Source organism: Cytophagaceae bacterium ABcell3, assembly GCA_030913385.1.
GTDB lineage: Bacteria > Bacteroidota > Bacteroidia > Cytophagales > Cytophagaceae > ABcell3.
The window spans coordinates 2,252,300-2,309,970 of sequence record CP133159.1 but is presented as its reverse complement, the minus strand read 5'-3'; the positions used below and the strand labels follow the sequence as shown (position 1 = coordinate 2,309,970).

The 57,671-nt window shown below is 39.8% G+C and carries 29 protein-coding genes (2 of these 29 running past the window's edge); 17 read left to right on the top strand and 12 right to left on the bottom strand.

Annotation, left to right across the window (positions count from 1 at the left end):
• The 3 genes from RCC89_09200 to RCC89_09190 form a co-directional block, all read left to right on the top strand.
• On the top strand, positions 1-1,073 hold the 3' portion of the coding sequence (locus RCC89_09200) for a Do family serine endopeptidase (GenBank protein WMJ73338.1). It extends 430 nt beyond the left edge of the window; the window shows 1,073 of its 1,503 coding nt (coding positions 431-1,503); its start codon lies off the left edge, out of view; the stop codon is at positions 1,071-1,073.
• A 257-nt stretch (positions 1,074-1,330) separates the two neighbouring features.
• On the top strand, positions 1,331-5,629 hold the full coding sequence (locus RCC89_09195) for a gliding motility-associated C-terminal domain-containing protein (GenBank protein ID WMJ73337.1): 4,299 nt from the start codon (positions 1,331-1,333) through the stop codon (positions 5,627-5,629).
• Positions 5,630-5,648: 19 nt separating this feature from the next.
• Positions 5,649-6,665: a type IX secretion system membrane protein PorP/SprF gene (locus RCC89_09190; protein WMJ73336.1), complete on the top strand. Its 1,017-nt coding sequence runs from the start codon at positions 5,649-5,651 to the stop codon at positions 6,663-6,665.
• Between the two features lie 675 nt (positions 6,666-7,340).
• On the opposite strand, the gene RCC89_09185 is transcribed toward RCC89_09190, so the two are convergent.
• On the bottom strand, positions 7,341-8,879 hold the full coding sequence (locus RCC89_09185; GenBank protein ID WMJ73335.1) for an IS5 family transposase: 1,539 nt from the start codon (positions 8,877-8,879) through the stop codon (positions 7,341-7,343).
• A 184-nt stretch (positions 8,880-9,063) separates the two neighbouring features.
• On the opposite strand from RCC89_09185, the gene RCC89_09180 reads away from it, so the two are divergent.
• A complete protein-coding gene (locus RCC89_09180) occupies positions 9,064-9,426 on the top strand; it encodes a hypothetical protein (GenBank protein WMJ73334.1) in 363 nt (120 codons plus the stop codon).
• 3 nt (positions 9,427-9,429) lie between these two features.
• On the opposite strand, the gene thiL is transcribed toward RCC89_09180, so the two are convergent.
• Both thiL and mce read right to left on the bottom strand, forming a co-directional pair.
• Positions 9,430-10,464 (bottom strand): thiamine-phosphate kinase, encoded by a 1,035-nt coding sequence (gene thiL / locus RCC89_09175; GenBank protein WMJ73333.1) that lies wholly within the window; start codon positions 10,462-10,464, stop codon positions 9,430-9,432.
• Positions 10,465-10,840: 376 nt separating this feature from the next.
• Positions 10,841-11,239 (bottom strand): methylmalonyl-CoA epimerase, encoded by a 399-nt coding sequence (gene mce, locus RCC89_09170; GenBank protein ID WMJ75650.1) that lies wholly within the window; start codon positions 11,237-11,239, stop codon positions 10,841-10,843.
• Between the two features lie 241 nt (positions 11,240-11,480).
• On the opposite strand from mce, the gene RCC89_09165 reads away from it, so the two are divergent.
• A complete protein-coding gene (locus RCC89_09165; GenBank protein WMJ73332.1) occupies positions 11,481-11,972 on the top strand; it encodes an NUDIX domain-containing protein in 492 nt (163 codons plus the stop codon).
• Between the two features lie 98 nt (positions 11,973-12,070).
• On the top strand, positions 12,071-12,397 hold the full coding sequence (locus RCC89_09160; protein ID WMJ73331.1) for an iron-sulfur cluster assembly accessory protein: 327 nt from the start codon (positions 12,071-12,073) through the stop codon (positions 12,395-12,397).
• Between the two features lie 765 nt (positions 12,398-13,162).
• On the opposite strand, the gene RCC89_09155 is transcribed toward RCC89_09160, so the two are convergent.
• The 4 genes from RCC89_09155 to RCC89_09140 form a co-directional block, all read right to left on the bottom strand.
• Positions 13,163-19,828 (bottom strand): Ig-like domain-containing protein, encoded by a 6,666-nt coding sequence (locus RCC89_09155; GenBank protein ID WMJ73330.1) that lies wholly within the window; start codon positions 19,826-19,828, stop codon positions 13,163-13,165.
• 494 nt (positions 19,829-20,322) lie between these two features.
• On the bottom strand, positions 20,323-21,525 hold the full coding sequence (locus RCC89_09150) for a glycosyltransferase family 2 protein (protein ID WMJ73329.1): 1,203 nt from the start codon (positions 21,523-21,525) through the stop codon (positions 20,323-20,325).
• Entirely contained in the window at positions 21,522-22,181 is a 660-nt protein-coding gene (locus RCC89_09145; protein ID WMJ73328.1) for an acyltransferase, read from the bottom strand. Before RCC89_09145 ends, RCC89_09150 begins: the two co-directional genes overlap by 4 nt.
• Before the next feature lie 12 nt (positions 22,182-22,193).
• A complete protein-coding gene (locus RCC89_09140) occupies positions 22,194-23,801 on the bottom strand; it encodes a right-handed parallel beta-helix repeat-containing protein (protein WMJ73327.1) in 1,608 nt (535 codons plus the stop codon).
• A 273-nt stretch (positions 23,802-24,074) separates the two neighbouring features.
• Here RCC89_09140 and RCC89_09135 point away from each other — a divergent pair, with 273 nt between their 5' ends.
• On the top strand, positions 24,075-24,959 hold the full coding sequence (locus RCC89_09135; protein ID WMJ73326.1) for a glycosyltransferase family 2 protein: 885 nt from the start codon (positions 24,075-24,077) through the stop codon (positions 24,957-24,959).
• 368 nt (positions 24,960-25,327) lie between these two features.
• Here the strand turns inward: RCC89_09135 and RCC89_09130 are convergent, their stop codons facing one another.
• Positions 25,328-29,269 (bottom strand): glycosyltransferase, encoded by a 3,942-nt coding sequence (locus tag RCC89_09130; GenBank protein WMJ73325.1) that lies wholly within the window; start codon positions 29,267-29,269, stop codon positions 25,328-25,330.
• A gap of 58 nt (positions 29,270-29,327) precedes the next feature.
• On the opposite strand from RCC89_09130, the gene RCC89_09125 reads away from it, so the two are divergent.
• A complete protein-coding gene (locus tag RCC89_09125; GenBank protein ID WMJ73324.1) occupies positions 29,328-30,674 on the top strand; it encodes a glycoside hydrolase family 2 TIM barrel-domain containing protein in 1,347 nt (448 codons plus the stop codon).
• Positions 30,675-30,942: 268 nt separating this feature from the next.
• Here RCC89_09125 and RCC89_09120 read toward each other — a convergent pair whose 3' ends face one another.
• From RCC89_09120 to RCC89_09105, 4 genes are all read right to left on the bottom strand, one after another.
• On the bottom strand, positions 30,943-32,244 hold the full coding sequence (locus RCC89_09120; protein ID WMJ73323.1) for a right-handed parallel beta-helix repeat-containing protein: 1,302 nt from the start codon (positions 32,242-32,244) through the stop codon (positions 30,943-30,945).
• 259 nt (positions 32,245-32,503) lie between these two features.
• Positions 32,504-33,877 (bottom strand): right-handed parallel beta-helix repeat-containing protein, encoded by a 1,374-nt coding sequence (locus RCC89_09115; protein WMJ73322.1) that lies wholly within the window; start codon positions 33,875-33,877, stop codon positions 32,504-32,506.
• Positions 33,878-34,293: 416 nt separating this feature from the next.
• Complete coding sequence (locus tag RCC89_09110; GenBank protein WMJ73321.1) at positions 34,294-36,600, bottom strand: discoidin domain-containing protein; 2,307 nt, start codon at positions 36,598-36,600, stop codon at positions 34,294-34,296.
• A 573-nt stretch (positions 36,601-37,173) separates the two neighbouring features.
• Positions 37,174-39,504, bottom strand: a complete 2,331-nt coding sequence (locus tag RCC89_09105) for a discoidin domain-containing protein (protein ID WMJ73320.1) — start codon at positions 39,502-39,504, stop codon at positions 37,174-37,176.
• 884 nt (positions 39,505-40,388) lie between these two features.
• Between RCC89_09105 and RCC89_09100 the strand changes: the two genes are divergently transcribed.
• From RCC89_09100 to RCC89_09060, 9 genes are all read left to right on the top strand, one after another.
• On the top strand, positions 40,389-41,768 hold the full coding sequence (locus RCC89_09100; GenBank protein WMJ73319.1) for a T9SS type A sorting domain-containing protein: 1,380 nt from the start codon (positions 40,389-40,391) through the stop codon (positions 41,766-41,768).
• A gap of 222 nt (positions 41,769-41,990) precedes the next feature.
• Complete coding sequence (locus RCC89_09095) at positions 41,991-44,906, top strand: T9SS type A sorting domain-containing protein (protein WMJ73318.1); 2,916 nt, start codon at positions 41,991-41,993, stop codon at positions 44,904-44,906.
• A 373-nt stretch (positions 44,907-45,279) separates the two neighbouring features.
• Positions 45,280-48,171, top strand: coding sequence for a T9SS type A sorting domain-containing protein (locus RCC89_09090; protein ID WMJ73317.1), 2,892 nt, complete (start codon positions 45,280-45,282; stop codon positions 48,169-48,171).
• 158 nt (positions 48,172-48,329) lie between these two features.
• Positions 48,330-48,482 carry a hypothetical protein gene (locus tag RCC89_09085; GenBank protein ID WMJ73316.1) on the top strand — a complete coding sequence of 51 codons (153 nt, stop codon included), beginning with the start codon at positions 48,330-48,332 and terminating at the stop codon, positions 48,480-48,482.
• A gap of 248 nt (positions 48,483-48,730) precedes the next feature.
• Positions 48,731-51,589 carry a T9SS type A sorting domain-containing protein gene (locus RCC89_09080; GenBank protein WMJ73315.1) on the top strand — a complete coding sequence of 953 codons (2,859 nt, stop codon included), beginning with the start codon at positions 48,731-48,733 and terminating at the stop codon, positions 51,587-51,589.
• A 273-nt stretch (positions 51,590-51,862) separates the two neighbouring features.
• Complete coding sequence (locus RCC89_09075; protein ID WMJ73314.1) at positions 51,863-53,089, top strand: exonuclease SbcCD subunit D; 1,227 nt, start codon at positions 51,863-51,865, stop codon at positions 53,087-53,089.
• Positions 53,086-56,160 carry an SMC family ATPase gene (locus RCC89_09070; protein ID WMJ73313.1) on the top strand — a complete coding sequence of 1,025 codons (3,075 nt, stop codon included), beginning with the start codon at positions 53,086-53,088 and terminating at the stop codon, positions 56,158-56,160. Before RCC89_09075 ends, RCC89_09070 begins: the two co-directional genes overlap by 4 nt.
• 176 nt (positions 56,161-56,336) lie before the next feature.
• Complete coding sequence (locus RCC89_09065) at positions 56,337-57,269, top strand: malectin domain-containing carbohydrate-binding protein (GenBank protein WMJ73312.1); 933 nt, start codon at positions 56,337-56,339, stop codon at positions 57,267-57,269.
• Between the two features lie 300 nt (positions 57,270-57,569).
• Positions 57,570-57,671, top strand: partial view of a T9SS type A sorting domain-containing protein gene (locus RCC89_09060; GenBank protein WMJ73311.1) — the start only. 372 nt of this gene lie beyond the right edge of the window; only the first 102 of its 474 coding nucleotides appear in the window; it begins with the start codon at positions 57,570-57,572; the stop codon falls past the right edge of the window.

Genomic DNA, 57,671 nt, shown 5'->3' with positions numbered 1-57,671 from the left:
ACAATGCACAAGAAATAGATGTGACATTACAGGACAATAGAACATACAAAGCTACAGTAATAGGCACAGACGCCAGTACTGACCTTGCCCTGCTGCAAATCGATGAGAAAGACCTGCCTTTTTTAAAGTTTTTAAATTCTGATGAGGTAAAGGTAGGAGAATGGGTATTGGCTGTAGGAAACCCGTTTAACCTTAATTCGACAGTAACAGCAGGAATTGTGAGCGCTAAATCTAGAAACATTAATATTTTACATGACCAATACGCCATAGAGTCTTTCATTCAAACAGATGCAGCCATCAACCCTGGCAACAGTGGAGGGGCGTTGGTCAATATGAAAGGAGCTCTTATAGGAATAAACACCGCTATTGCAAGTCCAACCGGATCGTATGCAGGTTACGGCTTTGCAGTACCATCAAATATTGTTAACAAAGTAGTAGAAGACTTGCTGAAATTTGGAGTTGTACAACGTGGTGTCTTAGGTATAAGCATAAGAGGTGTAGACGGCAATTTAGCCAGAGACAAAAATTTATCTATAACTAGGGGCGTGTATGTAGACAGCGTAATGGAAAACAGCGCCGCGCAAGATGCAGGTATCAAAGCTGGCGATGTTATTCAGGAAATTAATGGGCTTAGAGTTAACACTTCACCAGAGTTACAAGAAATAGTTGGCAGGCAAAGACCAGGTGATGAGCTTGAGGTAAAACTATACAGAAAAGGAAAGGAGAAAAACCTAAAGGTAAAACTCCGAAACAAAGATGGTGAGGTCGCTTTTGTATCAAGAGAAAGAAGTCAGGTACTTGATGTATTAGGGGCTGAATTTGAACCAATAAGCAAAGAAAACGCTAAAAAGTTAAATATAACTGGCGGTATTAAAGTCACCCGTTTGCACGCCGGAAAATTAAGAAGACAGACACTAATAGAAGAAGGGTTTATTATAACTAAAGTAGACAGCAAACCAGTTAATACTGTTAGTGATTTGGCCAGTATTCTTGAAGGAAAAACTGGTGGGGTACTGATAGAAGGCATATATGAAGGCAAGAGCGAGGTTAAATATTACGCCCTTGGGTTATAAGAGCTAAGTAAGTATAAAAAAATGGGTGCCTCAATAACATTAAGGCACCCATTTTTTTTGACCCAAATAAAATCCTCCACAAACAAAAAATAAACTATTCCACTACAATTTATAACTAATCCAATAAAAGAAAGTCAGATTTGCACAAAAAAGAGTTTTTTATCCACCAAAAAAAAATATTCAGTAAAAATATAGAACTTTTGACTTATATTTACCTTCCAAAAAAACCAATAGATCCGTTTCAAAAGAAGATATATATGGAAAATACACCTATCCATCCCTATATAAAACTATTCCTACTTTTCAAATCTTTTTTCATCATACCTTTTGTCACTTTTGGACAAGTACAAGTTGACTCCGTAAGAACAACAGAGAGTACATGCCCAAACAATGGTACCATTCGCGTTTATGCGCAAGCTACGAATCCACCCTTATTGTATAGTATCATTGACGGCCCAACTCTTCAGCCGGAACAAACCAACAGTACTTTTTCTTCACTCCAACCCGGCTTTTATACAATTTTAGTCAAAGACATGTTTGGCAACGAAACCCTTACCTACGCAAACATAACAGGAAACTATATCCCCCTAAACTTTACACCTCAACCAACCAATGTTACTTGTTCTGGAGATACAGATGGGATAATAGTTGGGAATAGAGCCCCTAATGCAGGAAACGCACCTTTTACATGGGAAATAATTCATCCTGCCGATCATGTACGCCCTCCACAGGAAAGTGACACTTTTGAAAACCTACCGCCAGGAGACTATACCATAAGGTTGACCGATGCTTGTGGCGCTTTCACCACCCGAACAGCTTCTGTAAGAGATAACCTTCCCCAAAGCTTCAGTATGTCAGACCCTTCCATCTACATGACGGACTGTAATACGGCAACATTGACTACTTCCTTACAAACTACAGATTTCCGTCACCCATACACCGTGGAAATAGAGACCAGTAGTGGAATATATACAACCGAACCAACCAGGCTAGAATTACCAGATCATTCTCCCCATTTAAGACTGGAGCAAGAAATTACCGGTGTAAGCTATGGAGACTATATTCGTATAACAGTAACAGACGCATGCAACAGGTCTGCCACTGCCGAAGGTAATGTAAGCGAGTTTGAATTTTGCCCTACCTATTCCACGTCATTCCAAGATTGTGAATTTACCGCTAATATAACCTTATCAAACTCAAGCCACACCTGTTTCTCATCAAATGAACTACTTACCTATTTACCTACTCCGGTAGAGTATCAAGTTAGAGATATAGCAGAGGATGTTATCGTGCAGTCAGCCATCCTTGAGGAAGGACAAAATGGTTGGCCTGGGGTCTCTTCCATTAGGCTAGATCCTTTACCTGGAAGCAGGTCTTATGAATACACGATCACCGATGCTTGTGGCAATTCATTTACCAGTACCTTCTTTACCCCAGAAATAAACACTCCTGACCCTCAAATGGATGAAATATCCATCAATGAAAGTGTGTGTGCAGACTCAACTGCAGCAGTTACTGTGAGTGTAAGAAGCTTTAGAGGAACCCCTGACCTTATTATACTTTCTGGTCCTGAAGAAATGAGTAATGACAAACCTGGATATGAATATCAGAGAACGATATACTATCCAGACACCTTATCTCCAACTGCATGGGGTACGGGGAGCCAACCTTTTCATGATTTTTCTATAAACAACTTACCTATAGGAGAGTACACATACAAGGTAGTTGATTCATGTGGAACGGAGTTTTTAGGAACTTTTGAAATTAACCCTGAAGATGTTTCTAGCTATGAACATGAGTTTTCATACCTACGAGGCTGTCTCGGAAGAAACCAGATCAACCTGTTTACAACTGCAAGAGGTGGCAGGTTTCGAATCAGGGACTTTCAAAGTGGTTTTGACTACCAAAGAAGTTATACATGGTTTTCAACGACCCCTCCCATTATAGATTCAGTAACAAATATTGGACCAGGCACTTACAGAGTTAGCTTCACCAATTCCTCTGATGGGGGAAGACAGCTCAGTATGGACAGTTATTTATTTTGCAGTTCGGTTCATGAAGACCTGACTATTGAAGAATATGAACCACCTCAGATATTCACCTATAACGCCATTTTGTGCGATGAGTCTATAACAGCAGAAATTATACCCGACAGTTCGAAAGGTGTTTGGCCATACCAGTATGAAATTATTGCTGGCCCTGAAACCTTTCCCTTGCAATATGAGAATACTTTTACTGTAAGCACGCAAGGCACGTATACTGTCAGGATACATGACGACTGTGGAAATGCCTCTACTAGGGAGATACACCTTGAAGAAATCACCTTTGAGCCACTATTGGCTAATATTACTTGTTCGGAAGCAAGGATCATTTATCCAGCATCCATATACTATGACTACCAGTGGCAAAGACCGGACGGCTCAACTTTTATGGGTGACACATTATGGTTACCTGCCATAACTGAAGCTGATACAGGAGTTTATCAGGTATCCCAAATTATTGAGATCAGTGGTTGCCGCGACACCATCCAGTCTTCCCACCATATAGCCATGACCCAAACGCATGAAATTGCTGATACTATTTGTCCTGGAACACCTTACCCCTTTGGGAACAATGAATATACATCTTCAGGCATCTACTATGACACACTGCTCACGGCTATGGGATGCGATAGCATTGTAGAACTACACCTTCACGTCCTTGACTATTTGACTGGGTCTACCAGCCATACCATTTGCCCAGGCGGAAACATTACGATAGAAAACGTAATTTATGACACACCTGGCATTTACTACGATACGCTTAGCACAACCACCTGTGACAGTATCCTGACTATTGAAATAGATCTTGGCAACTACCTTACAGGAACCAGGGATGAGGTTATCTGCCCTAATGGAAGTGTCACCATAGAAAATGTAATTTATGATACCCCAGGCACCTACTACGACACATTATTCACCGGCTCCTGCGATAGTATTTTAACCATCAACATTACCCAACAAGACTACCTAAGAGGTGAGGTGAATGAAACTATTTGTCCAGGAGGAAGCATCACCATAGGAAGCCATATTTATAATGAAGCAGGAACATTTTATGATACCTTGGCCACTAACTCCTGTGACAGTGTTGTTACAATAAATATTGCATTAGGAAACTATCTTACAGGAACAAGGAATGAATCTATTTGCCCTAATGGAAGTGTCACCATAGAAAATGTAGTTTATGACACACCCGGCACTTATTACGACACACTGTTCACCGGCTCATGCGACAGTATTTTAACCATAAACATCACTCAAGAGGATTATCTTAGAGGAGAAGTATACGAATCTATATGCCCTGGAAACAGCATTACTATAGCAGGCAAAAGCTATGACACAGAAGGCATGTTTTACGATACATTATCTACAACCGCATGCGACAGTGTAATAACCATTAACATCACTGTACGAGACTATCTAAGAGGTGCAATTGATGAGTATATTTGTCCAGGAGAAAGCGTAACAATAGAGGGGGTACTATATGATACACCGGGAACTTATGCTGACACTATCCCTACAACCGACTGCGACAGTATTATTACCATAAACATCTATGAAGCACCAATTCCTACTGTAAACTTAGGAGCTGACACTTCTATATGCGAAGGCACTAGCCTAACGCTAAACGCCGGATCAGGCTTCACTTCTTATGCCTGGAACAATAATGCTCCCAACAATCAACAATCTATTACAGTCAATGATGTAGATACTTACTGGGTAGTTGTGACCAATAACTACAATTGTAGAAACTCCGACACAATTAATATTTTAAGTATCCTTCCCCTACCGCAAGTTGACGCTGGAAGCAACGAAGAAATATGTTATGGCGACTCTGTCACATTGAGTGCCAGTGGAGGAATCAGGTTCCTATGGAATCCTAGCAATTCGGAACAGCAAAGCATTACGGTAACACCAGAATCTACGACTACTTACTCCGTAGTTTCTTATGATGCCAACAATTGTGCGTCCTTACCTGACGAAGTCACCGTAACTGTCCATGCCTTACCGGAAGAGCGCTTATTTGAAAGTAATTTCATAACCCATTGCTTTGAAGAAGGTCCTTTAGTTATAGGTCCTTCATGGGGAAATAGTTTTTTATGGCCTCTCACAGGAGAGACAGAGCAATATATTGAAATTGAAAGGCAAGGGGTGTATAGCGTAGAGGTACTGGATGAAAACGACTGCCCTGCGAAAGGTGAAATTTTTGTGGAACACAAATGTGAGCCGCTGGTTTTTGTACCTGACGCCTTTTCCCCAAACAATGACGGTATTCATGACGTGTTGGAAATCTTTGGGAAAAACTTCACCAATTTTGAAATGCGGATTTTTAACAGATGGGGCGAAGTAATATTCCTGACCAACGACAGAAACATCATGTGGGATGGAACCTATAGAGGAGAACTAATGCCTATTGGCAGCTATCCATGGGTGATTTTTTATGATCCACTATATGTCAATGAAGGGCAAACACCAACAAGGAAACAATTAAGGGGCAGTGTCACGCTCATAAGATAAATTTCATATAAAAAGCTATATGTTAAAGTATTTACTAACCTTTTTAGCAGCCCTGACAGCTTTACAGCTTCAGGCCCAGGTTCCTCAATACTCTCAGTATTATGCGAATGCTTTATTTCTATCGCCTTCTTTTGCTGGTGCAGATTACAGCACCCGCGGCATTATGGCGGCACGCTACCAGTGGCCAGGACTCCATGCATCTTATATTAGCAATACAGTATCTGTAGACCATTATATTCCAGAATACAATAGTGGGGTGGGTTTAATTATTAACTCAGATATAATCACTCCCGCAAATCTAAGGACAACAGATGTAGGTATCGCCTATTCTTATGAAATAGGAATTACCAAAAACATTGTTTTCCGCCCAGGACTGCAAATGTCATACGTTCATAGACGGATTGATTTCAACAGGCTTACTTTTGGTTCGCAATATACTGACAATGGCTTTATCGGCGGCAGTAGCAGTGAAGACCCTAACAACCCTGCCATTGCGTATCTAGACTTTGCCTCTGGTGGTGTAATCATGTCTGAAACTTTCTGGGCAGGGATCTCAGTGCATCATATGAACCGCCCTAACCAAACCTTTATTAACGGAGAAAGCAGGTTACCTGCTAAATTTTCTGTATTTGGCGGGTATAAGTTCATGCTGACGCCAGACTGGAAAAGAAGATATGTCAATCCTGATGAAGAGGTCAGTATCTCCCCTACCTTTATGTACAAATCACAAGGGAAGTCAGACCAATTGGATATAGGAGTCTATGCCAGGTATAACACTTTTATAACCGGACTTTGGTACCGAGGCATTCCAGTAAAGGTTTATAGTCCAGATAGGACAAACTACGAAGCAATTGTCGTACTCGTCGGCTATATATACAACAACTTACAAGTTGGGTACAGCTATGATTTTACTACTTCGAAACTTTCTATGGCTACGTGGGGAAGTCATGAGCTAACACTTAGTTACAGAATTGCGAAAAGCAAAAAGAAAAAGCAGAGACCTATACAAAAAAGGCCTGCATGCCCTAAATTTTAAAAGCAATTTATGACGCCCCCTTGGGGCTAATTTTACTTGCTTCATTTCTCAGGGCTGCCCCTGAGTTATTTATTACCGCGCCTTTGGAGCTTATTTTCTTTGATTATAAAAAACTGACATTACCTGGGCAACGTTCCTTTTACAGTCCCCTATGTAAGACTTCTAACAAGACTACTATAGACGAGCGTTAAATAAAACCTTAGTGCAAGCACCAAAGGTGCGAAATATATAACAATGGGCGGCAGTCCATGGGAACAGGTAACAAGACTACCCAAAACCCCAACCGGGGCGCAATATAAATTTTCACCTTCTATCACTCCCCGTTGAGGTGTATGTTCAATTGCATTCTTGATTGATCAGGACTACACCTCCTAAGCTGGATCTTATTGATACAAAACCAAACTTTTTTACGGCAGCTAAGCCATTTCAGCTAACAATTCAAAAGGGGCGATATGATTTTAGAAAAATACAGCGTTCTCATCTAAAGTCCTGAAGGGGCGTTATTATTTATGCCCTAAGAGGATACACAAAAAACAACGGTTAATATAATTACCGCTCCTTTGGAGCAGCTATACCATCAATCCTTTGAGGGTAGCGAGACGCTACGAAAAAGCAAGCTTCCATCGCACCATGATAACATAATTCTTTATCTAGGGTCTGCTGAAAAACTCAAATTTAACATATGTAAAAAACCGGCCCTGAGCGCTCGCCAGGCCGGTTTTTTATTGTCATCCTTTCAAATACGTCTTTCAGACCCCGAATTATGTTAAAAATTGACTTATGCCATGCTGAAAAACTCAGAAAATAGAGTGCCTGCCTGGTCAATTTGACCAGGTTGAGCACCAGGATTATTGAGGCGATCCACGTTTGGCTGGTATTCTTAAGTCTGGCACGGATACGGTTCATCCCATAGCTGTTTTTTGCTTGTCCAAACTTTCCTTCAACCGGATTCCTCTCTCCTGGACTTACGTGGTTTTCCACTGCCTTTGCGGATGGCCTGCCCAAAGGTTTGGCTGCCAGTTTTATTCCTTTTCCCTTCAACCACTTCCGGTTTTCACGGGTGCAGTAAATTTTGTCTGCCAGTACTTTGGCAGGATAAAAACCAAACCGTTTCCGATATTTTTCAACGTAATCAACAAGATGACTGCCCTCGTTAAAAGCCTCCCAGGACACAGTGTCCAGAAAGGAAAAACCATCCACCATGCTAAGGTGGATCTTGGCTCCAAATTCAGTTTTGGCTCGTGACTTTCCCCGTACAATAGGTCGCACATGAGGCTGATGGATACTAACAATCCGATCTGCTACATGGTGGCCCCGGTTCTTAAACATGCCAAGCTGTTGTTCATAAAGTGTCTGAATGACCCAGTATGACCGCTGTGTACGATGACACAAAGGAAAAACCTCAAAGCTGTCCAGCTGCTTTTCAATGGTCTTGAAGTTTCTTCTAAGGTATTGGAGCTGGGCTTTTATCCCTTTGCGAATTACTTTTCTTGATGGATTCTTGTTCTGGGCCACCTTCAGATAGGTTTTACGAGCTATTTTTCTGTAAGTCCTTGGTTTCTTCCCCTGGGTATTTTTACAATGAAGCTCATCTATGATCTGTTGGGTGATTTCCCTTGCTTTGTTCAGCAGCCCCAAATCGGTTGGGTAAATGATATCTTGAGGACAGGCAGTTGCGTCAAAGATTGCCTCTCCTTTGTTAGACTCTTGCCCACTGGCAAAGGAAGGAGGGTCATTTTTTCCTTTCGTAGTTTTGTCAACTTTTTTTGGGGCTTTTTCCATGTAAAACTCATGGATCCTTTCATTCATCGCATTGATAAGTTCCTGCCCCAACCGTTTTCTGATATCTACAAACAAAGATGGATCAAATGGAGGCTCCTTGATATAAGAACTGTACCCCAGAAAGTATTGCAGATACATGTTTTCGGTAATCTGGGCAACTGTCTCACGATCATCCAGGTTGAGGATATGCTTGATGATCACCACTCCAATCAGCACACGAGGGTTAAGCGCCGGTCTCCCTGTCTTTTTTGGAGGATTGCGTTTGTTGTAGAGATTGACAAGTTCATCCCATGGAATTTTGTTGCTGAGCAAAACCCACCGGTTGTTGGGGTCAAGCTGATTATGAAACGGTGTCTCGAAACCAATAATTGACAACTGGCTGGGACTTGAATATTCGCAGCGTGGTGCACGCCTTTTAGGGGTCTTCTGCATATTTCTTTGCACTTGGACTCCCTCAAATTCATAAAAATAGTTCTAAAATCCTCTTAATGCCGCTATTTTTTATTTCTAAGCAGACCCTATCTAGCATAACCGTTGTTTTTTTTTGCTTGCCCACCCTCTGCTAACCAAAAATATCTTAAATTTGGGCTAAATACCATTTTCATAACAAGCAGATATGAACAACGACCCGGAATTAAATGGAAAGTATTTAGGGACTATTACGCAAGACTTTGTAAACGTCTCCGATAACATAAAAGAAGCTTCTTATCAAATCAGAAAAAGAGGCTTTTCAGACTACCCTATCTTTCCAATTTCTAAAGTAGAAATACCTATAGGCACTCTTTTAATTGGACAGGGGGAGTTAGGCAATAGCTGGAATTATTATGCTTCATTTCTAGACGAGTTTATTCAGAGGAAAATATTAGAGAGCAAAGAAGAATTCATCAGAGCCTGGAAAGACCCTGATGAGTATTGTTGCTTCTTTGTGGTAGATTTAGAGTTTACCAACTTCGTGTTTGTTCCCTATCCAGAAGAATAACAACTAAAAATGTACCCACCCCTGGGCTTTTACAGGTACTGTGGTTCCCGATTTAGTCACTAGGTTAACCCCTGCATCTTTTGGAGTCGTATGCCCTATAAACGATATATCAGGATGGTTTTTCAATTTTGGAAAATCTTCCTGCTTTATGGTAAACAAAAGTTCATACTCCTCTCCTCCGTTCAACATGCATGTAATAGGATCTATGTTAAACTCTTCTGCAGTGCTTAAAGTGACTTCGTCAAGTGGAAGCTTGTCTCCGTACAGTTTTGCTCCGCAATCAGATGCCTTACAAATATGCATAATTTCGGAAGCCAGACCATCAGAAACATCAATCATAGCGGTAGGCTTAACCCCTAGTTCTTTAAGGGAGTGTATTACATCCATTCTAGCCTCAGGCCTAAGTTGCTTCTGAAGGACATAATCTTTCCCTTCAAATTCTGGTTGATTGTCAGGGTTTGCCAGAAAAACCTGCTTTTCACGCTCCAATAATTGTAAACCCAGATATGCCCCACCTAAATCGCCTGTGACACATAGAATATCATTAACATTGGCCCCACTTCGATAGGCAATATCATTTTCCGTTGCAGCACCTATAGCCGTTACAGAAACAATTAAACCAGACGCAGAAGAAGTTGTGTCCCCCCCAATGAGATCAACTTTATAATTATCGCAAGCGATTTTGATCCCAGAGTAAATCTCCTCAATAGCTTCTACCGAGAAACGGTTGCTAATAGCTATACTAAAAGTAATTTGCTCAGGAACAGCATTCATCGCAGCCACATCAGAAATATTTACTGCCACTGCCTTATACCCTAAATGACGCAAAGGAACATATGAAAGATCGAAATGAACGCCTTCCACGAGCATATCAGTAGTTATGACTTTCACTTTTCCTTCTCCAGCTTTAATTACGGCAGCATCATCTCCTATCCCTTTCAAAGTAGAATCATGTTTATGGTCTTTAAAATGCCTTCCTAACCGGTCAATTAAACCAAATTCGCCCAGTTCAGAAATTTCAGTCCTGTTTTGCCCCATTTTTTTTGATTATTTTTTAATTTTTGCCTGAAATTGTTTAAATTTGATAAGAAACACAACACTCAAAACAAGACATTTTATGAAGAAATTTTTCGTATACTTCCTGTTGTTGTCCTTTGTAACCTCAGTAGCAGCGACTTCCTGCGTTAGAGCTAAGCCAGGTTGTAAGAAAAACTCGAAAAAAGTTAAGAAAATGAAGAAAAGCGGACAGATCAAAATGTAAGTTGATATGAAAAAGCTAACATACATAATATCTGCACTATTAATAATATCTGCTTTGTCAACATCTTGCACAAGATCTAGTGCGAAATGTAAAGCAGATTATAAAAAAGCAAAAAAGAACAATGTGGGGTGGAGAAATTAATTTTTCCACCCTTTAACTATTACCGCACAATTCTATTAACACACCATTAGACTCTTTTGGGTGCATAAAGAATATCTGTTTACCGTCCGCACCTGCTTTAGGTTTTTCATTGAGCAATTGATAACCTTCTTCTTTTAAGCGTTTCATTTCTTTAACTATGTCCTCTACCTCAAAGGCCATGTGATGCATTCCCTCACCCCTTTTTTCCAAAAATTTACTAATTGGACTATCGGGCGCCATTGCCTCTAGTAATTCAATTTTTGTATTATCGGTTTGTAAAAAATATGTCCTAACCTTTTCAGAAGGGACTTCTTCTATTTTGTATACTTTCGTCCCCAAAAGGTTTTCATAAAAATCAATGGCCTTCTGTACATCTCTGACAGCTATACCTATATGTTCAAGTTTCATAATATTTCTACGTCTTTTTACGCTACTTAAACGCATACCAATAGTTTGAAGTTAACAAAATCTTTAAATCTCTTTTAGGGAAACACCCAAATCGCTAAAAAGAACCCACAAACAAAATAGGACGATATAACATTATTAAAACAATGAACGATAATAGTTCTTAAGCAATAGCCATTGATTTTAAAGGCTATACATAATTTAAATAAGAAAAACACAGAGAAAGACTACCTACATAAACCCAAAAATGACACGGAAAAATTATGCAGCAGGCATGCTTATGTTCAAAAAGGAAAAGAACACGTTACAATATTTCCTTGTGCATCCGGGAGGTCCTTTTTTTTCTAAAAAAGATACTGGCGTTTGGACTATTCCAAAAGGGGTACCTGAAAACAAGGAAACACCTATTGAAACAGCAAAAAGGGAGTTTGGCGAAGAAACAGGAGTAAAGCCTCTCCCGCCCTATATATACCTTGGAAATATTAAACAAAAAGGCGGGAAAATGGTTGAAGCATGGGCTTTTGAATATACAGAAAATACCCCTATTAATCTAAACTCCAATACTTTTAAAATTGAATGGCCTCCTAAGTCAGGCAATAAGGCTATATTTCCCGAAGTAGACAAAGGTATGTTTTTCAACTATGAAAAAGCTTTAGTAAAAATAAACCCGAACCAGGCCCCTTTTCTAGACAGACTAAGAACCTTATTTAACACCCAAAACGGATTAAAGGAAACCTGAGGGATTTCTAATACGTTAAAAAAAAGTGTATTTTTGCATTTAAGTGAAAAAACAAGTAAATTATTTTGTTTGTTAAAATAAACAAATAAAGAAGTATTATGATAAACGTTACAGATAAAGCCAAAGAACACGTAATAGAACTTCGCCAAAAAGAAGGTTATGGTGATGATTACAATGTCAGAGTGGCGGTTCAAGGAGGCGGGTGCTCTGGTCTTATGTATGAACTAAAGTTTGACAACCAGACTTCACCGTCCGACCAAATTTTTGAAGACAAAGGTGTAAAGATTATGATAGACAAAAAAAGCCTTTTATATTTGGCAGGCACCACTCTTGACTATTCAGATGGACTAAATGGAAAAGGATTTCAATTTATTAACCCTAATGCCAGCAGAACCTGTGGTTGCGGAGAAAGTTTTGCTGTATAAGCCATTAGCTAATCTAAGTTAAAAAAAGCCCCCACCTAAGGGGCTTTTTATATTTATTGAATTCATCGTGTACATAAACTGAAAAAGTTGCCAAAGCGTTTTTCTCAAGCAAGTCACAATTACACACCCCACTATATAGACTGCTTACTTTTTACCACTTTATGATAGGATAGCCCACATTTTCTCCGTTGGAAATTTGAAGTATATACACACTAAACGGGACAGTACCTTCCCTTGCAATTTCCCAGATAAGTCAGAAGTGGATATATCTGAACCTTCGACCTTCTTGAAATTCGATGTTTAACTGTGCGGTAAATGGGTTAGGGTATACATTACTGCTTCTGGCGTGTTACCTAAAAACTGATACAAATCCTCGTTTGTTTCCCCTAGCCTTGCATAAAATCATGCTTCAAGCTATTTGAGCTGCCCTTAAAGCATTATTATCAATTGATACATCAGAGCCACTTCCTTGAGCATTCCAGCCATTGGAAACTAGCCATGCACTTGAATTAGGTGTAATTAAACAGCCCTCGTTATCCTCTTACCTTTTTAACCTATGTTTGCATTATATTTCGTTATGAGGGGCAAAAGAACAAAAAATCAGCGTTCTAATGCATATTTCAGATTTAAGGTTTTTGTATAATACAGGTGAATGACAAAATTACCAATACACGTTCATGGCAATAGATAAACACATTGCTATGAACGCATAAAAAAAGGGCTGATCGTATGACCAGCCCTTTTTTATATCAAACAATCAAGAGATTATCTCTTAATCAACTTCTTGGTTTTAACACCATCAGAAGTTTTTGCGCTCAGTATATAGATACCTGTTGGCACTTGACTTAAGTCGATGTCAAGCAAAGACATGCCATTGTGTTGTACAGGACCATAAACAACCTGTCCATTCATACTAACTACAGTGACTTCAGCATCTGATTTAATATCAGCTTTGGCTACATCGACAACCGGGTTAGGGTAAACGTCGATATCTTCCTCTACTGAAACTTTGGCCATTTTTTCATATCCGCCCGCACCACATATTTCCACATTTCTAAGACCAATTTCTACTTGACTGTTTTGCTGAGCGCCCCAGTCAAACCTTAACGCTAGGTTGACTTCTCCAGACTTGTCAGCTACAAACGTAACAGAATAAGTAGCATATTCACCAGTTACCGACTCCTTAACTTCATAAGCAGCTTGAAGAAGGTCAGGTCTGTCCCACATAGCACCAAGTGCCAAACCAACTTGAACACTTGTCGCAGGAACATTATCTCCTGTTCTTGCATCAAAGGTAATGGTAAACTCTTCACCTTCCTCTACAGAGAAAGACTTACCAGTTTCAATCAACCATGCATACTGACGTCCCCAAGCTCTCTGAGTGAACAGAAGTTCGTCACCATCATTAGATACAAAGCTTCCGCTATACTGATCAGACCAGTCGTTTCTCACAATCCAATCAGACTCAGATGGAGTTTCATTAAGTACACACTCAGAAGGATCTGTTGGATCTGTTGGATCTTCATCAATAGGATCCTCATCGTCGTCGTCATCTACGGTGCCATCAGAAGGAACAACCTCCATGTTATTGATATTAACATCACCGCCAATAAACGTCAAGCGCATTACTTGCTCACCTTCAGTAAGCTCTACGCCACGCACGATTACTTCGTCCCACGCATTCCAGTCACCTGTATTAGGTACTTCAACTCTGTCAATAATAATATTGTCATCCATGTCTATGGCAAGTGCCATACCACTAACAGGGGTAGCTACTCTAAAGATAAAGTCATAGACTCCAGAGCTATCTACATTTACTGTATAGTTTAACCACTCCATATCTTCAGTCCAGCCTACAGAATAGATACCTGTTTCAGCATTAAATCCAATATCCACGTTATCCTGTCTGTAAGCACCACCCATATTTCCTCTAGACCTGTCATAGTAGGCAACTTCTTGTCCACCTTCATCATAATCCTGTGCTTCAATAACCCCAGGAATAGTATGCGCCACACCACCGAAAGGTAGAGAAACAGGAGATTCTCTAATTTCAATAGTTACGGCTTCAGAGGTTGTAGTTGCACCTTCGTTGTCACGAGCCCTTGCAGTAACTTCATAAGTTCCTGGCTCTAGGTCTTCGATAGTAAACACATAAGGTTCAGCATCTGCTACCCCTACACGGTCACCATCAACAAAGAATTCAACATTGAAAATAAACCCATCAACATCAAGAGCTTCAGCTTCTACTTCTACAGTAGATCCAGGGTTGAAAGTAGCACTTCCAGATGGTCTAACAATAGACACAGTTGGTGGAATGTTCGGCAATGTTTCAGATCCATCAGTAATCTGGATATAATCAAGGTTAAACTCTCCACCGTGCATATAGATCTGCATTACCTGCTCACCAGCTTCCAATTCTACACCTCTAATGGTCATAGTAGTCCAGTTGTTCCATCCACTAGTGTTAGGTACAACTGCGTTAGAAATAACCTCTTCACCATCCATAGAAACTGCAAAACCTCTTCCTTCAAACTCAGTAGCTACATTGAATGTGAAATCATACAAACCAGCAGAATCCACATTAACTGTATAGTTTAGCCACTCCCCGTCTTCAATCCATCCAACAGAAGTAATATCGTTTTCAGGATTATAACCAATATCTACGTTGTCATTTCTATAAGCACCGCCTTGGTTTCCTTCAGTACCATCGTAATAAGAAACACCTTGACCACCTTCGTCATAATCTTCAGCTTCTATTCTACCAGGGATCAAATGAGCAGATCCACCAAATGGTAGAGAAGTTGCTTCTTCAAGTACAGTGATGGTAACTGCTTCAGATGTAGTGCTGGCAGATTCATTATCGATAGCTACTGCTGTAATTTCATACACACCTGCCGGCACATTTTCCCATGTAAAGGTATAAGGCTCTTCAGTAGTCTCTCCTACTTCTTCACCATCTACCATAAATAGAACCCTAGACACATAACCATCGCTGTCAGAAGCTTCGGCTTGCAGGTTGATATTTACATCTGGGTTAAATACAGCATCGTCAGAAGGTCTTGTAAGAGAAACCTCAGGAGCAATATTTGGCTCAGTATCTGAACCATCTTTCACCTCAATGTAATTAAAGTTGAAAGCACTGCTCTGTACCAAGAACTGTAGTACATGCTCACCAGCTTCTAGTTCTACACCTCTAACTCTAACTCTTTCCCAGTTGTTCCACCCTCCTGTATTAGGGATAGTTACACTTTCTATAAGTGTTTCATCGTTCAGAAGAATTCCGAAACGTGTATCGTCCTGATCTGTAGAGACACTAAAATAGAAGTCATACACTCCAGAAGACTCAACATTTACTGTATAATTCAACCATTCACCATCTTCAACCCATCCAACAGAATAGATATTAGTTTCAGGATTAAATCCGATATCTACATCATCATTTCTATAAGCACCACCTTGGTTTCCTTCAGATAGGTCATAATAACCGACACCGTTTCCTCCAAGATCATAATCTTGAGCTTCTATAGTACCAGGAATTACATGAGCAATACCTCCGTAAGGACCTTCTTCAAGTGTTTGAACACCATCAATCCAGATATCAGCAGACACTGTAGACACACTGTCCATGTCATATGCAACTGCTGTTAATCCATGACGGCCAGCAGGAACACGCTCCCAAGTAACAGAATAAGGAGCATCGTATGCAACACCGATTAAGCGGTCACCATAGAAGAATTCAACTCTATCTATAGCACCTCCACTAACAGAGGCTTCAGCTTCAATGACAAGTGGAGAACCAGCTTCAACTTCATGATCATGCTCAGGGCTAACAATTGCCACTTCAGGACGTACAGCAGGATCTTCCTCATCCTCTTCTGCAACGACACTAAATGCCACTTCTTCAGAAGTAGTAGAAGCATCTTCATTGTCATATGCAACTGCTGTTAATACATAGTCGCCCTCTTCTATAGAATACCAAGTATAAACAAATGGCTCTTCAGTTAATTCCGCAACAAGCTCATCGCCGTTAAACAATTCAACGCGAACCACTTCTCCATCTTCATCTGTAGCGTTGATTTCTACCGTTACAGTATCGCCTGCCATGAACTCATCGCCAGAAACTGGAGATGTAATAGCTACCTCAGGAGCGATATTTTCATCATCGTCCTCTTCTTCTTCAGCAATTACTGAAATTGCTACTGCATCAGATGTAGTATAAGCACCATCATTGTCATGCGCAACAGCAGTCAATGTATAAGTACCTTCTTCTACATTCTCTAAAGTAAAGACAAAAGGAGCCTCAGTCAATTCTGCAACAAGTTCATCTCCATTGAAAAGCTCAACTAAGACAACCTCGCCATCCTCATCTGTAGCATTTACCTCAACAGTAACATCATCTCCTTCTGTAAATTCATCGCCAGAAGCTGGAGATACAATTGAGACCTCAGGTGCGACATTCTCTGGTTCCGGTTCTTCTTCTTCAGCTACCACAGATACAGTAACAGCATCAGAAGTAGTGTAGTCACCGTCGTTGTCATGCGCAACTGCCGCTAAAGTATATGTACCTTCTTCTACATTCTCCAAAGTAAAGACAAAAGGAGCCTCAGTCAATTCTGCAACAAGTTCATCTCCATTGAAAAGCTCAACCAAAACAACCTCTCCATCTTCATCTGTAGCATTTACTTCAACAGTAATATCATCTCCTTCTGTAAATTCATCACCAGAAGCCGGTGATACAATAGATACCTCAGGTGCAATATTTTCAGGTTCCTCCGGATCATCATCATCATCATCATCATCATTTCCTCCTCCATCAGCAACTACACTGATAGCAACAGGCTCTGAATCTGTTGACGCTCCATCATTATCATAAGCAATGGCAATGAGGTTATACATACCAGCCGGTGCATTGCTCCAGGTATACACAAAAGGAGCATTTTGAACTACACCTAGTCTTTCATTACCATTATAAAACTCTACATAGTCTACATAGCCATCGCTATCGCTAGCTTCAGCTGTAATTACTATATCATCGCCCAAGGCAAACATAGCCCCCTCTTCAGGAGAAGTGATGCTTACTTCTGGCGCTTCATTAACTGGTGCCGCGTTAACAACTACATAAATAACATCAGAAGTAGTTTCAGCTCCATCATTATCATGAGCTACAGCAGTAAGTTCAAAACCACCTTCTTCTACACCTTCCCATGTAACTGTAAACGGCTCTGCATCAGCTTCACCAATTTTATCTCCATTGCTAAAGAATTCTGCCAGCACAACCTCTCCATCACTATCAGAAGCTTCTGCTGTAATTTCAATATTAGTTCCAGCTTCAAACTCTGCATTATCTTCAGGAGATACAATCGCAACTTCAGGAGCAACGTTTACACGGTTAACTACCACAGTAACTTCATCAGAAGTAGTGCTTGCACCATCATTATCATGGGCTACGGCAGTCAATGTATATGTCCCTTCTTCAACATTCTCCCAAGTAAATGAATATGGGGCAGAAGAAGTTTCTCCCAACTTTTCATCTCCGTTGAAGAATTCTACTAAAACGACCTCACCATCACTATCAGAAGCATCAGCCGTAATAGTGATATTATCGCCAGCATCAAATGCTGCATTATTTTCAGGGCCAGTAATAGCTACTTCAGGAGCAACATTGATAGGGTCTTCATCATTCTCTTCTACAAGTTCTGCGTCAAAGTAATTGAGATTAAAACCACTAGAAGTCATATCCAATCGCAGTACTTGTGTACCTGCCGAAAGTTCTACACCTTCTACAGTAACTGTTTCAAACTGTTGCCATCCACCTGTATTAGGAACATCAACAGAAAAAGCTTCTTCATCATCAAATGAAACAGTAAAGTTTCTGTCACTAAAATCAGAAGCCAACCTAAAGCTAAAGTTATAAATACCGCTCTTTTCAACCTCTACAGTATAAGTAAGCCACTCACCTTCTTCAATCCAACCTACATGGTAGCCACCTTCAGAGTCTAAAGTTCTTTCTATATCGACATCATCATCTCTGTAGGCACCACCTTGGTTACCTTCTGTATTGTCATAGTAAGAAACATCCTGACCTCCAATATCATAGTCTTGAGCTTGCACACGTCCTGGAAGCAATGTAGGTGTCCCGTGATATGGGCCTTCTTGCCATTCCCTCAATTGTGCAGCTTCACTTTCAATGGTGTCATAGCTGTTAGAAACAACAACTGTATACGAACCTAAGTCAGACTCACTTACATTTTCAATAGTCAGAGTACTATTAGTAGCCCCAGAAATATCCTCTCCATCTTTTCTCCACTGATAGCTTAAGCTCTCACCAGAAGCAGAAACTGAGAAAGTAGCTGTTTCGCCTATTCTCACTATTTGAGCGGAAGGTTGGGTATGGATATTTGGCTCAGGAGAGCAAGGGATAAAATTATCTTCTGGATTTTTCATGTGACGTTGCACAAGCTCTCCAGAAGCGGTTAAGTTGCTATAGTCATTATTGTCACAAGATCCAGGTGACAAAGCAGCGGATGTCTCATCTTTATGCGTCCAGCTCCAGTTACACCAGCTAACAGTAACACCGTCAGGGTTATTACCATTGAACACATCCATATAAGCATTAGTAACTTCTTCGTTGAAGCCACCATCACCAGAAGCAGCACTCACGCCCCATTCTGTAGCAAAAATAGGGATTTGGCTCAATGTATTTGTCAGGTCACCTAAACGGTCGCCGTGTGTACCAGCATAAAAATGGAAAGAGTACATAACATTGTGTGCAAGATCTCCTTCCAATTCGTTGCCTAACACATCCCAAGGGGTTCCGCTCCAGTTTGGCGTACCCACCATAATAACTGTTTCTGGGTCATTAGCCCTAATAATAGGTATAATTTCTTCAGCGTAGGCTTTAGTGTTCTCCCAAGACCCGCCAGGGCCGTTAGGTTCATTACAAATTTCATAAAGCACGTGATCTTTGCCTGCATGCTTAGAAGACATGTACTCCCAGAATTCTTTGGCAGGTTCTAGATTAGTCAATGGGTTACCATCAGACAAGATATGCCAGTCAATCATGCAATACATACCACGCTTTCCTGTTTCGTCCACCCAACGGTCAATCCAGTTTCTCCAATATTCAGGATCTTCTAAATAACCTCCGGATTCAACATACATGGCAAGACGGAATATGCTAGCATTCCAGTCATTTTGCATGACATCTAAGGCTTCTTCGGTCACACAGTGGCCATACCACTGCGGCCCGTGGGTACTCATACCCCTCAACTGAACAGGGTTTCCACACTCACTGCTCAGCTGATTGCCAACTAATTTTAGCTTACCATTAAGGTCTACCGGCGTCTGAGCTTTAACCAAGAAAGTGCTCAAAAGGAACACCATGCTCAGAAGCAGTCGATTAATGGCTTTACTTCTGTAATTGTTAATCATGGAAAAATTTTTAGGTTAAACTTAAAACTTCAACTTTTGCATAAAATGCAAATATCCGGCAACACCGGACACACCTGCCTAATGCAGGACAAAATCATCGAAAAGATATTAATTAAACTTTTTACCCTAATCAAAAAAAAGCTTCCGCAAAAGCAGCTTTTCGGAAAAAGTTCAAAAATGAAATCTTTTTACATAGGCGATTAATTTAGGAAAGATTATGAAACATTCACTTAAACTTTTCGTATTCGTTTTTGTTTTCCCAATATTATAAATTTTTAAATACGAAATATAATTTTTTACTGACTTTTTTGCTTACATTTGCATTAATATCACTAAAAATATTACTTTATTCTTACACATTGTATTCCTAACAACAATTTTTTCTTGAAATATTTCAAGAAAACTACTTCAGTTCATACCCATAAAACAAAAAAAACGCATTGACAGTTAGTTGCCAATGCGCCTATCGCAATATATAGAAAACTTGTAAATTATTAAGTAACAGGACTTCTTTGCGCCCGTTCCCAAGCTGCTGCTTGTTTTTTGCTGATAAATCTAAAGAACCCCATAAAAACCGCATAATTCATTATGAAGAAATAAAAAGGCACAAACAGGAGCTTACTGCTGATTTCCCTGTTTTTCAAATACCACCCCATCATAGCCATAATATAAAAGGTACACTGCCCATAAAACAAAACTTGGTACAACAGCTCATTTGACGCCACAAACAAGTATATGTTTATAGGAAAGATCAGAAATAAAAGCAAAGGAACGACACTCCACCTCAAAACCCGATGCGATATATACTGAAAGCTTAGCATGGCATCTTTCATAGGGTTAAGAGCGGAAGTCAACCTTGACATAGACTGCCATCCTCCCGCACAAATTCTGATTTTCCGCTTCAACTCTTCTTTAACAGATGCCGACGCGGTTTCCATGGCATATGCTTCAGGATCATAAACAACTTTATATCCTTTTGACGCAATGCGCATAGAAAGCATAAAATCATCTAGAACAGTATCTTCCTCAAGTTCTGTAAACAGCTCTTTTCTAAATGAGAACAATTCACCAGCTGCCCCTACTATGGTATTCAAATCAGAGTCAAGCTTTTTCAGTGCTGATTCATATTTCCAATAAATACCTTCACCAGCGCCAGAGGCATTATCCTTATCTTTGCTCAAAATGCGTTTTTCACCAGACACAGCACCCACTTTAGGATCAGCATAATGCCTTACGATGTTTTTCACAGCATCTGCAGGAAGAATAGTATTAGCATCTGAAAAGATGACAATGGGTGTATCCACATATTTCATTGCCCGGTTTTCTGCAGCAGACTTCCCCCCTCTTTTATTCTCATGAAGCAGTTTCACCCCTTTGTCTTCATATTTCTTTACCAACTCAGGTGTTTCGTCTGTAGATCCATCTGTAATAAAAACCACCTTCAGTTTTTCTTTGGGGTAATTGAAGCTTAGGCAATTTTCAACCTTTTCTTCTATAATATCCGCCTCATTATAAGAAGGGACAACAAAGGTCACTTCAGGCTCATGTCCAGCATCAATTTTATGCAGCCAGGTGTTTCGTTGAAACAACTTCTTAGCCTTAACCATCAAATATAGCACTACACCGTAACCGGCATAAGCATAGAAGATGACAAATATGGCTGCCCAGAAAAATATTTCAAGTATATTAAATGTCATTGCTGAGCTACTTTTAAGTTACTATTGAGATTCTGATTAACCACTTTTTCCCAATTTCCAGTTTCATGCTTGTACTGCTTAATCACCTTAGCGGGATTTCCGCCTACTATACTATATGGAGGCACATCTTTGGTAACAACGCTACCAGCCGCCACTACAGAGTGCTTGCCTATAGTCACCCCTGAAGTGATTACTGCATTTGCGCCTATCCATGACTCGTCTTCAATAACAATCTCAGATGTTGTACACTTTTGTTTACATATCGGAGTGTGCAAGTCTTCGTATGCATGGTTAAGACCTGAAACCACCACATTCTGAGCTAAAATAACATGATTCCCAATAGTGACCGGCCCAATTATAACATCTGATATTCCTATTCTAGAGTTACTGCCAATGGAAACCGCACCCATACCATTATTAATGGTGGCAAAGTCTTCTATCGTTGAATCATTGCCCAAACTAAAAGGATTAAATGGCAGTAGATCCAACCTTGTCCTTTTGCGTATAAGCGCATTCTTACCTTTTTTATGAAAAACAGGGTTCAAAAACCACTGTACCCATTTCCTTGGCCTGGCCTGATTTTTAGGCATTAAAGCCATTAATGCAAGTTGTTTTAACCTATCATCTTCTTTTATCTTCTTCACAACTGTATTCATAAAATGTAATATTTAATGTATCACCACTACCCTTTTTACCCTTACATGATCACCCCGCCGCAGCTCAAGAAAGTACACTGCAGCAGCTAAATTTACTGTTACCGATGTGCTGATATCGTGCACCCCAGCTTCTATATACCCATCATGAATCACAGCTACCAGCCTCCCCAATTCATCATACAAATTCAAGCCGACATAGCCATCTTCATAGTTAATAAAGTTTGCATGAAAATAATCAGTAGCAGGCACCGGGTATACCATAAAATCTATCGAATGTCTTTCATACTCCGATTCAAAAGCCCCAACATCATACGCTTCTCCTTGAGGTCTTGGGGCATAAGCAAAGTCATCTACAATACCACGGTGAGAAACATCTTTGCCTTCATCTATTCCTGGCGAAAAAGGCTGTAGCCTATAGTCATTGGCTTGGGGGTCTTTAAAATAAACTAACCGCTGGTCTGGAGTGGTTACATTATTAGTTTCATGAAACTCACCAGTATTTAAGACTTTATAAAAATCACCTTTCACCCCACCTATAATGTTATTTATAAATTCATTTCCCGTACTGGTGTGTTCATTTAAAAAATGTATACCATCACGCCCACAATTAGTTATAGTGTTATTAATTATATAGTACCCCGTACCCTCTTCTACCAAACTATCATGACAGAGAAAACCATCTGTACCTGGGTCGGCAATAATATTGTTGTAAAACAGGTTGTCACCTTTACCGTTTAGCCAAACACCAGGTCCCATTCCATCTTTAATAAAATTGTTCCTAAATATACCTGTAGTTCCCGTAGAAATATGCATGCCCGCATTCTGCCACTCCTCATTTTTCAACCCATATCCCTTAATGGTGTTATTATAAACATTACAGTTAGCGACAGCACATCCCACCTGTATACCTTCCCTTTTAATGCTTTCTAACTGGTTATCATAAATCATCACCCCTTCCAGGTCATGCGGAAACACACGCACTTCTTCCCCATCGCAATCCCGCACAATACCAGTATAGTGAGGAAAGCCTACGTAAATACCTTCACCACCAGTATCATGAATATAATTGTTTCTGATAATGGTGTTCCTTTGAACAAAATTCCCACGGTTGGGAGAACCTTCACAATCAGGGTCTGTCTTTGTCATTAAGCCAGCAAAGCCAGTATTTTCTATTTCAACATGATCTATTTCCATATCAGAAGACATCCCCCCTATATTAAAGCCAACAATTTCATCATCGGAAGCTTCGGCAATATGAAAACCATATTCTATGTAAGGGTCTCCAGTCCCTGTAAATCGAAAAAATTGACTGTTGTCGATTCTAATACCGTAATGCCAATCAGAGTTTCTAACCACAACCTTTCCACCACAATTAACAATAGTAACAGGCTCCCCTTCTGCACCCTTGAAATTCCTGAGTCCAAGGTATCTCCTTTCTCCTGCCATTACACAAACCACGTCACCAGGCTCTACCTCCAAATCCTCTCCATCAACAAAAAGCATATCAGTACCTATAATGTGATCACAGTCACAATCATCAGCATCTTGTTGTTGCCCATAGACTGCCACCCCCGAAATACACAGGCATATAATGACCGATAGCTTATACAAACATTTCATATAAATAAAAAGCAATCCTGCATGTTTTTTGTTTAACCACGTTTAAATAAACATCGCTACTTAGCAACAATAAAAACCTTCAAATCAAATTATAACACCCCTCACAAATCAACAAACACTGAAGGGGCAAGGGCGTGGCAGATTACTCTGTAATAACTACACATATATTATGCGCAATACAGTTTATTAACGGTACTACAAAAACAAATTAAGACACCACTAGGTTAAATTTATGTGATGTTTGAAAAGTGTTGTTGGATAAAACGGAAAGATATGTTAAGATTAAAAGTACCTCAGTGGGTTTCTAAGCATAATATCGACTATGAAAGTGTAGACCAGGTGTCTCAGGAAACTTTTGACCGGATTAAAAAAGGACTTGAAAGGTTCAATATAGAAGACCCGGAAGTATCAATTGTAATTCCAGCTTATAATGAAGAGAAAGACTTAATAAAAACATTATCTTCATTATCAGAATTAAATACTAAGTATAAAACAGAGGTTATTGTCTCAAACAACAATTCTACAGACCGAACCCAAGAGATCATTGACCGCTGTGGGGTAAAATCAGCGTTTGCTGAAAACCAAGGAATAAGTTATGCCAGACAAGCAGGCCTAGAAGCTGCCAAGGGAAAATATATCTTAAATGCAGACTCTGACACGATCTACCCTCCGACTTGGGCAGATCCAATGGTAGAAGCATTGAAACCTGACCATGTTTCTTGTGTTTATGGCACCTATTCTTTTATTCCAAGTTCAGGAAATAACAGGCCAGCTTTAGGAGCTTATGAAATGATTGCAGAAAGCTTTTTCAAAATAAAGAAAATTTATAGAGCTTGTGTGCAGGTAATGGGATATAACTTTGCCTTCAAAAAAGATGATGGAATGGCGGTAGGCGGTTTTAACCATAATCTTCAGAGACATATTACAGGACGAAGTGAAGATGGCTGGATGGCGCTTTGCCTATTAAAAATGGGAGAAATTAAACAAGTAACCAATAAGCAATCTAGGGTTTGGACCAGCGACAGAAGATTGATGATGGACGGAAGTTTGGGTAAAGCATTTAAAAACCGGGTAAAGAAGGAAGTAAAAAGGATTGGGGTTTATTTAAAGCCTAAAGACTTTAGCAAAGAAAAGCAACCGGAAGAAATCCATTACTAAAAGCTGTCCTTGAGACAGCTTTTTTTACCGAGTAGAACTTTTACACACGCCAAATAGATTGCCCCATATATTTTCCAAGGTTCTATAGAAGCCTCCGTCTCAAAACACCAATATTCCGCCCTTTTATTTTAACCTGAAGCCGGGCAAAAATAATGATTCTTTGTTATTCTGCTCCTCATGACAAAATAAAACTCTATCACATAATTCAGGTTGAACAATAATCTAATTTCTGGCAAAACCACCTAGAAATATAAGAGGTATAACTATCTCTGTAAAATCCTATTATGCGCTTTACATTCTAATCAAGAATACCAAAAAGAAAAGGCTGCCTAAAGACAGCCTTTTCTTATAAAAACCATTATCTAAAACTATCTGATATGAACAAGCTTAGATTCAGTCACTACATTATCTTCACTATCGAGGACAAATACATATAAGCGGTAACGCCCCGGTTCGTCAGGAAGAGTAACTTCTACTTCGTCTACACCTTCGGCAATTAAACTTTCACCACTAAACCTAGCTTCTGGACTAAAATACCACTCTGTTTTAGTAAAATCATCGGATTCGGTTATATAAGATAAATTAAAGGTGCTTTTCCCTCCTCGAACAAAACCTCCGTCCTGCCCCTCTATATAGATTTCAGGAAAGTCAACAGGAATATCTTCTCCCGTCCATACTTTCTTCAAACTATAATAAGGAGGTTTGAGCCTTCCTTTATAATCAGCCATACCAAACCAGGTGGCAATTCCTTTATTAAGGTCTTTCCAGCAAAAAGCTAACCCACCTAGATTTTCTCCTTTCTTTAGATCAATATGTTTAACCCACTTCCAGAAGTACCGATCACCTTTATAAAAATCGGCATCTTCTTCATACACATAAGCGTCATTATCGTCAGTAAGCTCATACGGCTGAGGTCCGAACTCAGAGAAAACATATGGTCTATCAGGGTCATGCTCTTCCATCAACCCAGACATAGATGCCATATAATGTTCATCGTAAGCATTTAACCCTATAATATCAGCAGAAGGCAAACTCTCTCGAAACTCGATAAGTGCAGCAGGAAGTTCTGGACTTTGATTAAGCACAACCATAACTGGCCTATCAGGGTCTATTTTCCGAATCTCTTGAATTACCTCTTCCACAAATGAAGTATATGCTTTCCGTACCAAATACAAGTATGGCTTTTGATAACTTTTTTCAAGTTCATTCCACACAGGCCCTCCTATTGTCCACGCCAATACCGCATCTTTGTCCTTATACCTATCTACTATAGAGCGTACTCTTTTTAAGGACTTTTTCTTTGCCACAGAATCTTTCAAATAATCTGTTGCAGGGTTTAAAGAAATACCATAGATAACCTTAAGGTCTTCTTCATCTGCAATATTAAGCACATTTACATCATATATATTTTGATCATAACGCCTGATGGTGTTAGCCCCCATTTCCTTTATCCGTCTCAGGTCGGCCGACAAAATACTCCTTGTAAGGGGAAGATGGCCTTTTTCCCAGAAGTCTCCTGTATTATACACCACACCTCTGATGTAATAAGGTTTATCATCAACATTAAACTGGAACGAACCGTCAACTTTCTTAATCGCATCACTCCTTTTCGCATCAGGGGCTTTTTCTCCACCTTTATCAGAAATCAACCTTAAGAAACCAGGAGCTGCATTTTCTTTTTTAGGCAAAATAACTTTTCTAAACTTGGGTTCGACTTTATCAAGTTTCTTAAAAGTCCAATCTACACAAACGTAGTTACTATCCGATTTCCATTCAGACATCCAACATTTGTCTTGCCTACTGTAATAAAACACCAACCCTTTGACCTCTGCATATTTATGGATAATTTTATCAAAGGCATCTTCCATCCAGGCCATCTGGTCACCGCCAAGGCTAGTAGATCCGAACTCTGTCAACAGTACAGGCTTACTTCTAATTTCATCGTGTTCTAAAATCTTAGACCGGAAAGGCTGGTACAAATCATTAAATTTTTTCCAGTCTTGTCCTGCAAATGCAACACCATAGTTTAAGCAGCTCACCCCTACCCAGTCCACATACTTCTTCCCTGGCCAATACTTATACAACTTTTGATTGTCACGTATGTCCCACACCCAGGCAACATTAGAAGCTCCTTGTCTATGAAACAAGCTTACAACATACCTCCAGGCTTTTATATAGTCCTCCGAAGTACAGCCATACTTTTCTGACCAAACCTTTAAAGGGTTGTCAGGTGCTGGCGCAAACCTGATAAACAATGGGCTCCCCAGTTCTTGTACAGCGCGGGCATATTCCTCAATATGCTTATCATGCTTCCCTTCGTGAATTTCTTTAAAAATTTCACCCCCTTTATTTAAAGCTAAAGAGTCTGGCCAAGGTTCTAATGTAACAAAAGGGTAACCTCCGCCATCACTTATTAATTTTAAAGGAGTATCTGAAAACCCAATATGTTCTCCTTTAACCCATTTATGCGTCAAAGAGACCAAGGAGAACTTTGTCTGAAATTCATTCTCAAGCGCAGCAATTGGTTCATGATTATAAGCGTTTTTTGTATATACTTCTGGCATATAAACACCTGTAAAGAAACCTCCTGTATCCTTCAACTTTTTCTTGAACACAGTCATAGGAGTTTCTTTTTCGTATAAATAAAAGTATCCCCCTACCCCAATCACTACAGCTATAGCAAAAACAGGAGAGGCAAACCTTAACAGATCGTAAAAACCATAACGAATGTGCCATAACCAAACCCTAACTGGTCTTGTAACAGCTTCAGATTTTTCAGTACCTGCAAAGAAGTCCCTAATCTGCAGCATAAGCTTTTGCTGACCTGACAACATGGAAAATGTAAGAATCAAAACATTTACAGAAGCCAAACCTGCCATAAAGAAAGTATAAGGGTTCCAGTCCCTGTTCAATCCATAGACAATAGCTACTAAGGAAAGAGACAATGCGACAAATCCAGGAATGGCCAATTTCCACTCATTTTGAGGTGTATCATCTTTAGGTGTGGGTATATATGGTACTTTGATTTTGAAAATTGTATAAACAAAGCCTAAAGTATAGACCCACCAAGCCCCAATGCGCAAGAGACCACCTGTTAGATGAAGCCCTTTTTCATGCTTTTCCATCAACCACCGCTGACTGTATTGCCTAATGAGCAAGGTAAAAACCAACAATGGCAAAAAGACAGCCGACAACTCTAGCAGGTCTACCCGCCAAGGAAATTCACTAAGCACAAGAGCAAGGATAGGAATTAAGATATTAAACATATCCATGACACCTCCAAGGAAATACAAAGGCAAAATAGAGTAATGCAGTTTTTGTCGCCAGGTCAACTTGGAAAACAAAGACGGCAGCACATAAAACAGCAGGTCAAAAGTCCCTCTGGACCATTTTAACTGCTGTTTATAATAAGAAGACAATGAGGAAGGAACCTGTCCTTTAGAAAGTACTTCAGGCACATATATGGATTTCCACCCCTCTGCATGAATGCGCATAGAGGTATGCATATCTTCTGCAAGTCCCGGAGCATGGCCACCTATAGAATCAAGTGCAGCCCGACGAAAAGTACAGTTAGCGCCAATAGCTTGAGCAGTTCCATAACTGTTCATAGCCATCATCATTGGCCCATAGAAATGGTACGTCTGTTCAGCAGCACCAAAAGCGACCAAGCTCTCTCGGTGGTTATGGTACCCCTGCACGCATTGAGCATAACCTAGCTTAGGATCCTCAAAATATGGCAACACCCTATGCAGAAAATCTGGGTGCGGTTCATGATCAGGATCAAGTATTACACATATTTCGCCGTCGGCCTGCTTAAGGGCATTATTGATATTTCCTGCTTTAGCATTGACTTTTTCTGTCCTGGTAACATGAACAACATCATGCTGTTTACAGAATTCTCGCAAATACGGATCGTCAGCCTCATCGCAAAGGTAGGTTTTATGAGGATAGCGGACTGCTTTCATAGCTATCAAAGTCCTTTCTATCATTTCATAAGGTTCTCCTTCACAAAAAGTAGTCAACATATCCACCTTATAATCCTTATCCTGAACAGGTTTTTCAGGTATACTGATATCATAGTAATGGTACCATTCATGAATCATTCGAATGAGTTTGAAAACCATTACGGCAGTAAGTGGCCAATAAAGCGGCGCATATCCCATACGGGGTTCTGAAAAAAACCATACAAGAAAAACCACTATTGAAACCACACCACCAAAAATCAGTGCGCGCAACACAAACTGCTGGCCCGGTGTTGGGGCTTCAGCACGAATAACAGGTTTCTCGGTCCATTTTAATTTAGTTTCCACAATTTGTAAACCCTACCTTACCTAAAAGGTTATCTTGAAAAACTAAAGTATTACAGAAATGCCGATAAAAAATTTCACGTTGATTGTTTTGGTAATTGTACCTTTAGTATTTGCTTGTGAAACCAATACTAACAAGGAGCCATTGGAAAGTAAAAAGGTATATTTTAAAAAGGAAGGCGACACATACACCCTATACAGAAATGGGAAACCCTATTATATAAAAGGGGCTGCAGGACACCAGCATATCAATAAAATAAAAACTTACGGTGGCAATTCAATCAGAACTTGGGGAGGCGAGAAAAACACCAAAGCCATTCTTGACAGCGCATGGAAACATGGCTTGTCTGTGACCGTAGGGCTCTATATTTCTCCTCTTAGGCATGGATTTAACTACAATGACCCAAAGGCTGTTAAAGACCAAAAAAACAGAATAAAAAATACCGTCAATGAACTAAAAGGCCATCCGGCCGTATTAATGTGGGCGCTTGGCAATGAACTAGAACATATGCCAGGCGACCTTGAGGGCGATATTCCGAAAATGTATGAATCGGTCAACGACCTGGCCCAAATGATTCATGACATAGACCCAGACCATCCAGTATCAACAATGATAGTGCCTTTCCGAAAAACTATCAGGAATATAAACAAATACTGCCCTGACATAGACATACTTGGATTTAATAGCTTTAGTGGGTTACACAGCCTCAAAAGCAAGGTAAACACCCCCTACTATGGCTGGAACAAACCTTACATAGTTTCGGAATGGGGTTCGCCAGGCTGGTGGGAAGCACAAAACACCCTCTGGGATATGCCTCTTGAAGAAACCAGCACAAAAAAAGCCGTGTTGCTCAAAGAGAGGTATGAAAGTTTTATTGCTCCAGAAAAAGACCAGTGTATAGGCTCTTACGTATTTTATTGGGGATTTAAACAAGAAAAAACTGCTACTTGGTTTAGCATGTTTGACCCCGATGGCAACCATTCAGAAACAGTACTGGCCATGCACTATTTATGGACAGGTGAAAATCAACCTTTCCACTCTATTCCTAAACTTCAAAAAGTTACTTTAGATGGGCAAGCCCCTAACGAAAATGTTTTTATAACAGCAGAAAAAAAGTACCAGTTAGAAGCTGTGGTAGATACCTTAAAAGATGAAAACTTTGAAGTCATTTGGGAAATAAAACCTGAAAACGAAGCCATTAGCTACTGGGGAGAAAAAGAAAAAGTAGCACCGCCTGTCTTTGCCACCAAAGGTAAAGGACTCTACAAAACAAGGTTTACAGCTCCTAAAGAAGAGGGTGCTTATCGCGCATATTGTTACATTTATAATAAAGAAGGTGGTTTTGCTACAGGAAATTTCCCCTTTTATGTGCTTGAATATGAAAACCAAATAACAAAACACCACTAAGACGCCTTGCTCGCAAGACAAGGCGTCTTAGTAAACGTTTTTTCTTTTAGAAAACACAAACAAAAGGACTTATATAAAAACTTGCAGGACAGGAATATTCAGAGGGGGACGGTATACAACAATATGTATTGTAGCGAGTCCACGGGATGAAACTTATCATTACCGCCCCCTTTCAACCATACATTATAAAACATTACAAGCATTTACATATCAAATACTTGCAATATTTTCAGCAACATACTGAGTAAAACTTAAGCTGGACAAACATTTAATTGCCCAAATACCCTTGATGAAAATCCTTTAACTCGTTTAGGATAAACTGACAGCCATATTTTTCAATGAGATGAGATATATCTTGTCCATTCCCATAAGCAGGGGATTTTTTACTTAAACTATAAGAAAAGTTATGGTCTATAGCAATTCCATTATTTTTCTTATCCATTAAAAACAAGTTGCTTTCCTCAAAAAGAGGCACATCTCCACTCAAGGTATCAACAAATGGCTTTTCATCATTGTTGCTTATCACAATATTATTAACCAATTTATTATCAGTAATTTTACTGTAAATCATAAAACCCGTTTGGGCAGGTTCTACAATGGTATTATTGGCAAACACAAACTCACTTCCCTTGTCAGTTATCCTGCTATCACAAAAAAAGCCATTTTCTCCAGGTTTTATAAGCAGGTTATTGATCAAAAGATTTTCCCCCTTGCCTAAAATGATCATACCATTCCCTTTACCTTCAGCAACTACATTTCCTGCCACCACCCCACGGGTGCCCTCTCCTACCTGAATCCCGTTGCTTTGGTATTTTTCAGCTTTAAGCCCATACTTAATAACCAAATTATCGTATATATATACTTCTTCAGTGGCACAACCTACCTGAATGCCATCCCAACCAACATGTTCAACTTTATTATTAAAGACCTTCAGATTATGTATCTCATGTGGAAAAAGGGTTTTACCCGGACAGTTTTGGTTCCTATCCCATCCTCCATAAAATGAATTTCCTATATAAATGCCTTCACCTTTGGAGTGGTGGATATAATTGTCATGTATGCTAACATTTTTCATAACAAAATTATCCTTGGTATATTCCTCATCGCAATCAGGGTCAGACTTAGCCATTATACCGGCAAAACCTGCATTTTTCACCTCCACAAACTCTATTTCAAAGTCAGTACTTCCCCCATCAACACTTAATCCATTTGCTTTAGGCCCTGTACTCCTGATTTGAAAGCCATAGTCAGACCCTTTTACTTTACCCGAACCAGTTAATTTAAAAAAACTACAATTTGACAAATAGAGCCCATAGTAGTGGGCATCATCATCTATAATGACTGCACCGCTATGGTTCATAACCACTATTGGCTCCCGTTCATTGCCTGATATATTTCTTATTTGCAGAAAACGACGCTCACCTGCTTCTATTAGCAGTGTATCGCCTGGCAATACACGAAGTTTATCTCCATCAACAAAATCTTGATGAACAGGAATCAAATGACTTTCAGCTTGAACTTCAGAAATAAAAAATATAACAAACAAGAGGTTTAAAAATAAGGTCTTCATAGTATCTGCTTTTTTTACCTTAATAAAGACAAAAACAGCCAGTTTTGTTACCTACATCCCTAAGTATAAAAGAGAAAACCCACCTGAGGACTTAGGTGGGCTTTTATTTACAAGTCATAAAAATTCGGAAGTTATAGCTCCATAACACTACTATTGTATGGCTTAGTTCCTACCTTTTGCAATTTTTATTTCACTCCTTCATAAGCAGGAAATAAACAAAAGCATATCCCTTACCTTACATTTTATAGTCCTAAAAGACTTAGTGTTCAAAAGCTCCTATATCGAACGAGGTTCCGTTTGGCCTCATATTCTCATCCAAATCATATCTAAAATATGATAAATTAACACCTCCGTTGATGCAAGGGGAGTTTTCATCAAGTCTAAAATCGCCACTTGCTGCATTAACAAACTGTGCATCTTCAATATTCTCGCTTTCAAAATTGTTTTTCTCTTCACCCTCGGCCCCATTACCAAACTCAACATACTTATCAGTTCCAACAATAATATTGTTATAAGCTTGGTTATTGGTTACTGTACTGTAAATCAGGATACCTTCTGAGCCTGGGTTAACGATCGTGTTGTTATAAAAAGCGAAGTCAGATCCTTGATTGGTATATCTACTGTCTGCAAAAGCACCTCGCTCCTCAGGGTTAACAATTAAATTGTTATAGACTTGGTTATCGCCCAATCCTAACAAGATAATACCATTACCTCGGCCGTTTCTAATAGTGTTGTTATAGCATTTACCAGTAGTACCTTCCCCTAGCTGAATACCATTACTGTGCACAGGTTCTCCTTTATAACCATAGTTGTCCACTACGTTGTTGTAGATTTCAGTGTCCATAGAAGCACAACCTACCTGAATCCCATCCCATCCAGTGTTTTGCACGATATTGTCATGCAGCCTTAGACCATGTATATCATGAGGGAACAGTTCTGAGCCAGAGCAATTATTGTTTCCAGTCCATCCTGCATAGAAGCTATTGCCAATATAAAACCCTTCACCTTCTACATCATGTATATAGTTGTTAAACAAATGCACATCTTTCATTGTAAACTCGCCCCTGTTGGCAGAACCATCACAGCGAGGGTCAGTTTTGGCCATAATTCCGGCAAAGCCACAATTGTAAATTTCAAGGTTGTTTACCGTAAAATTGGAACTAAGGTCATCAATTTGCAGGCCATTATTACCTCCATTAACCCTAATCCCATATTCGTCAGCACCTCCATTTCCTGATATACTAAAAAAAGTACTATTTTCCACTTTAATAGAGTATGCGTTGGATTTGGGAACTTGAAACTCTACTGCTCCCCCGGCATTAACAAACTTATACTTACCACCGTCATTGCCATTGAAGTTCCTTATCAACAAAGGCCCTCGGGTTCCAGACTCAATTACGATTACACTACCAGCCGGAAGATCCAATTCGTCATTGTCAACCACAGTTTCACCTTTACTAATTACATAATCCACATCTGCCATAGACATGTCTGGCTCATCATCAACAGATACACGTTGAGATCCCTGTGGATTAATTTCGTCTTCTTTTTTCTTACATTGCGAAAATGTCACAGCAAAAGCCAAGGCTAATACCGACAAAGAGGTTTGAAATGCTGATTTTTTTCGAATCATGTTTATTTTTTTGGTGAACAATATCCTGACATTGGGTTAGCCAGAAATTTCTCATTATTCAAAACAGACAATTTTTAAATAATGCTGGTTCGATAACCATTATTCACTTACTCACTCATAAAAAAAATAACATGTAAGAAAAACAATACAAAAGCAACAAGCCAAACAGTCAATAAACAATAAACACCTAATAATAAGCACATAAACCCAAAACCACCTTTGCAAATACTTATACTAAACCGTCCTTATTTCTCAAAAAAATGGGATTTAAAAGACCTTTTATGCCTATTATCGAGGTTAGTTTTCCCAAAAATGAGGTAAGTAAAACTTTTAAATTTCACTTGCCCAGACACAATAAAAAAAGCGAAGCCATACAACTCCGCTTTTTAACAATATAAGTTTCTTATCCTATTTTACTATTCGAGAACAAGCTTAGGAGCAAAACTACCTTCTTTAGAACTAAAAGATATTTGCCTTACACCAACAGTATTCTCAAGCTCTATTACAAAAGTATAAGCACCTTCCTGAGTAATTGCATTAGAAACATCTACCTCAATAACATCACCTGCTTTTCCCTGTCTTGTGTTATGTCTAGCCACAACATTGGTCCCTAAAGGCCTTCTACTAAATTCCAATGTATTTTCGTCCCAGTTACTATGGCTACCATTACTGATGTTAATGACACCACCACCCCTGTTATCAGTCACCTGAAGTTGAAGTTTAGCCTTTTTGATCTTAGAAAGGTCAACATTGTCCACATCAAACATTAGGTAAACAGTATTTCTTCCAGGCCCAACTTGTAAAAAGTTATTGTTCAGTGCTCTGTTGTTAGCATCAATGAAAAGGTCATTGGTAGTCTCAAAAGCAAAAGAAGGTTTTTCAGGCTCAGCATTAAGAGAGTCTTTTGGCTCCCCTGGCAACGGCGGCTGAGACATTTCATCCTCGTCAGAGATCTTTACAGAAGTAAAGCTGTTCCAGTTGTTATCATTGCTACCTTTCCCAGTTATTCTCACAAATTTTGCCTGTGCGTCAGGGAAACTAAAGCTTTCTACCTCACCTGAAGTACCAGAACTTTGTCCTGTATATACGCTGATCCAGTTGACATCATCCATAGACACTTCAATATCAAAAGCATATTGGTGCTTTTCACCTTCAAAAAACGCTATTGAAACGGTATTTACATTCTGGACATTCTGAAATTCATACTTGATCCACGCTCCTACACCTGATGCAGCCCACCTGGTTTGCAAGTTACCGTCAAGCGTATTTTCAGGCCTATAAGGTTCTTGGTAAGAACTAGCACTTACTTTAACATCGCCAACAACTTCACCTGGCGCTGGTACGGCAACCTCATCATCTGGGAAACCGCTACCACTATTAAACTCGTAAGCACCTATGTCATAACCATTACCATATGGACGTCTATTATTTTCAAAGTCAAAGTTGATTCCATAAGAAGACACATCTTTACCACCGTCTACGGCAGGAGATTCGGCTTTAAGGCTAAAGTCACGAGTAGATAAGCTGGTAAATTTCACATCAGCAGCATTTTCAAGGAAAAGGTTATTCTGCTCATCAGCCTCTGCACCACTACGGTAGTGGGTGAAACTAGTAGTACCTGCTACAATATTATTATAGAACGTATTTTTTGTAGTGGTACTGTACTGCCAGATACCTGCAGTTTTAGGATTAATAATGGTGTTATTTATAAATGCGAACTCAGAGTTTGGCAAACTGCCCCTTGCATCACAAAAAATACCTAAGTCACCAGCATCTATAATAATGTTGTTATAGATATAGTTATTTCCCCTTGCCAATACGATAAGACCATTTCCGGTACCTTTCCTGATAATATTGTTGTACATTTTACCAGAGGTTCCTTCACCTATCTGAATACCGTTGTTTTGCGCCCTAGTATTGGTAAGTCCATAATTCTCAACAGAGTTGTTGTAAATTTCGCAATCCTCTGTAGCACAACCTACCTGAATTCCTTCCCAACCTGAGTTCCAAACTTTGTTATTATACACCCTTACACCATGGATAGCGTGCGGAAGAATACTTCCACAGCCTAAATTACGGCCATTTACATAAAAAGAGTTTCCTACATAAATACCTTCTCCTTTGGTTTCATAGATATGACAATCGTGGATCCGGAGATCTTTCATTGTAAAATTCTCTCTCCAAGTAGCAGGATCACAACTAGGATCTGTTTTAGCCATTATACCGGCAAAACCAATATTGTGAATTTCCATAAACTCGATTTCTATATTGGTAGACATTCTTTCTATAGCCATTCCAATATGTGGTCCATCTATTTCTATACCACGTTCATATTCAGGGCTACCTGATCCGGAAAATTTAAGAAAAGCACACTCTTCAGTTTTGATACCGTAAGCATTATTGCTATTAAGCTTGAACTCCACTTTGCCTTTATTAATAAAAACAATAGGTTCGGCAGATGTGCCATTAAAGTTTCTTAACAAAAGCGCTCCCCTTCTTCCTCCTTCAATGCATATTACACTACCTGGCTCAAACTCGCTACCGTCTAAAATCGTCTCGTTTGCACTAATCGTATGCGTGCACGACGTTTCCACCTGTTGAACAGATAGCTTATCAGAAGAAGAGGGCAATTGATCCTTTTCTTTCTTCTTACACTGCGTAAATATGCCTGTAGTCGACAGCAGCATAATTACAAAGAAAAATTTCAAGTTGTTTGGTTTCATGCGGATTCCTTTAGTTGATTAAATTTGAATTAAAAGGTTTCAATCCCATACAAAATCAAATCAAGCAAGGTTCCTGCTGCATAAGAAACTTTTCATTCCCTTACAGCCAATCATGTAAGGTTCTCGTAGAGGGATATTTTACTTATAGGTGTTAACAAGAAAGGACGACACAAAACACAAAAAACTGTAAACAAGAAAGTTACCAAAAAATATCAATCTAATAGACTACGAAAAAAGAAAAAAGATGCGAAAACAAACGATACGGGATTCTCTATATTTTATATTAGCCAATTATTTTTTCCAGCTCATGTATAAAAAACAACATTAAAGTAAGGTTAATTTTCTTTAAATAAGTCCCTTTTCCTATAGCATATTTTAACAAAACCAGAGAAAATAGTGGTCAAAGAACAAAATATAATAAAGAGCCATTCAAGATACAATTTACATTACAGCATAAGAAAAACAACCAAACCTATTGGTTTAAAACAACTTAAAAAAAATATCAGGATTTTTCGTAAAAAAGGGAGCCCTTTATCAAGGACTCCCCAATTAAAATTAAATTAATTAAAAACCTTATTCAATTATCAGCTTAGGAGCCTGCACACCTTCTTTAGAACTAAAGGTCGTGTGTCTTGCACCTACACCTCTTTCAAGCTCTAGCAAGAAAGTATAAGTACCATCACCTTTAATTGCATCAGTCACATCAAACTCATATACTCCGTTTTCAGTAAACCTTTGGTTTAAGGTAGAAAGCAACTCAACTGCCAATGGCCTATTGCTTGTTCTCAAAGAATTCTCATCCCAGTTGTTATGGCTACCTCTGCTCACATTAATGGCGCCTCCTGCATTGGTGTTAGTAACCTTCATTTGTATTTTAGCTTTCTTGATTTGGCCAGGGTTGATATCCTTCACATCATACTTTATATATACAGTATTTCTTCCCGGCCCCACCTGCAAGGTATTGTTGTTGATGGTTCTGTTGTTTGCATCAATATAAGCATCACTTACCGGTGCAAAAGAGCGAGCATTTGGCCCTTCTGGATCTGAAGGATTTGTCGGATCTGAAGGATCTTTAGGGTCTTTAGGGTCTGAAGGATCAGGCGTAGAAGATGACTCGTCGTGAATACGCACAGACGTATAACTGTTCCAGCCACTATCAGTATTACCTCTACCAGTAATTCTAACATACTTAGCTTGAGCATCAGCAAATTCGAAAGTTTCTGGCTGCGTAGTAGTACCTGAAGAAGATCCAGAGTAAACTTTAATCCAGTTTTGACCATCTACAGATACCTCAATGTCAAACATAGACTTACGCTGGTCTCCATTAAAGAATGAAATATCTACAGCACTTACATTCCTGATTTCACCTAAGTTATACTTAATCCACTGACCATCGCCATTAGCAGACCATCTTGTGCTAAGATTACCGTCCAATGTATTGGCAGGCCTATTAGGATCCTGGTGAGAGCTAGCTGTTACAGTGATACCATCCACTTCAGTGCCACCGCTTCCTGGAGGAGTTGGCGCAGGAGAAGGAGAAGAACTTCCGCCAGAAGTATATTCAAAAGCACCTATATCAAAGCCATTTCCATACGGTCTTCCATTATTGGTAAAGTCGAAGTTAATACCGTACGAGCTTACATCCATACCTTGATCGATTGCAGGAGAACCTGCTTTCAGCCTGTAATCATGAGACCTAGCATTCTGGAACTGCACTTCAGAAACGTCCTGAACAAAAAGATTGTTTCTCTCATCAGAGCTGGCACCGTTACGATATAGCGTAAAAGAATTGGTACCCGCTACGATGTTGTTATAAAACTTGTTGTTAGTCACATTACTGTACTGCCATATACCAGCAATTGCAGGGTTAATGATCGTGTTGTTAATGAATGCAAAGTCTGAACCAGGCGTCGTACCTCTGGCATCACAAAAGATACCCAACTCACCGGCGTCTACAATAACATTGTTAAAGATGTAGTTATCGCCTTGAGCAAGAACGATCAGACCATTACCGGTACCCTTTCTGATAAAGTTATTATAAAACTTACCTGTAGTACCTTCACCTATCTGAACACCATTGTTCTGCGCCCTAGTGTTAGTCATACCATAGTTTTCAACCGTATTGTTGAAAATTTCGCAGTCTTGTGTGGCACAACCTACCTGGATTCCTTCCCAGCCAGAATTCCATACTTTATTATTGTAGATTCTCACTCCATGAATATCATGGGGAAGAACACTCCCGCAGCCTAAGCTACGACCATTGGCATAAAATGAGTTTCCTACATAAATACCCTCTCCTTTAGTATCATAAATATGGCAATCATGAATACGAAGGTCTTTCATTGTGTAGTTTTCCCTCCATGTTGCAGGGTCACAGCTTGGGTCAGTCTTGGCCATAATACCAGCAAAACCAATATTATGAATTTCAAGAAACTCTAGTTCCACATTAGTACTAAGGTTTCCTGCAGTAATACCAAGGTGCGGTCCGTCAATTTCTATTCCCCTGTCGTGTTCAGGAGCTCCTGTTCCTGTTAATTTAACATATGCACAATTAGCAAAGTTAATTCCGTAAGAACTGGCAGCACTAAGCTTAATAACAACTTTTCCTTCATTAATAAAGGTAATAGGGTTTGAGGCGGTTCCTTTAAAGTTTCTCAACAATAAAGCTCTTCGGGTACCACCTTCCAGGCAAATAACACTACCCGGCTCAAAATCGCCTCCATCCACTACAGTTTGGTCGCGCGATATAGTGTGGGTACATGTAGGGGGAGCTGCCTTCTGGCTAGCAGTTTTTTCTCCTGAAGAAGAAGGAAGCTCCTTCTCTTTCTTTTTACATTGTGAAAACATACCCGATATGGATACGCAAATAATCACAACTAGTAATCTCAGGTTGTTACGTTTCATGATTGTTCCTTTGATTTATTAAATTTTGATTAAAAGGTTTCAATCCCATACAAAATCTTTTCTGGCTTAGTTCCGACGTGGAGAGACTGTTTTTGAGCCTCCCAGACAAACTCATGTAAGGTTTTCTTTTAATTGTTTTTTAACCAATAATGAGGACCCCAAGACAGACCAATAAAGTATAAGGTATTGATTTAAAATTAATTACTACCTGAGTACAGTTTATATCATAAGATCATTTAAGGAAAGCACTCAATTAACGCCTGCCGATTTAACTTATTTTTAATCCAAGAAAAAATTTATATTAAAGCATGTAAAGAATCTTAGAATTATTAAATATTTATTAAGAGATTAAATTAAAATTAAAGGAAATGAGTGGCAAAAATCATACGGATCATTAAGCCCAGAATATGAGGTTAAGTCTACTAATACATTTTCAATTCAACTGGCTCCCGCACATTTATCCTTACCATAGCAATGCTTTACGGCACAAAAATGGCGTTTTTTTCTTTTACCCCTCATGACAAATTCCAGATGAAGTAAATAAGGGGGCAAGCCACCGATATACGGAATGTTATTTATGAGACAGAATTAAGTAAGCCAATTTTACTGAAATATATAAACCTGAAGAACAATACTAGCTTCTTATGAATAAAAACCTGACACTCTATACCTCATGCTCTGCCTCCACTGTCACTCTAAAAGAAAGTTACTATGGGCACTCCAAAAAACTGTATCCTGCTAAACACATTCGTTTAGAACTACAAGAATATTGCAACATAGTTACAACAAGCGTTTTAAAGCAAGTTTAAAAAAAAAAAAATGATAACAATCTATCATTTGGCCTGTTGGTTAAATGTATTTGCAAACCTTAAACAACCTTAAAAATGATGCAAACAAACTATACGTCGCTTTTTCGAAAATTTTTATTTATTGTTTTATCAGCAACTACAGGAACAGCACTAGCACAGTCAGAATTTGGGAACTGGGACGAAACCCAGCTTACAGAAAATGAAATTTCACACCGACATGAAAATGCGTTTGTAGAAGTTAATGGCAAACTTTACCTCTTAGGAGGCCGGGGACCACAACCGGTTGAGATTTATGACCCAGAAACTGACACCTGGACAACCGGGGCAACGGGATATCAAGATATAAGCGCTTCCCAAATACATCACTTTCAAGCAGTAGCCGTAGGTTCCAAAATTTATGCCATTTGTGGGTTTGACATTGTAGATGGAGCTGAAGTTCCAACTCCCAATGTTTATATTTATGATACCGAAACAGATACATGGAGCGACGGCCCAGAAATACCAGCACACCGTCGCAGAGGGTCGGCAGGCGCAGTCGTGTATAATGGAAAAATTTACATTGTCGCAGGTATTCAAAACGGACATATTGACGGACACGTTGAATGGTTTGATGAGTTTGACCCTCAAACAGGCGAATGGCGGGAACTTCCTGATGCCCCAAGAGCCAGAGACCACTTCCATGCGGCTATAGCTGGCGGAAAACTGGTGGCTGCCGGCGGCAGACTCAGCAAGCAAGATGACCCGGAACCAGGAGGGGTATTTATTTTTACCATTCCAGAGGTTGATATCTATGATTTTAGTACAGACGAATGGACTACTACAGAAAATCCCATTATAACAGACAGGGCTGGAACAGCCACAGTGACTGTAGGAAATGAAATTGTAGTGTTAGGAGGAGAAGGCCCGCACCAAGAAAGTGCTCCAGATGGTGGCCCTTATGCACACAATGAAGTAGAAGCATTCCACATAGAATCCGAAGAATGGAGAGAACTTCCTTCTTTAAATACTGGAAGACATGGAACCCAAGCAGCTGTTTATAATGACAAAGTTTATATAGTAGCTGGCAGTAGCCGCCGAGGAGGAAATGTCGATTCTGAAAATGAAGCATTAACACTCGAGGTTATTGAATTTTCCATGACAGAAGACCTTATAGAACCAGAACCTGATGAAGATGAAGACGAAGGAGAGGTAACAGCCATACAGGCCAATACCCCTGACAGCCCACTAAATATTTTCCCTAACCCTGCTGTGGACAACATAAACATTGAACTATCCGGTGGACAAGGATTTACTGTAGAGGTCTATTCTCCAGATGGGCGTTTGGAGTCTGTCAGCAACCATTCGGGTTCCACGGGCAACATTAACCTTTCAGGATTAGCCAAAGGCATGCATTACCTAAAAGTTATTGGCAACCATGGAGAGATATATGAAATGTATAAAATTGTTAAGCAATAACATATAAGCTTATAAAAAAAAAGCCCGGATTACCTTTAAAAGTCCGGGCTTTTTTAATCTGGATTACGCGATAGATTTCATCATAAGGAGCAATGTACTTATGCATTTTCCAGCAAGCCCCTAAATAATCTTATGTAAAAAATACCCCTCCAAAAATAAACATGTGAAAATAGATTAGGTTGTACATGCTCAACCAGCTTATAACAATCTAATTTTTTCACCATGAAACTAAGACTAGCAGCAAAACAGCTTTTATTCTTGGCAGCAATCACTTTATTGGTGACTGTTCAGGAATTATCCTTCGCCCAGAACCTGTCATTTAACATTGATACGCTTTCAAACGCCAATGTTATTAATCCAACTTCTTTACAGTTTGGCCCTGATGGTAAACTATATGTTTCACAACAAAATGGAATTATCAAAATATTAACGATCAAACGAAATGGACCAGGAGACTATGAAACAGAAAATGTAGAAGATCTATTTTTGGTGAGACACATACCCAACCACTATGACGACGGAAGCCCTAGAGATTACAATATTAACACCAACAACAGACAGGTAACGGGTATATTAGTTAAAGGAACACCTGACAACCCTATACTTTATGTAACATCAAGCGACCCGTGGCACGGTGGCGGTGCGGCAGGAGACCGCAACCTATGCACCAACTCAGGAGTCATTTCCAAGCTTTATAAAGATGGCGGGCAGTGGAAAAAAGTAGATTTGGTAAGAGGAATACCGCGCTCAGAAGAAAACCACTCCATCAACGGTCTACAAATGGCTACGCTCAATGGCAAAGACATTCTTTTTGTGGCTGTTGGAGGCATGACCAATGCAGGTGGCATATCAAGAACTTTTGTATACAGTAGCGAATATGCCCTGGCAGCATGCATACTGTCCGTCGATTTGGAGGCCATTGAGGCCATGCCCCTCAAAGGTCAAGACTCGAACCATCCTTACAAATATGATCTCCCTACCCTTGATGATCCTACCCGTGAAAATAGGGCCGATGGATCGGATATCAATGATCCTTGGGGCGGAAATGATGGCCTCAATATGGCAAAAATAGAAGAAGGAGGTCCGGTACAGGTTTACGCCACGGGCTTACGCAATCCTTATGATTTGGTAATAACTGAAAATGGCAATATGTACACGGTAGACAATGCAGCCAACCGACTATGGGGCGGCTACCCGGATCTTGACGAAAACAACAAAGCCATCAACCGTTACAATCCAGATGAACCAGGCTCTGCCCCTGCCACTACGCCCTCTGGTCAACCAGTAGTAAACAACCATGACCCCTTACAATTTATTGGCAATATTGAGACGTATACGCCAGGAACTTTTTACGGTGGCCACCCCCACCCCATTCGTGCTAACCCTGCTGGCGCTGGTTTATACACTCATGATTGGCATAAACAAGAAGGTTTTTGGAGAACATCTATTTCCGGAGACAAACCACTTCCCACAGATTGGCCGCCCTTTCCTGAATCTTTGACAACCAATGAAAATCTTTTCCTGAACCCAGGAGAAGGAGACCATCCTGCCTTGATCGTATTTAAAACCTCTACCAACGGAATATGCGAATATACCGCCACCAATTTCAATGGAGCCATGCAAGGAAACCTCCTCACAGTAGGCTACAATAACGGCAACGTATATAGGGTCATGCTTAATGCACAAGGCGACCAAGCGCTGAACACTACTTGGGACTCGCCATTTGATGGAAAATACAGAAAGGAGATTGATGAAAACGATAGAGATAATATCATCTTTGGCTTAGGGGCCAACAGTCGCCCGCTGGACATTACAGCCCAAGGTGATGGCGATATTTTTCCGGGTACTATATGGGTGGCCAATTACAATGGGCATGCTTCAGGCAACAACCAAATCATGGTTTTTGAACCGGAAGAAAATTTTGTTTGCACCAATGAATATAGCTGGACAATGGACGATGACAACGACTGCTACTCCAATGCAGATGAAGAAGATAACCGTACCAACCCTTGCTCAGCAGCAAGCCGACCCAGTGATTTTGACAACGACTGTCTTTCGGACTTGAACGATCCGGATGATGACAGCGATGGCATTCTTGACATCAACGATGCCTTTGCCAGAGATAAGCACAATGGTGACACAACAAGAATACCCTTAAACTACACCATGTTCAACAACAATCCGGGTACTGGTTTTTTCGGACTGGGTTTTACAGGATTAATGATCAACAACGAAACAGATTACCTTGAACAGTTTAACCCTAGAAACCTAATCCCAGGGGGCGCTCCAGGTGTTTTCACGATAGTAGATGTTTCTGAGGGTGACGCATTAGGAGACAGGAACAATCAGGAAAATGCATTCCAGTTTGGAATAAGTGTCAATAAAAGCACAGAAAAGTTTACCGTTGACTCTTGGATTATGAGACCGTTTTTTGGTGGCATATCCCCTTCTGGCCATATGTCACAAGGAATATTTATTGGCACCGGCGATCAAGATAATTATCTAAAAATAGCACTAAACGCCAATGAAGGTAATGGAGGCATTGAAATAGTGCATGAAAATGAAGGTATGTACGAGCTAAAACAGTTAGACATTGAATTCTACCCTGAAAATACTGTTTTCTTCTATCTTGAAATAGAACCTTCAACAGGCCTTGTGCAACCTGCATATGCCATAGACGACTCAACCAATATTGCGAACGCTGGCGACCCCATACAATTAAAAGGAAAAACCCTCGAAGCCCTTCAAAGCGACCAATCCTTGGCCACAGGTGTTATTGCCACCTCCAGAGGAGCGGACAGAACTTTCGGTGCTAGCTGGGACAATTTCAGGGTCAGAAAGGGTAACATAACTGGCACCAAACCGCTCGTACTTAACAATAAAACCTTTACAGTATACCCTAATCCTTTTAACAACTCTTTTAAAATTAAAACTGATGCCAGCACGCTTGACCCAGGCTACCACTTTGTAATATATAATAATATAGGTAGCATTATACAGCAGCAAGATTTAATCTTAAATTATAACCAAGACATGACATTTAACCTAAACAACCAACCTGCTGGAATCTATATACTGAAGCTCGTTTCTCCAGGTGGCGAAGTTTACCAATCCACAAAATTAATTAAAATAGAGTAGCCTCTTTATTTCACTTAACACAGATAGCCATTGGGGCTATCTGTGCTTAAACCACAATACCCCAAGAAGAACACCCATTAAAACCTAAAAAGAAAAACACATAAACTATCCAAAAAAGTTTATATAGTTCACACAACTAAACAACCTACTTCACTTCTTAGCAATTCAGCTAAACAACTACATAGGTACTTTGTTATAATCTATATCTGAGTTATCCAAAAGCTCGAGTAAAAATAGGATTATTGGCAAGTAATAAATAAACAGCCATAACCCTAAGTTTATGAAATTTTTCCCTGAAAAGGCAAGCATTATTACTAAGCAGGATTGATTTTTTCCAGTAAAATGAAAACAGTTTTTTAAAGAAGAAGAGATTATGAAACACCTAAACCTAAGTAGAAACAAGCTCTATTTGGCTTTGGCCCTAACTATATTGACATTGCAGAGCGTTAAAGCACAAAATGTAGCCTTTAGCGTTTCTGAACTTAAAGATGTACCTACAGGAGGCACAGACCAACTCGTCAACCCTACCTCTATCCAATTTGGGCCGGACGAGAAGTTATACGTCGCAGACCAAAAAGGCTTTATTTTCAGGTACACAGTAGAAAAAGACGAGGCTGGAGATTATAGAGTTACAGAAGAAGAAAGGATTGACCTTATCAGGCACATCATTAACCATGATGATGACGGCACACCTCATGAGTTTAATAATATTTGGACAAATTTCCGCCAGGTTACAGGTATATTAGTAAAAGGTACGGCTGAGAACCCTGTACTCTATGTAACCTCAAGTGATGACAGACATGGTGCGGGTGCATCTGGCGACATTAACTTATGTACTAACTCAGGGATTATTTCAAAATTAACCCTTGAAAACGGTGAGTGGACAAAATTAGACTTGGTTCGGGGAATTCCTAGGTCTGAAGAAAACCACTCTATTAATGGTTTGCAAATGGCCACAGTTAATGGCACAACCTATCTATTTGTGGGTATTGGAGGCATGACCAATGCAGGAGGTGTATCCAAAGATTTTGCATACAGCACTGAATATGCCCTTGCGGCCTGTATACTTTCAGTAGACCTAGATGCAGTTGAAAGTATGCCTACACAAGATGCGGGTTCTGTAAACCAGTACAAATACGACCTACCAACACTAGACGACCCCACCCGTCCTAATGTAAATGGACAGGACGAAAACGACCCTTTTGGAGGAAACAACGGTTTAAACCAAGCCATTATAGACCCAGAAGGACCAGTGCAGGTATATGCCGGTGGTCTTAGAAACCCTTATGATGTACTCATAAGAGACGATGGAAAAATGTACACAGTAGACAATGCTGCTAATGGCGGCTGGGGAGGCCCCCCTGTTATGGATGGAGACAAAGCCACCAATCAATATGACCCTAATGAGCCAGGATCTAATTCGGTAATTAACTATGACCCTCTGTTCTACATAGGTGATATAAATAATTACACGCCAGGTTCATTTTATGGAGGACATCCGGTGCCAGTAAGAGGAAATCCAAGCGGGGCAGGCCTTTACCATCTTGATGTAGCAACAGGAAACGTTCATACTGGTGGAGAACACGGCTGGATGAACGGCACTGAAGATGACTTTAGGGAATTACCTTCAGACTGGCCACCAGTACCAGAAAGCATGGCCACAGACGAGAATCAGTACATTCCGCCAGGGTCAGCAGAAAGTCCGTCACTCGTAACCATAAAAAGCTCGACTACTGGAATCTGCGAGTACAAAACCAATCACTTTGGGGGGGCGCTACAAGGGGATATCATTGCAGCAGGCTTTGGGGTCAGCAAAGTTTTTAGACTAAAGCTCAACGAAGCTGGGGATCAAGCATTAAATACACGTGGTGCCAATAATGATGAGATTAACCAAGATGACCCCGAAAACGTCTTGGCAGAATTTCCTGATTTAAAATGTATAGATGTTACAGCACAAGATAGCGATGGGCCTTTTCCCGGCACGATATGGGTAGCAAACTACGCAGGTGTGCAAAGTGACCAAGCAATTATGGTTTTCGAACCAGTTGAAGACATAGAGTGTACCGGTGAAGTTACCTGGGACCTAGATGACGACAACGACGGTTATGCCAATGCTGATGAAGAAGACAATAATACTAACCCATGTGACCCAGGTAGTATTCCACCTGATTATGACAGAGATTTCTTGTCTGATATGCATGATCCAGACGATGACAGCGACGGGATAGATGACGTAGACGATCCTTTTGCAAGGGACTCTTTAAATGGAATGGACGTACACATACCTTTGGAATATACCATGTACAACAACGATCCAGGCAGAGGCTATCAAGGACTTGGTTTTAGAGGTTGGATGATCAATGGAGAAACCGACTACCTGGATCAATATGATAACAACGACATTGTAGCTGGAGGTGCTGCCGGCTTGCTGACCATACACAATGTCACCGAAGGAGACGCCTACGGAGACCTTAACAATCAAGACAATGGGTTCCAGTTTGGTATTAACGTTAACAAAAACACATCTCCATTTTTGGTAGAGGGGCAGCTACTTGGAGGTTTTGGCGATGCCATACCTTCTGGAAACATGTCCACAGGCATTTATATTGGCACAGGCGATCAAGACAACTACATAAAAATTGCCTTACATGCCAATGAAGGAAATGGTGGCATTCAGGTGATCAATGAAACCGGCGGCGAACCTGAAGAGTATATGTTTGACATTGACGATATCCCTTCATCCACACTATACCTTTTCCTAGAAGTGCACCCGGATGCAAAAGTAGTACAACCGGCTTATGCCATAGGAGATGAAAGCAATAGACAGGATTTGGGAGAGCCTATTCATATCAAAGGACGCAACCTTGAAGTTCTTGAAAGTGCAGATGAAGCACTCGCCATTGGATTTATTTCCACATCAAGAGGCGGGACTCCATTTTCGACGACTTTGGCAAACATAAAAATAGACCATGACAATGTTACAAGTATCTCTTCTTTAGTAGAAGAAGAAAGTTATATCAAGGTTTACCCTAATCCATTTGAAGGAACATTTAATATTAAACCTTCACCGGACGAAGGTTTGTCATTCTTTAAAGTAAATGTGGTAAACCAAGTAGGAGCATTGGTCAAAGAAGAAGATGTACCTGCTTTTGCAGACGAATTTTCTATAAATTTGGCAAATGAACCATCAGGAATCTATTACCTTAAGCTGATTTCTCCTGAAGGTAAAGTTTATAAAACAGTAAAGCTTATAAAGCTTAAGTAAAACAAGTTCCATGCTTAAAAAGAAAAGCCACAGAAATACTCTCTGTGGCTTTTTCATGAACACCTCTTAGATACACCTCATTTCTGGTTGGAGAAAACATAAACTAGAGGTAACTGTTACCGATAGCATTGCTTGTTGGTGAAAACACCAACAAGTGGATGAAACTTCAAAAAAACTATTTAAATGAGCAAAATACATACCCATCAGCGTCAACAGACCTGACGGCGTACCTGAGCGAGGATAGCCCTGTTAAGGGCGAAATATCGGTAGAAGACATATTTACCTTCATTTCAGCCCCATTAGGGGCGTAACATATTTTAATTTAATGATGTCGTGGTCAAGAAACAGCCCCTACCCTTTTGCCATTTTTTTTGGGACAAGCTTGTTGGTGAAAATACCAACAAGTGGAGGGGAATTGTTACTGGCAGCATGGCTTGTTGGTGAAAACACCAACAAGAGGAAGACACATCATTGATTTTTTGAAACTTAATTAAACAAAACACATCATGCCCGGTTGCTCATTTTAACTAATTTTTCAGACCTAAAGCAACCAAAAGCTATGAGAAAAATTTTCACAAGAGACACGTTATTTTTTCTATTGATCTTTTTAGCATTGACCCTTGTTTTTCCTGCCAAAAGTCAGGATTACAACTTTATCTCCGGTGAACTTGAAGGTGATTTGGAAATAGACAACCCAACATCGCTTCAGTTTGGCCCAGACGGGAAACTTTATGTGGCTCGCCAAGATGGTTATATAAAAGTTTACACCATAGAGAAAAGCGGGCAGGGAGAATTTAATGTCACAAATATTGAGACGATTAATGTAGTCCGAAATATCCCAAATCATGATGATGATGGGGAGCCTAACCCTTCTGTTACTGCCAGGCAAGTGACAGGTATCCTTTTGACAGGAACGGCCGAAAACCCAATTATGTATGTTGGGAGCAGCGACCCTAGAATGGGTGCTGGTGATTTAGGGGATGTACACCTTTGCACAAACTCTGGAGTAATTTCCAAACTCTACAAAGAAGGTGGGGAATGGAAAAAATTAGACCTTGTAAGAGGCTTACCACGGTCCGAAGAGAACCATTCAGTCAATGGCATGCAACTGGACGAGACAAACAATCAGTTATTGGTAACAGTAGGAGGCTTTACCAATTCAGGAGGTATTGCCAGGCTTTTTGCCTACAGCAATGAATACGCCCTGTCCGCCTGTATTATTTCGCTAGACCTCGGCATGATCGAATCTATGGAGGTTAAAGACGCAGGTGGTTTAAATCCCTACATTTATGATATGCCTACGTTAGATGACCCAGAAAGGGAAAATGATGCTGATGGCAATGATATTAATGACCCGTGGGGCGGCAACGATGGTTTAAACCAAGCAAAAATAGTTGAAGGCGGACCTGTGCAACTATATGCTACTGGTTTAAGAAACCCATACGACCTGGTGGTAACTCAATCAGGGAAAATCTATACTATAGACAATGGTCCAAATCAAGGTTGGGGAGGTATCCCGATGTATGACAACTCAGGAAACGCCATCAACGACTACGACCCTGACGAACCTGGTTCTACACACAACCCAAGTTTAGGAGTACCTGCAGTCAATAACTATGACGGCTTCCACTACATTGGAGATGTAAACAGCTATAATCCTGGATCATATTACGGAGGACACCCTTGTCCCATTCGAGCTAATCCTACCGGAGCCGGATGGTTTACACACCCACACACAGATGATATTGATGACTTAAGCAACGCCCATTGGAGAACAAGCACCGACGGAGCACACCCTCTACCATCGGACTGGCCACCTATTCCTCCCAGCATGGCCAATCCTGTAGAAAGCGAATACTACCAACCAGGCGAAGGGGAAAGCCCAGCACTATTAACCTGGAACTCTGCGTCTGTCAATGGTATGTGCGAATACACAGCCTCTAATTTTGACTTTGAACTTCAAGGTAATATCCTTGCTGCAAATTTCAACCACGGACACATTCACATGATCCGGTTAAGCGAAGATGGCACTGATGTGCTTAATGCAAAAGGCAATATCCGTATTGACGAAGACGATCCGCTAATAACAGGCTACACCGAAGACAAACTTCTAGATGTTACTTCGCAAGGTGACATGGATGCTTTTCCCGGCACTATCTGGGCTGTAGGTTATGCATCAAACAAAATATTTTTCTTCGAACCAGCAGAACTGTCAAACTGTACTGCTGAATATGATCCAGCATTAGACGAGGATGGCGACTGCTATATGAACGATGACGAAATAGACAACCAAACCAATCCGTGCAATGCAGCAAGTCGCCCTTCCGACTTTAATGGCAACTGTGTTTCTGACCTTAACGACCCAGATGATGACAGCGATGGCATTCTGGACATCAACGACGCCTTCGCAAGAGATGCAACAAATGGCGACTCCACACACATACCTGTAGAAAGGCCTATGTACAATAACAATCCCGGCACAGGCTTTTTTGGACTAGGGTTTACAGGTCTGATGAAAAACGACCAAGCCGATTACCTAGACCAAATGGACAGCGACAGATATATAGCCGGTGGCGCGGCTGGCGCATTTACCATTAGAGAGGTTCAGGCTGGAACAGCATTAGGTGGACAAAATGATCAAAAAGACGCTTTTCAATTTGGACTCAATGTCAATCATGGCACCCCAATGTTTACGGTACAGGCAAACATGATTGGCCCATACTTTAGCAATTCGCCTTCAGGAAACCAATCTCAGGGCATGTATGTCGGAAATGGCGACCAAGACAACTACTTTAAAGTTGCAATTGCGGCCAATGAAGGAGACCCGGTGATGGAGGTAGTTGTAGAGAACAATGGCGAATACGAAAGGCATACCTATGACATAGACATTACCAACAATGTCTTAAGAGTATATTTAACTGCAAACCCTGCAGAAGGAACTATTCAGGCATCTTATGCCATAGATGATGAAGAAGAACATATGTTAGGAGGGCCTATAAAAGTAGAAGGAGCTTTACTAGAAAGCCTTCAAGGAGAAGAAAAAGCTTTGGCGGTGGGTGTTATTGCTACTTCCGATGGTGCTGAACCTTTTGGAGCAACGTGGACCAGTATGCGCATCTATGAAGGGGAAGCAATTACATCGACAGAAGAAGCGGTGGCCAATCATTACAATATTACCACCTACCCTAATCCATTTAACAATACTTTTAAGGTAAAAGGCGACAAGGATATAATGAGCAATGTTAGGTTTATATTAATTGACCAAACAGGAAAACTTGTGCAAAATGCCCAGGTTCATACGCTCAACAATTCTGAGTATGAATTTAATGCAGAAACCCTTCCTAAAGGTATGTATTATCTAAAAATTATTACCGAACTGGGAGATATCATAGAAACAGTAAAAATCCAAAAGCAATAAATATGGAGGCGCTTTAAGGCTTCTAAAAAAGAAAAAAGTTTTAACCAAATGTCCAAATAAAAGAAGCTGGCTATCGAAAGCCAGCTTTTTTTTATTTCCTGCAGATACTCCGATATTCCCATTAAGATGTACAAAAGCACGTAAACTATCATATATTGACTTCTTCAACAGCTTCAAATTATCATTTTTTAGGACTGCATAAAAAGCTCGTGTTTCCCCCTATTTTTTACTAACTTTATCTTCTAGTCCTTTACAATCCCCTAATTAGGAAAAATGAAAATACTGCATACTGCTGACTGGCACCTTGGCAAAAGGCTTGAAAACTTTTCGCGTCTTGAAGAGCAAAAGCAAGTATTGAAAGAAATATGCGAAATTGCTGACAACCAAAAAGTAGACGCTATTATTATAGCTGGTGACCTTTATGACACTTTCAACCCTCCAGCAGAGGCTACTGACTTATTTTACAAAACATTACGAACACTAACGAAAAACGGGAGAAGGCCAGTAGTAGCTATTGCCGGCAACCATGACTCCCCAGACAGAATAGAGGCGCCAGATCCTCTTGCCAGAGCATGTGGAATCATTTTCGCAGGATATCCTCATTCAGAAGTCCCGAAGTTTAGCACTGAGGCAGGACTGGAAGTAATAAATACCGAGCCGGGGTTTGTAGAATTGAAACTTCCAGAACAGGAGACTCCGCTCCGACTGATCCTCACCCCTTATGCCAATGAGTATAGGATGAAAACTTTTCTCGGACTTGACGACGAAGAAGGGGAACTTAGAAGTTTACTGGAAAAGAAATGGGCTGATTTGGCCAATAAATATTGCGACAACCAAGGCATTAATTTATTGGTTACGCACTTATTTATGATAAAAAAAGGCGGAGAAGTACCAGAAGAACCCGACGATGAAAAACCTGTATTGCATGTAGGAGGCGCCCAGGCTATATATACTGAAAACATTCCCCCACAAATACAATACACCGCCCTAGGCCACTTACACCGTTTTCAAACAGTAGACAACACACCCTCCCCTACTGTGTACAGCAGCAGTCCTTTAAGTTACAGTTTTAGCGAAGCCAACCAACAAAAATATGTGGTAATAATTGAAGCTGAAGCCAACAAAGACGTCGTTTATGATAAAGTGCCACTACAAAGCGGGAAAAAGTTGCTGCGAAAAAAATTTAAAAATATAGATGAAGCAGAACATTGGCTCAAAGAAAACCCCGATACACTCTTAGAGCTTATCTTAGTAACTGACAACTATTTAACGGCCGAAATTCGTAACCGATTGGCCAATGCCCATGATGGAATCGTAACCATCATACCCGAACTTATTTCTGCTCAAGAAGAAACCACCAGCACTTCAAGTATAGACCTAAACCTGGAAATGCAAGAGCTTTTCAAAAGATACTTTAAGCACAAGCATGCTGGACAGGAACCCAATGAAGAAATACTCGAACTATTTAAAGAAATACAAGCTGTAACCTCAGAAGAATGATACCTATTTCTCTTACATTACAAGGAATATATTCATATCAAAAAGCTGAAACCATTGATTTTACCCGTTTGTTGGAAGGGCAATTGTTTGGCATCTTTGGTGCTGTTGGCTCAGGGAAATCTACCATACTAGAAGCTATTTCTTTCGCATTGTATGGTGAAACGGAAAGGCTGAACAGAACCGATGGAAGAAATTATAATATGATGAACCTGAAGTCTGATGAGCTCCTCATCGACTTTCAGTTCAAAAACTTTGAAGAACAGGTATACCGTTTTATAGTCAAAGGAAAAAGAAACGGTAAAAATTTTGACAAAGTTTCTACATTGGAAAGAACCGCTTTTAAGAAGACCGGCCCTCAAAACTGGGAACCGATACCTGTTACCACTGCGGCTTCACTTTTGGGCAACTTAAGCTATGATAACTTCCGGCGAACCATTATCATTCCACAAGGGAAGTTTCAAGAATTTCTTCAGTTAACAGATGGTGACCGGACTAAAATGCTAAAAGAAATATTCAACTTAAACAAATTTGAATTTTCTATACAAACATCATCGCTTATTAAGAAAAATGATGAACAAATACATCACCTCAACGGAAGACTGGTAAAGCACGAAAACATAAACCAAGAAGCTTTCGAACAAAACCAGGCATATATCGCCAAATTGAAGTCTGAGCGTGAAAAACTTAATAAACAATGCACTCAACTCCAACAAACAGAAAAGGAGCAACTAGAGCTAAAAAAACTTACAGAAGAACTACTACAAAAAGAACAAAAGCTAAATGAACTAGAACAACAAAAAGGACAATTTGAACAACTAGAGCTAAAACTAAAAGAGTATGAAACCTGCTTGCAAAAGTTTAGCAGCAAAATAGAACGTTTAAAAAACCTGCGCCAAGAACTCAAGGAGAAGACAACCTTAATGGAAAAAATTTCTTCCCAGGAAAAAGAGTATCAAAAAAACTATAAAACCAAAGAAGAAGCCTTTGCCATAGTAGAGCAAGACCACAAGTCTATAGAAATATGGAAAAATGAACTAGATGACTATAGCAGGTTGATTAAAATATTTGACTTGAGCAATAAGTCGGAAACCTTAGGCAAAAGAATTGAAAACGGGAAAAAACAACTCGAACAGTCCGGCAAAGAAAAAGAAAGTCTTGAAAATAACATCAGAAAGTTAAAAACCCAGATTAAAGAGTTAAACACACAACTACCTGACCTATCTCTGCTGTATAAAGTAAAAGAATGGTTTTCGGAGAAAAACAACATATCCACCACTCTCAATAAACTTAAAAATGAACTACAAGAAGTTCAAGCAGAGGTAAAACATCACGAAAAAAGCTATTCAGAAAAACTTCCAGCGTTTATAACCGAAAAAAACACTACACCTGAGCAGGTTACCCACTTTGCAGAGCGTTTAATAGAAGACTGTAACAGCAGACTAGCAAAGATAGAAGATGCTTTATCTGGGTACAAGCTTCAAGAAAAGCTAAAAGAATATACCCAAAGCTTAAAAGACGGGTCACCTTGCCCCCTATGTGGCGCCAAAGAACACCCGTCAGTTATGGATGTTGAGAATGTACGGGAACATATAACCGCCGCCAATACTGAAATACAGCAGATTAAGAAAGACATTGACAACTACACGGAAATCATCAAACAAACAGAACGTTTTTCATTAAACGTAGCAAACCTTGCGAAACAAGAAAAGACAATCAGCGACAAAATTGCATTAGAAGAAAAAGCCCTTCTGAATCACCAGGACAAATTTGAATGGGATAATCTAGAGAACGAACAACAGGTAAACGAACAAATAGAAAAAGCTACACTGCTCAACAAAGAAATTGAAAAGCAAAAAAGTGCGCTAGAAGAGAAAGACACCCAGCTCGAAAAGCTACTAAAAGACTTTGAAAAGTTCAGAAAAGCCATTGAAGCCTTTGAACGTGACGCAGCAGCCTTTACAGCAGAAAAGCAGTCTTATATCAGCCAATTAAAAGTTTTGGAAGCCAAACAAGACAAACCGATTAGCTGGTACGAAAATCAAAGTGTAGAACTTAAAGAAAGAATTAACCAAACTGAAAGCAAACACAAAACACTTTTCGAGCAAATACAGAACCTAAAGCAAGAAATAGCGGCACTGAAAGGAAAAAGTACTGAAGTAGGCGAAACAGTAGCAAAGCTACAAAACAACATATCCATCACCAGCCAAGAACTTGAAACAAGCCTTCAAGAGTCAGGATATCAAAACATTGCTGACATAGAGGAGATATTGGCTTCAAACCCAAACCTTTCAGTAGAAAGAGAGAGGATATACAAATTCAGAGAAGTACTTTTTCAAACTGCTGAAGAAATAAAAAAACTGAAAGCGTTAACAGACAACCGGCCATTTAGTGAGGAAAATTATAAACTTCTGGTAAAAGAGCTTGAGGAAGTTCAACAGAAATTCCAACAGACCAACGACACATTGGTAGAGGAAAAAGCCCGGGCAGAACAAATAAAAAAAGACCTAAAGGAAAAAAATGAACTGCAAGCAGAGCTGGAAAAACTGAATCAAAGGGCAGAAAACTTAAAGCTCCTTAGCAATATGTTCCGAGGAAGTGGATTTGTAGAATATATCTCAGGTGTATTTTTGCACGACCTATGCCAAGCAGCCAATGAAAGGTTTTACCGGTTAACACGCCAACAGTTACGGCTGGAAATTAACGAAAAGAACAACTTTCAGGTCAGGGATTTTCTAAACAACGGACGTGTTCGAAGTGTAAAAACATTATCAGGGGGGCAGACTTTCCAAGCTTCACTCTCGTTAGCTTTGGCACTGGCTGAAAGAATCCAACAGCAAAACAAAGCAAAACAAAATTTCTTCTTTCTGGACGAAGGTTTTGGTTCTCAAGACAAACAATCCCTACAGATAGTATTTGACACTTTAAAGTCATTGCGCAAGGAAAACAGAATAGTGGGAGTCATTTCCCATGTAGAAGAACTACAGCAAGAAATCGATGTTTTTCTCAAAATAAAGAATGATCCAGAAAGAGGGAGCAAAGTATCTAAAAGCTGGGAAGGATTGACCAAATGACATCCCACAACTTTTATTTATAACGAACTAAAGTTCTGCTCCTCATGACGAAACCTATCGCATAATTCAGGTTGAAAAAATTTCTTAAGCCAATTGCTGAAAAAGTGTGTATTTTTCATAACCATTATAAGCTCTGCTAGTTACTCTTTGATAGGTAAATAATATATGACAAGCTTATGAAAAAAACATACTACAAAGCGACAACACTACTTAGTTTATTTCTTTTTGCAGGATTTTTTTCTGAAAAGTCATTGGCCCAAGATAATGGCGAAAATGACAATGACAATGATGTGTACAAGCATGTACTTTACCGAATAAATGTTGGCGGTATTGAAAAAGCATCAGAAGACGACTACATGAACTGGGAAGAAGACACATATGACATCCCTTCTGAGTATGTAGACTTGTCAGAAATCGACAACTCTACCAATAGAACCGAAGAAGATGTAAGTATGGATGAGTCTGTTGCAGAAGGCACTCCTGTAGACATTTTTAGATCTGAAAGGAATTTCGACCACCACCACTATGATGCCATGCAATATTCCTTTGAAGTGCCAGAAGAAGCTGAATATGAAGTAAGACTGTTCTTTAGCGAGAACCATTTTGAAGAGCCGGAAATGCGAATGTTCCATGTGGACATTAACGGCAATAGGGTTATAGAAAACCTGGACATCTACGAAGAAGCAGGACACCTGACCGGAATCATGAAATCATTTGAAACTGGCGCTGAAGATGGCCATATAACTATAGAGTTTATAGATGTGCACGGCGGTCATCAACCAACCATTTCAGGCATAGAAATAATTGGGATGAGTGATGACCCAGAGGTATGGGAGGTAACCTCCGTTACTGAAGAACTAGATGCTGACATAACTATATACCCAAACCCATTTGCAGACCAAGTCACTGTAAAAGGTGAAGGAGACATAGAAACCCTCAACATTACATTGTTTGATCAAAACGGAAAAGTTATTGAAAAGCAAAGCACCCAAGGAGTTCAATTCCAAGCTATTTTTAATACATCTTCTTTGCCTGCAGGCATGTACTATCTGCAACTGGAGTCAGAAACTGGAGCTGTAACTATGAGAAAACTTATTAAAACTAACTAAGCACGGCTAGCATATAAGGCAAAATAAAAAAGCTGGAAGTTGGATCTCCCAGCTTTTTCTTCTTTGACAAGTACAAAATAACACAATACAGACAACCAATCCCCATAATAATATAACCTCACTGGAACACCTAAGAAAATTCGCATTTTACCATTAAAAAATCCATTTAAACAACCGTTTTATTGATCATTAGTATTTTCATAATAAAACTTTAATAATATTTTTATACCTTTCAGGATTCAATTCGAAACTACAGCTGTTGATATTTCAGTGAAACTAGAATTGCTCTAATACCAAAGGATGAAAGCCAATATATGTAAAACCGTTATACCCACTGTAAAGAAACCTATTTTTATAGGCATATTGCTATGTTTGTCAATAGCTACAAACATATATGCACAA

Excerpts from the sequence above, each read along its gene's own strand:
- RCC89_09195 (WMJ73337.1), top strand. The coding sequence starts at position 1,331 with ATGGAAAATACACCTATCCATCCCTATATAAAACTATTCCTACTTTTC.
- RCC89_09190 (WMJ73336.1), top strand. The coding sequence starts at position 5,649 with ATGTTAAAGTATTTACTAACCTTTTTAGCAGCCCTGACAGCTTTACAG.
- RCC89_09185 (WMJ73335.1), bottom strand. The coding sequence starts at position 8,879 with ATGCAGAAGACCCCTAAAAGGCGTGCACCACGCTGCGAATATTCAAGT.
- RCC89_09180 (WMJ73334.1), top strand. The coding sequence starts at position 9,064 with ATGAACAACGACCCGGAATTAAATGGAAAGTATTTAGGGACTATTACG.
- thiL (WMJ73333.1), bottom strand. The coding sequence starts at position 10,464 with ATGGGGCAAAACAGGACTGAAATTTCTGAACTGGGCGAATTTGGTTTA.
- RCC89_09165 (WMJ73332.1), top strand. The coding sequence starts at position 11,481 with ATGACACGGAAAAATTATGCAGCAGGCATGCTTATGTTCAAAAAGGAA.
- RCC89_09160 (WMJ73331.1), top strand. The coding sequence starts at position 12,071 with ATGATAAACGTTACAGATAAAGCCAAAGAACACGTAATAGAACTTCGC.
- RCC89_09155 (WMJ73330.1), bottom strand. The coding sequence starts at position 19,828 with ATGATTAACAATTACAGAAGTAAAGCCATTAATCGACTGCTTCTGAGC.
- RCC89_09150 (WMJ73329.1), bottom strand. The coding sequence starts at position 21,525 with ATGACATTTAATATACTTGAAATATTTTTCTGGGCAGCCATATTTGTC.
- RCC89_09145 (WMJ73328.1), bottom strand. The coding sequence starts at position 22,181 with ATGAATACAGTTGTGAAGAAGATAAAAGAAGATGATAGGTTAAAACAA.
- RCC89_09140 (WMJ73327.1), bottom strand. The coding sequence starts at position 23,801 with ATGAAATGTTTGTATAAGCTATCGGTCATTATATGCCTGTGTATTTCG.
- RCC89_09135 (WMJ73326.1), top strand. The coding sequence starts at position 24,075 with ATGTTAAGATTAAAAGTACCTCAGTGGGTTTCTAAGCATAATATCGAC.
- RCC89_09125 (WMJ73324.1), top strand. The coding sequence starts at position 29,328 with ATGCCGATAAAAAATTTCACGTTGATTGTTTTGGTAATTGTACCTTTA.
- RCC89_09120 (WMJ73323.1), bottom strand. The coding sequence starts at position 32,244 with ATGAAGACCTTATTTTTAAACCTCTTGTTTGTTATATTTTTTATTTCT.
- RCC89_09115 (WMJ73322.1), bottom strand. The coding sequence starts at position 33,877 with ATGATTCGAAAAAAATCAGCATTTCAAACCTCTTTGTCGGTATTAGCC.
- RCC89_09110 (WMJ73321.1), bottom strand. The coding sequence starts at position 36,600 with ATGAAACCAAACAACTTGAAATTTTTCTTTGTAATTATGCTGCTGTCG.
- RCC89_09105 (WMJ73320.1), bottom strand. The coding sequence starts at position 39,504 with ATGAAACGTAACAACCTGAGATTACTAGTTGTGATTATTTGCGTATCC.
- RCC89_09100 (WMJ73319.1), top strand. The coding sequence starts at position 40,389 with ATGATGCAAACAAACTATACGTCGCTTTTTCGAAAATTTTTATTTATT.
- RCC89_09095 (WMJ73318.1), top strand. The coding sequence starts at position 41,991 with ATGAAACTAAGACTAGCAGCAAAACAGCTTTTATTCTTGGCAGCAATC.
- RCC89_09090 (WMJ73317.1), top strand. The coding sequence starts at position 45,280 with ATGAAACACCTAAACCTAAGTAGAAACAAGCTCTATTTGGCTTTGGCC.
- RCC89_09085 (WMJ73316.1), top strand. The coding sequence starts at position 48,330 with ATGAAACTTCAAAAAAACTATTTAAATGAGCAAAATACATACCCATCA.
- RCC89_09080 (WMJ73315.1), top strand. The coding sequence starts at position 48,731 with ATGAGAAAAATTTTCACAAGAGACACGTTATTTTTTCTATTGATCTTT.
- RCC89_09075 (WMJ73314.1), top strand. The coding sequence starts at position 51,863 with ATGAAAATACTGCATACTGCTGACTGGCACCTTGGCAAAAGGCTTGAA.
- RCC89_09070 (WMJ73313.1), top strand. The coding sequence starts at position 53,086 with ATGATACCTATTTCTCTTACATTACAAGGAATATATTCATATCAAAAA.
- RCC89_09065 (WMJ73312.1), top strand. The coding sequence starts at position 56,337 with ATGAAAAAAACATACTACAAAGCGACAACACTACTTAGTTTATTTCTT.